Genomic DNA, 57,296 nt, shown 5'->3' with positions numbered 1-57,296 from the left:
AGTGAAATATTTGCGGATCAGGCTTTACTAACCCCACTTCGCACGATCTGATTACGGCACTGTATGGCAAATCAGGAATAACTCCGCGTTCAAGTGCTTTTTCATAAACACCCGGATATATATTCGACAAAATGCCCACATTCATTCCTGAAGAAGAGAGCTCACGCATTGCCTGATGAGTTGAATCTATCGGTGAGAAATGATCCATCCAGAATGTTAGGAAATCTAATTCCACAAATGTACCGAACGAATTGTTCAATATTTCCCAAAATTCCTGTGGATGTAAATCACCTCTACAAATGGCGTCATCATACCGTCTCCACATAGCAGAAATTTCGTTCTCAGGCGCCTGAAGTCTTTCTGATATTGCCTGTATACCTCCTGAAAAATTGAAGACAACTCCACCCAAGTCAAAATATACAAATTCGACCTGCGGCCTAATTAGTTCAACTGCACGGATTATTTCTGACATGCTCAATTATATCAAAAACGATAAGTTAGCAAACTAAATAGAAGACTTTTTTATGTATTCAATTATCTCTTTTTCATAGTCCTTTACTGAATACCATGAAAAGTAATTATGGAATGGCCATTGTTTAGGTCTGCGCTTCATTTTAAAGTTGTATGCGTTTTTGATTTTTACTGTCGATGGCGGAACTACTTCATCCCATAACGAATACATAGTCATCACGCGCTCTGCAGGCAAATTTTCTAATGTTTTACTGTGTGATCGAAGATAGGAAAAGTAAATCGGATATCGGAGAAGGGTATATAGATACGCGAGAGGTGCAAAATATCCCGGCCGAAGACGAGTAGAAATAAGAATGGCGCCTTTTAACTGCTCGGTATACACCTTCAACGCTTCCAACGCCAGCAAACCAGATCCGCTAACAGCAATCAAAAACTGAGCTTTCGTGTCTACCACCTTCTTAAAATACAATTCTCTTTGCTCTTCTGCATCTGCTCCTCTTTGAAAGTTGATGGTATAGAAATCTGGATAAATATTATATTTCTTGGTCCAATGAGCAGTATTTCTCTCCAGATATGAAGTATTACCGGCTACTCCTGGAGTAAGAAGGACACGAATCTTGTGCTGCATGAAAAAATTATAATCTATTGTGAGTCCGCGGGGATTCGAACCCCGAACCAATAGCTTAAGAGGCTACTGCTCTACCGTTGAGCTACGGACCCTGAACTAGCTATTAGCTTATAGCCATTAGCTATTAGACTTTTCTTCAAATCTAGAAGCTAAAAGCTAACGACTATCCGCTAACACATGTGCCCCTAGAGGGAATCGAACCCCCATCACTGGTTCCGAAGACCAGTGCTCTATCCTTTAAGCTATAGGGGCAAACACAGAGAATATCTCTATGCAGCTTCAAGAATGTAGATATTATACTATACTTACCATGCTTACTGACATCCTATATCTCCTCGCCGTACTCTCTCTTCTGATCTTTCTCATCTGGGCAAGTATCTATATCATCTCTCTTATCATATCCTGGTTTCGCGGAGCTCCCTATGTTGCCACCAAAACAGAGGATTACAAACGGATACTTCATGAGATTGTACCGAAAAGAGGTACATATTTCCTCGAGGTGGGCTGCGGAGACGGAAGGGTACTTCGATATGCCGCTCAAACCTATGGAGTGAGAGGCAAAGGGGTTGATATCAATCCGATTATACTCCTGAAAGGCAAATTTCTTACTTATTGGCAAAAGCTCCGTAATATTTCATTTGTAAATGAAGACGTAAAAATGACTGACTTTTCCGGGGCAGACTATATTTATATTTTCCTTTTTCCTAAGCTTGTTGAGACGCTCAAGAATAAACTGCTAACAAAAACAAAACAGGATGTAACGATTATTGCCCATGGATTTCAGATCTCTTATCTGAGAAAATATCAGGACAAAGTATTGGAAGGAAAAACGTTCAAGACCTATATTTATAAAATATCACCGCGATAGAGTTTGACAAACATCTCTAAGGCAATATATAGTGAAATTATGCTTAAAAAAATCGGAGTAATGATGGCAATTTTTGTCATCACCGTCTCCGCCAACATCGCGATATCTCAGTACGTGCATGTCACAACGATAAAAAACAAAAACATTACCGTCATACTGCAGGAGTTTTCTGAGTTGTCAGGAGATGAATTTTCAAATCAGGAAATTGAGTATTTTATTGATGAGGGAGTGAAGGATCAGAGAGTTGCCGTCCTAAAAGCATTTTTTCGAAAGTATGACTCGCCGCTTTATGAACATGCAGACTTTATCGTCAAGGTATCCGACGAATACGGCCTTGATTATCGACTTATTCCTGCCATTTCCATGCAGGAATCTACCGCCTGCAAATTTATACCTCACAACTCATACAACTGCTGGGGATGGGGGATATACGGCGACAAAATTACACGATTCAAGTCTTATCCTGATGCTATAGAAACCATTGCCAAAGGTTTGAAGAAAAACTACATAGACAAAGGCCTGACTACGCCTGAGCAGATTATGGCAAAATATACGCCGAGTTCAAACGGCAGCTGGGCACGGGGAGTAGGACATGTTTTGGGGGTCTTAGAATAGAAACTTGAGTGTCATTCCCGACTTGATCGGGAATCCAGAAAAAGTATGGATAAATGCTACTATGTATATATACTTGCTAGTAAAAGAAACGGGACATTATATATCGGTGTGACTTCGGACCTGATTAAACGGATATGGCAACACAAGGCTAAGATAGTCAGCGGCTTTACGGCAGATTATGATGTGAATGTTTTAGTTTACTATGAAGTACATAATCAAATAGCACTTGCAATAAAACGCGAGAAGCAATTAAAAAAATGGAACAGAACGTGGAAACTTGAACTCATTGAGAGAAATAATCCTGATTGCAGAGATTTATATGAAGAAATAATAAAGTAGCTGGATTCCCGTTTTCACGGGAATGACATTGATGAATGAAGAATATAGACTTATTGCACATTGCGTGCGTTGGAGAGTTCCTGAGACATGGAGTACTGAGTTCCTTTTTTCTTCGTATTTGCGGCAAAAGCCGAACCTCTCTTTGCTTTTTTCGATTTCAAGGCTTCCATCCATGTTCCTGATTCACTGATTTTGAGCTTCAATGTCTGAAGTACTTTCAAAACAATCTCCAGGAATCGGACATGATAAATGCCGGGTTTTTCAGGCAGTGTATCAATAGTCAGTTTTTCGATATCTTTTACTTCACTCATAAGGGCTGAATCCGCTTTTTTAATGCTTTCAACTTCCTGCTTGATCGCTTTTATGAGTTCTTTTATTTCGGAGATCTGACGTTCTTCTTCGATCTGACGGAAACTGAAGATTGTTCCGCGTTCAGGATTGAAGGTTCCTTTTTGTTCAGGCTGTTCCTGCGGTTTTTCCGGTGCGTATTCGAGGTGTTCCTGCTGAAGCAGCTGTTCAAAAATACCTTTTCCGATATCTCCGAATGCTTCACCCACTTTATTTACCGTATCTTTGGACAAAGAGGAGACAGAACCGCCTATAGAGGAACTTTTTTCACGCTCAAGGCTTTCGCCTTTGACCTGTTTAGCAGGTCTGTTTGTGTTTTTTGAGCTGCCAAATGCCATGCTCTTATTATACTACAGGCTATTTATGTAATCAAGGGTCTTCTGTTTTCTCATGAGAGATGCATAATAGTACATATTTCCCTGTACTGCCTGCTTTTCCTTCTCATCCTTGATGCCTGCAAAAATTGTATCTAACTCCGCCTGTTCCACATTTATTTTCTCCTCATCTGCAATTTTCTGCAAGAGGAATTCCATTTTGTATGTATCTTCTATCTCTTTTTTGATCTGATCCATTATCTGTTCTTTTGTCAGATTCTTGGATTTGAGATAAGATTCCATTGTCAGACCGACCCGTTGTACGTCGTCAACAAGCTTGGAAAGCCGCTGATTGGCTTCTTCCTCGATGACAAGATCAGAAATCTCAACTGTTGCCTCAGAAAGAAGTGCTTCAAGTGCAGCCTGAAACTCTGCCTGACGTTGCTTTTCCTTGTCTTCTTCGGTCGGTTCTTTATCCTTACCCGGGACCCATATATCTGATTTTTTGACGTTCTCCTTTGCTTTTTTGACTTTTTCCTTATAGTTATTGAGTTTGATATCCGGAGTTGTCGCCGTTGTCATTTTGATTTCCCATTCCTCATTTTCTTTTGCTTTTGTGAGTTCAACTTTCGGTGAAATGATCGGTCGGACATCTTCTTTTTTCAGAATTTCAGAGTATACACGGGGAATATAAGAACGAAGTAAGTGTTCATACACCACGTCTTTTTGAATTTTTGATTCGGCGATATTTTTCGGTGCTTTTCCTTTGCGGAAACCTTCAACTTTCAGGTCTTTCCGAATGATCTCAAATGAAGAATCATATTCTTTCTTAATGTCTTCCCAGGGGACTTTCACAGTCAATTCAACGGTATTTTTAGGAAGATTTTTTCGGGCAAACGTATACATAGTAGTACTCAATATTGATAAATGATAAAGTCAACGGTGATATTATAACACGTGAGAGAAGCGAAGCGTGACGGAACAGGCTCGATTCTTACAGACTCATAGCAAGCTTTGCGTAGTAGAGTTTCTTATCAGCTTCACGACGCTCAAATTCATTGTGAATTGATCGTACACGGACTGCCCATGTCGGACTCGCGGCATAGATAGGACCTATTTCTTCAATAGTTTCCGCTCCGCGTCCGATATAGTTGTTTTTCAGACCCTTAGCGACGGCGTGAAATGCGTCACTCCATGAATCAAAATAAATATGTCCGCCGCCCCAACCGAACGGGTTGTGAGATTCAGGAATAAGATGCTTACCGAACGAGGATTCAAGTCCGGCAATAGAGGGAAGAAGATAACAGTCAATCTCGTATGTCGTACATGCGTCCATAAACGCATCTACTTCAGTAACAAGAGGTGATTTCTTGCTTTCAAGAACCTCCCGAATGACTGATTTCTGAAGATTCCGTTCGACATACTGGTCGACACGGTCATCAGTGGTTTCTGCAGTAACAAGCTTTGCAGACGTTCCTGCAATTTGCTCTGCACGAACGGTATTTGGTAAGATCAATAGTACTATAAGTAATAGTAATACTGCTATGTTTTTTACCATAAAAAAATGCTAAAGTTTTTCGTTAGGGAGAAAAACCTTAGCATCTTAGAATAATTATATCACATATTATAGGTTTGTCAAGTATATTATTTATATGACTTATATTAGGTACTTCACAAATATGTATATAGGGTGTTTAGACTGATGCAACAATATATGTTTGTATTTAGGAACACAATGCTTGAGGTCAAAAAGAGCCTTCTGTGATAAAATACCAATATGAAAACCTTTGATAGTTTTAGCTTCGGATGCAGGGTAAATCAGGCAGAAATGGAGGCTCTTGACCGTGAACTTATGCAAAAAGGATATGAAAAACAGTCAAAACAGCCTGATATTTATATCCTCAATACCTGCTCGGTGACGCACAAGGCCGAACGAGAGGCGAGAAAGCATATTTACAACCTAAAAAGACAGTTTCCGGACACAAAGATTGTTGTGACGGGCTGTGCAGCGACCAATTGGTCAAAAACGAACACAAAAGTAGGCGGAGTTGACTATCTGATTGACAATAAAAGCAAAGAACTTATTGCTGAGCTCTTGGAGAAGAAATATAATCATAAAATTGAGTTCCCTCAGGTAGAACCAGTCAAAACCTTCGATGAACCAACGGAAAGCACCGCTACGGACAAATTTATGCGTTCAAAGCGAGTCATTATCAAAATTCAGGACGGCTGTCATCGGTTTTGCAGTTTTTGTATCGTACCTTATCTCCGTGGATTGCCGCAGTCAACTAAAATAGAGGATATTGTCAAACAAATCCACTCGTACCCTGAGTATGTTGAGGCTATTTTGACGGCAATAAATACTGAAGCATACGGCCGGGATACGGGAGAAACGTTTGTTGATCTCGTCGAGACAATCCTAACGAAAACTGATATTTCGAGAATTAGCTTCGGTTCGATACATCCCTGGACCTTTCAGGACGATTTTTTCAATTTGTACCGAAAATACGCTCAATCGAATCGGTTTGTAGATTTTTTCCATATTCCGCTTCAGGCAGGTTCAGATAATATGCTCAAGCTCATGAAACGGGGTTACACGAGAGATGAATTTATTGAGAAGCTGAACATGCTCAAAGACATAAATGAGTTCGCATTCATAGGAACGGACGTAATAGTGGGATTTTTAGAAGAAACCGATCAGGATTTTGAGGATACTTACTCTTTTCTGGAAAAAACACCGATATCACGGTTCCATGTATTCAGATTTTCACGACGCGAACATACGGCTGCTTATTATCTCAGCAAAAGGCTGAAACAACCCTCACCGGCTGTAAAGAAAGCACGATCACAGCGTTTGAGAGACCTTTCCGATAAGAAATATGCTGCATTCCAGGAGATACATGTCGGGAAAACATTCGAAACGCTGATACTGGAACGGAGAGAAGGGGACTATCAGCACGGCCTTCTCACCAACCAGATGCTTGTCCGAGTAAAGACCGAAAAGGACTTCACAGGAGATCTAAAGAATGTTAGAATATATGACTATCGGAATGGAGAACTATTTGGTAAAATAGTCTAGTCCTGAAAGGAGCCGTAGCTCAATTTGGTTAGAGCGCTTCCCTGTCACGGAAGAGGTTGCGGGTTCAAGTCCCGTCGGTTCCGCCCTTCACCCCCTCATCTTCACATCACATCGTATTCAATAACGATTCATCAATCCGTGCGTATAAAGATTCGAGTATATCCAGTCTTTCTTCCAAAACGTCATACGGGATTTGACCTGATGCTACTTCAAAGGAGAGGTAAAGAAATGATAAATGCACCCCGGCAAGAAGTTCAATCTCGTCAGCTACAGTAAGTTGGGGCTCGGTTTGGATAAATTCTGACATATTACGTGATTTTTACCTTGTTCTCAATCAAAATTAATAATCAAACGCTACATTATACCTCAAACAAGTTCAATTACTTAAATATGGGAAATAGCAACAAAGTCTTCTGGAAGTTTGTAAATATATATTCATGACGCAGCGTATTGCGGTATTACGGGCAATATCACTCGGTGACTTTATTGTGGCACTTCCGGCATTATATGCACTTCGTGCTCATTTTCCTGATGCACACATTGATCTTTTGGCGCGCCCTTGGATGCATGAACTCGCTGAAAAACGCCCGTTTCCTTTCAACTCAGTCATTTCCGTACCGGTTTTTCCGGGTGTATATGATGATCCTGCAAAGATTGAAGATATAGTAAAACAGGAAGCCTTTTTTTCAGAAATGCAGAAGAAACGATATGATCTGGCTATCCAACTGCACGGCGGCGGTAGAAACTCTAACCCTTTTGTAAAGAGGCTGGGCGCGAACTATACAATCGGAATGAAAACCGATGATGCCCCCGATCTTGATAAAACAATTCCGTATCGGCTGTATCAGCATGAAGTTCACCGATATCTTGAAGTAGTGTCACTGGCCGGAGCATCTCCTGTAGCGATAGACCCGAAGATTCCGACAATTGAAGAAGATTACCGTGAAGCAACGGAGTTTATCAGAGGAATAAACTCTCCATATGTGGTACTTCACACCGGAGCAAGTGACAGTCGAAGAATCTGGCCGGCTGATTCCTACGCTCAATTAGGAGATCGGTTATATGAAGAAGGATATGAAATCGTTCTTACAGGTACTATATCTGAGGAAAACATCATAACTGAAGTGCAAAAAGCGATGAAACATCAGGCCGTCAATCTGTGCGGAAAACTATCATTGAGAGCCCTTATCGGAGTTCTCAAGCAAACCCGAGCAGTAATATCCAACGACACCGGACCAATGCATCTCGCCCGTGCGATCGGGATACCGACGATCGGAATCTATTGGTTCCCGAACATGATCCACTGGTCTCCGGTCACAAGGTCAACAAACCGCACTGCTATCTCATGGATTCAGGAATGTGAAGTATGTCGGCAACCGCTTTTTGATCGTGATTCTCAAATTCCGCTGAATGAAATTGAATCGTGCGGTCATATGAAATCATATGTCAGTTCCGTAACTGTTGATGAAGTCTTTCGTAAGACTATTGAACTCATTTCATAGCCTTGGATCAGTTATCATTCACTTCCTTACTGTTTTTTTATAAGAGTCTTTCACTATCTTTATGAAGCAACCTTATGATTACCCCATAACAAAATTTGTAAATAGCTTTGTTATTTATTATGAAAATACATATAGCAAAATTTATCAGAACAGCAGTTTCATTCTCTTTATTTAGTTACCTTACATTGAGTTTGATTCTGTTTCCTTTACCCATCGCCTGGGCCGAAGAAACCCCTCCTCCTGATAAGAATACGCTGACCGAACAGATACAAACACAGGCCCAACAGGAACTTCAAACCTCAAATCAGGAACAAAATAATACACAGGAAACCACACAACCTACTCAAGAGCAGTCAAATACGACGGTTAATACAGGAGATAACGTTTCGGAAACAAATCAATCAGAGAGTACATCCGAAACTGCAGTAGATAACAACAATACAGCTGCCGTCAATCAACAGGTGACGGCAACGGCCAATACCGGACACAATGAAGCGGGTAAAAATATCAGTTTCGGCGGTAATGCAGGAATTATTGTGACAGGGAATGCCGGAGTTCAGACAACCGCAAAAGCAGATACGAATAAAAATACAACATCCATTGGATACTCAGGGGCTACTTCAAATACTTCTTCCGATACAACTAATACCGGTAACGGTATGACTAAGACATCATCATCGCAAAATACAACGTTAACAATGGTAAACAATAACAATGAAACGGTAATAAATCAGCAGGCTCAGACTGAGGCTAATACCGGACACAATACCGCAGACGGAAACATCAGTATCGGCGGGAGTGCCGGAGTTATACTGACAGGTTCGGCATATACCTCTACCAACTTTCTCGCGACTGCAAACGGAAGTGTCATCCTTATCGGGGGAGACAGTAATGGCAACGGACCGGGCAGCGGAGCATCTATCATCCTCGTAAACACCGGAGACAATAATGACTTTGCTTCCAGATTGATGAAGCAACGCTCGACCACGATAAGGAACAGTAACTCTGCACTCATCTCACAAAGCTGCGGAGCAGGTCAAGCACTCTGCATGGCAAATACAGGGCACAATCATGCTGACCGCAATATCGGACTTGCGGGAAGTGCGGGAATAATTCAAACCGGAGATGCACTGGTATATGTAGACATGAAAGCAGATGCAAACGACAACAGCACAACGATTGCAAACAACGGAAACAGTAGCCAAAACAGTACCGATATACTCAACACCGGAGACAATACAACTTCAGATACATCTTCATCTGACACAACTAATACTGATGTCACAAACACAAACAAGGCTGCAATCAATCAACAGGTCAATGCCGTAGCCAATACCGGATATAATACGGCCAACAGAAATATTAGCTTCGGCGGCGACGCAGGGGTCATATTTACTGGAGACGCTGCCGTCATTGTGAAAATGGACGCAAAAGCGAATGAAAATTCCGCAACCCTAAAGGAAGAAACAAACGACCCGGTCGCTGACAGCAGCAGTAGTGATCCGCTATATACAGCATGCGGAACTTCAGGACAAAATACGGAAATCATAAACACCGGAGACAATCTCCAGACTGATACTTCAACAACAAGTACAACAGATATTTCCGTGACAAATACCAATAAAGCATTCCTTGTCCAAAAAATCACAGGACAGGTAGACACTGGATCCAATACCTCAAGCAGAAATATCGGCAGTCAGACAGGTATTATCGGGACAGGCGACGCTGTTCTGGCCGTGCAAACTGAGGCCAATGCAAATACAAACAAAACTGAAGTTGGCTGTCAGGTTATAGCAAAAGCCGATCCGTCACCCACACCCACACCGACTCAGGACCCTACAGTCACACCTACACCGACATCCGGACCGAATCCTACCGCAACACCGACCACAACACCGACAGGCAACGGGGGAAATAACGGAGGAACCAAAACCGGCGGTGGAGGAACAACACTGGCTTCGACATCTACAACAGGATATAAAGGCGGCGTTCCCTTCACCACGGGAGATGTGCTTGGAGCATCCGTAAGCAGACTTCCTACCACGGGTCCTGAAGATATGATTTCCTTTTTGCTTGCATCGCTCGCAGTCTTGCTTTCCGGCGGAGTATTAAGGAAAACTACATACGCTTCCAGAAGTTATACGTTCAAAATTGATGAAAGGGGGTGAATAGAAATATGCTAAATAAGAAAATGTTACTAACTGGAATCTCAATGCTCGCAATAATGGGGCTGGTTGCAACACCGGCAGCTTTTGCCGCTTCCGATACCACAAATATCGTCAACAGCGGTGATGATGCACAGGTGACAACTTCCTCATCAACATCAACAAATGTGAATGTGTCAAATACCAACGTAGCTGCCATTACTCAACAAGTACAGGCACATGTTAACACTGGTCACAATTCTGCTGACGGAAATATCAGTTTGAATGGTGCCGGAACGTCAATTATGACAGGTAGCGCACTTTCACAAATCGGTCTAGATGTCGATGCAAATGAGAATCAGACAGCTATTGCAGTGAGTAGCGGAGACGGTGATTCCAATTTGACGGATATCGTCAACACGGGAGATGATGCAGATATTGATACTTCTGCAAATTCTACCACGAATGTTTCAGTAAACAGTATGAATTCTGCATTCGTCCAACAAGCTGCAAACATTCATGCTAACACCGGACATAATGATGCTGATGACAATATTGGTTCTGGACCGACTCTTACCACAGGTAACGCTGCTGCTGCCGTTGGTTTTGACGTTGATGTCAATGACAACACAACAGCAATCGGACTTGGTGGGGGAATGAGTTCACTTTCTTCTCACGAAGGAGGGAATATGACCAGTATCGTTAACACGGGAGATGATCTTGATACAGACACAAATGTACATACAAGTACATCTATGAGCTCATCGAGTTCAAATTTGATGACTGTATTGCAAAGTATCATGACACATACCAATTCAGGTCACAATGACGCTGATGACAACATCGGCGGAACCGGAATGATGACTGGTGGAGCAGGTGTACAAGTTGGCTCTGCTGCGGAAGGCAATTCAAATAGTTCCTTTATCGGAAATATTATGGATATGCTTTTCTTTTGGTTGAGTTAATCTTGTAGGGTTTCCAGTGCCCCGGGGAAAATCCCCGGGGCACGGAAAGATAAGATATTGTACCTTGTTCGGACAAGCCAGTCTGTAAGAAACGTTGTTTATTTCAGATTTTTTACTAAAAAGACCTGAAATAAATTACGGAATTGACTATGAAATACCTAACATTCCTTCTCATTTTCACGTTGACGATAGCACAGCCTCTTGCCGTTTTTGCAGTCACGGAAACTCCGGATATTTCTCCCACACCGTCAGTCGAAGAAGCAGTTACAGAAACACCCGTGCCTGAACCGAGTCTCACACCTGAGACAGAAATCTCACCGACACCTGAAGAATTGATTACTACCCCACCGATCCCGGTTACTGAAATTACTCCCACGGTGATTCCCACTATCGATATGACTACGGATGACTTAATCAAATCGGAACAATCTACAGAAGAAGCCAGCCCGAGCAGTGTGATTGTTCAAGAAGTAACACCGGTACCTACCGTAACACTGACAGCACCGGTTATCCGAACGGGAAATGCTGAAAACGTAGTCACTGTGGACAATGTTATAAATACCAATATTACAGGTGCAGGTAATTGCATGCTTATCTTATCTCATAACTTCGACACTCAGGACATCTTGAATTTAACCGATAGCTGTCAAAACATACTGGTCAGTACTGAATCTGCAATCCAGAGTGAAACCATCAACGAAAATGATGCAGAAGTGGAGACGACGATTCAGGCAATTGCTGACACCGGTAAAAACGTGTTGCTTATACCTGACGGAATTATTATGACGGGAGACAGCAGAGTACAGGTCGATTTGTTCAACCTGATTAATACCAATATTACCGGGTCAAATACTTTGGCTCTATACTAGCACATTAACAATTTGTAATAGTTCATTGTAAAGGATCGATGGGGATTTGCTCCATCTCCATTCACACTCTTTCAAGTGTAATGGAAAGTTTTTCTTTACACCATTGAACTTAACGAGACGTCTTTTACAAAAGGACCAGAATGACTCTATGCCATTGATATGGACCCCTTTTGTATTTGAGAACTCATTTTTCTTGTGATTGATTCTCAAATGTTTGTCATACCCGACATCAACAAGTCCGTTGTATCCGCTCCACGAATCTGAATATACAGTACTGTTCAAGTCAATCTTTCCCTTCATAACAGCATGTAGCGTTCTTCTTTTACAGTTTGGAATGATACGAGTAAATACACGTCCTTGACGCTCATATATCCCAAATACTACCTGCTTAAATGACGTCCCACGACCTCTTTTACTTGACTTGCCTCTCATCCTTCGAGGTCCAAAGTATGATTCATCAATTTCTATCTCACCACCAACATATCGTTGCATCTGGTGCACTTGGTGATGATATATGAGTTGACGAATATTATTGTAATATTTGTTGACTGTATTGCGGTTGAGACCCAAAATACCAGAGGTCTGTGTAGCACTCAGATCGTGTGCAAAACACCATAGTATCTTTTTTCTCTTGTATTTTGATATCGGCCTATTGTTACAAACCATACCTCTAGTTTAGCACTACTCTGCTAGTCTAGAGCCTTAATAATTACTTTGTTGTCTTTATAGACTGCGTCATTTTGTACGCCATACCGGCCAAAATCCCCCCGATCATCGGACCGATCAGATAAAAACCTGCCGCATCAATATTCTTGCTGAGATCGGCAAATTTATACAGATACGGACTCAGGCCGACTGCCGGATTGAAAGCACCGCCTGATGTTGGCCCGCCGATAAAAGCCGCAGTCATTAGCGTCAGGCCGATAGCAGCGCCGTAATAATGATTATTTTTAACCTTATCTGAATAGGCTACATGTAATACTACAAACGCTAATAAAAATGTAAAAAGAACTTCGACAAGAAGCGCAGAACTCATTTTGGCACCTTCTGCGACAGTGGGAATAAAAGCGGTATCATTGATCGTCTCGACAGCGGCGGCAGCAACTACACCTGCCAAAAGCTGTACGACCATATACTGCAGCGCAGCTTTCAAATTGATCTTGCCGTTAAGAAGCGCCGCCAATGTAACGGCCGGATTGTAATGTGCTCCGGAAATATATCCGCCCATATAGACAAGTGCTGCTAGGACTCCTCCGATGGCAAAAGGATTCTGGGAAATACCGACAGTCAAAACCAGAAAAAATGTACCGAGAAATTCAATGAAATTTTTCCGTAGCATAGGATACGATTAGTTAATGGATAATGTATTCAGTATAGCAAAATTTACCCTTATCGGAACCTCACTCACTTCATCAGCTTGAGACCTGTCGCTTCATCAAATATGCGTTCGATTGTCCCTTCAAAAATATCAAGTTTGATCTCACAGGTTGCAGATATTTCCATACTTTTGACATGCCCCGCTATTGCCTGAAGTTGCCTGCCCCCGAAAACACCGTGAGTATGTGCAAAAACCGAGCCGTCAATCAATGCAATATTCCCGGTCAAAGATGTAATTTCAAGATTTTCCTCAATAACCTTTGTTTCATACTTTTTTGTCTGAAGGTTGTACCAAGACAGCTCCAGTTTATGACAGGCCCCGATACCGTGAAAATATCCGGACTTAATATTGTTTTTCGTGCAGAAGTCCTGTATTGCTGAAATAAACTCTTCACCGCGGTCAAATCTCAGAATGTATGAGTTACTTTGTTGTTTGATGATGTTCATACGGTCATTGTAGCATGTTCGTCAAATCGAGGGATCCCTTTGAAAATATCACAAAAAATACGCTACAATAAAACTATTCTATGGAAAATAAAGTAGTTGCCGAACTTGATTTTGCCGCAAACCTATCGTACAACTTTAAATCAATCAGTAAAGTAGTTGTGCTCGTAAATGGAGTTTTTGATATCCTACATCCGGGACACATTTATTTTCTTGAGCAGGCAAGGTCACACGGTGATGTAGTTTTCGCAGGTGTGCAGTCAGATGACGCGATAAAGCAATTTGCCAATCCTAAAGGGCCTGTCAATTCACTCGAACATCGCATGAAGGTTCTGGCATCAGTATCATTAGTTGATTATGTCGTATCGTATGCAGAAAAAAATGCATCAAATCTTATCGGGGAAATTAAGCCGACCATATATGTCCTCGCCGGAGATTATAAAAAAGGACAGCTGCCCGAGGAAGCAGTGATAAAGCAGATTGAAGGAACGATACAAACCGTAAAATATGATCCGCGATATTCGACACGCGAAGTCATTGATAAAGCAGTGGCATTGTACTCGCAGCCTCAGCAGGAATCTTCTTCCGAATAAATTGTTCGAATTATTTTGAGACGGTTGGTATAATATAACGTATTGATTTTGAAAGGGCGTATAGCTCATCCGCCAACCGGCGGAGGCTGAAACGTTCACAGGGCGTATAGCTCATCCGCCAACCGGCGGAGGCTAGAAGCGTTAGGGCGTATAGCTCATCCGCCAACCGGCGGAGGCTAGAGAAACGTTCACAGGGCGTATAGCTCATCCGCCAACCGGCGGAGGCTAGAGCGTTCACAGGGCGTATAGCTCATCCGCCAACCGGCGGAGGCTGGAGAGCGTTCACAGGGCGTATAGCTCATCCGCCAACCGGCGGAGGCTAGAGCGTTCCGGCGGAGGCCAGAAACGTTCACAGGGCGTATAGCTCATCCGCCAACCGGCGGAGGCCAGAGCGTTCACAGGGCGTATAGCTCATCCGCCAACCGGCGGAGGCTAGAGCGTTCACAGGGCGTATAGCTCATCCGCCAACCGGCGGAGGCTAGAGCGTTCACAGGGCGTATAGCTCATCCGGCCAACCGGCGTATAGCTCATCCGCCAACCGGAGGAAGCGTTCACAGGGCGTATAGCTCATCCGCCAACCGGCGGAGGCCAGAGCGTTCACAGGGCGTATAGCTCATCCGCCAACCGGCTGGAAACGTTCACAGGGCGTATAGCTCATCCGCCAAGCGTTCACAGGGCGTATAGCTCATCCGCCAACCGGCGGAGGCTGAAGCGTTCACAGGGCGTATAGCTCATCCGCCAACCGGCGGAGGCTAGAGCGTTCACAGGGCGTATAGCTCATCCGCCAACCGGCGGAGGCTGGAAACGTTCACAGCGTTCATCCGCCAGGGCGTATAGCTCATCCGCCAACCGGCGGAGGCTAGAAACGTTCACAGGGCGTATAGCTCATCCGCCAACCGGCGGAGGCTAGACAGGGCGTTCATCCGCCAGGGCGTAGGGCGTATAGCTCATCCGCCAACCGGCGGAGGCTCATAGGCCAGAAGCGTTCACAGGGCGTATAGCTCATCCGCCAACCGGCGGAGGCGCCAGCCGGCGGAGGCTAGAGCGTTCACAGGGCGTATAGCTCAGTTGGCTAGAGCGTTACATTGACATTGTAAAGGTCTCAGGTTCAAGTCCTGATACGCCCACACTTTCCCGTATGGAACATGTTTCATTACCCCATCAGGATCAGATTCTTCTTCTCCGATATCAAATACTTCTTATGCAGTTGTCTGTCATACCGCATCAAGCAGACAATTCGTTTTTGATGGAATCAGCCGAACGAGACCCGACAGCAGATGCATATGATCAGATGCTGAACCTCAGAAATCAACTTACTGAGCGCGGCATCATGCCTGATGAATAAATAACCAACTCACTTTTCTACATTAGCAGCGCCGCAATAATTATCATGAGAGGAATACCTACAAAGTAGAGAGGATTGAATCCCGGCGGCTGACCGTTTACTTTCAGCTCAGGTACAGGTGTAAATGTTGCAGTCGGCACCGGTGTTTGAGTCGGAGTAGGAGTAAGAGTAAACGTGGGAGTCGGGGTAAATGTAGGCGTCGGAGTAGATGTTGGAGTCGGCGTACTGGTCGGAGTTGGTGTGGATGTAGGAGTCGGGGTAGCGGTGGGAGTCGGCGTCAATGTAGGAGTAGGAGTCAAGGTGGGCGTAGCCGTATGAGTAGGGGTCGGGGCTGTCGTTGTCGGTGTCGGAGTTGATGCTGCGGCAGTAGGAGTCGGTGTTGTCCCCGGTGGGACTGTTGCCGTAGCAGCAGGAGAAGTAGGAGTAGGTGTGGTACCTCCCACAGTCGGAGTAGGAGTATACGTCGGTTCCGTTTGGATAGTACAGGTTGTCGTCGCCCCTCCTTCGAGAGTCAGGTTGATCAATGTTGGACAGGTATCCGGAAACATATTCATCCCACCATTTGAAACAAACCTGGAATGTTTGATCGTCACAGCCTGTCTGATTTCAGCAGGTTTGATAAACTCTGCATACACATTATCAAACACAATGGAGGACCCGTCAAATATACTGCCGCTTGTATCCGTTGCGGATTTCAGTACACGAATCGTTCTCCCTTCCTTATTTGATCTCATCGAAAGTACCCGGATATTTTGATAGAGCACATTCCCGATCCGTCCGTTGCCGCGTGGCATCACCACCAGAGCGCGATCACTGTCAAATACCGTACTGTTTTTGAAAGTAATATTGGTCGTCAAAGAATCAACCGTTGCCTCTCCGATTTTCAAAGACGATGCGGCGGATTTTGCTAAAACGTTGTTAAGCGTAATGGTATTTGCTTCTCCTCCCCGTGTCTTAATCGCTACAGCATCATCCTGAGCTTCGATGTAAATATTGTTGTAAGTCACGTTCTTCGAGCTGTCAGGATCTGTTCCGTCATTTCCGGAAATAATTCTCACCTGGTTGACCTGCACGGTGTCATCACGGTACACATGAAGAGTCCAGCCGTCACGATGATGGATTTTATAGATGAAAAAGTCGTTAAGAATCAGGTTGTTGGAGTCATGTGCATATAAGACTGTTTGACCGTTACCTTTGGCTGCCCGGATTTCTCCCGGCCCCTTTATTGTCACGTTTGAGGACCTGTTTATATCGATAAATTTCTCGTCGGTTGAAGTCTGATTTAAAACGGCATTCGGATGAAAAATAAGTGAGATATCATTCTTTGAATCGATTCGAATTCCTGATGCCGAGTGGATACCAGGCGCAAGATAAATCATCGTTCCCGGTTGAGCACCGTCGATCACGGCCTGAAGAGGTTGCCCCGGCAATACTTCAGTTGCCTGTGTCGGCTTGGTAACGGTGATGTCATCAAGTTTATCTACCCAGAATACCATTGTTTGGATGTACTCGCCTTCATCCGGCAGATTCGTTTTTAAGTAATAATTTCCGGGTATCGCCGGTAAGTCAAACGTCACCACCCCGCCTGAGACAGTCACCGGGAGATCAGCTGTCGGACTTCTCAGCACGGCACTGGTCGGGTTGCCCGGAATAGTTACCGCTAATGTCATATCAGTCCGTGTGGCCAGTCGCACAACGGTTGTCTTGTACTGTTCCCGTTCGTCGTCATAGTCATAATCAGTAGACCGAATTGTTCTGAACTTAAGAGGTACGCTCGCTTCAGTATTTTTTTCCTTTGCCGTTCCCGTAAAAGCCGTATCAGGGGCTGTCACATCATAAACCAAAATATTTGTCGATTGAGAAGCCTCTGTGGGGATATCCTGGATTGTTTCGTGCTTCTCTGACGTATCACTTTGTTTCAGCGCAAAGAAAATCACTCCGCCGGCCGCAAGAGTAAGAAGAAGCAGTATTCCCGGCAGTAGTAAAGAATGAAAATTAATTGGTTTCTTCGCCATAAAAATGACCTCGTATGTTTTCATTATACGGAAAAACGATGCTATAATGGTGAGAGTAATATGCAAAAACGAATACTATCTGGAATAACGCCGAGTTCAGCCAAAGGACTTCATCTCGGAAATTATCTTGGAGCAGTCAAACCTCACATTGAATTTCAGGAGAAAGGTGATTGTTTTTACTTTATAGCGAATCTTCATGCACTGAATAATGTTTTTGACCCTGAGGAAGTACATAAAAATACGATGAATATTTTCATCGAATATCTGGCTTTCGGTCTTGATCCTGAGAAGACGACATTTTATATCCAAAGCGATATTCACAGCATTCCGTATTTGCAGACGATACTGAATAACGCAGTGACGGTTGCGGAGCTCAAAAGGATGCACGCCTACAAAGATAAGCTGCAGAATGATGTGTCTCAGGATGCCATAAATTTCGGGCTGTTTTCATATCCGGTGCTTATGGCTGCTGATATTCTCGCATTTAATCCCGATGTTATCCCTGTGGGTGAAGATCAGACACAGCATGTTGAGATCTGCCGGGATATTGCGCGGACATTCAACAACAGATACGGAGACGTGCTGAAAGTTCCTGAGCTATTTGTCAAAAAGGATGTTGCCCGTGTTCCCGGTATTGACGGCCAACGCAAAATGAGTAAATCACTCGGAAATGATATTCCGATTTTTGCTTCTGAAGATATTGTGAAAAAGCAAATTATGTCAGTCACGACCGATCCTGCCCGTATTCATCCCACTGATCCCGGTGATCCGGACAAAAACGTTGCATTTACATATCTCGGGCTTATGGAGTATGAGAGGAATAAACTCGAAGATATGAAAGAGCGGTATAAGAATGGTACAATCGGTGATGTCGAAATCAAAAAAATTCTTCTTAATTATTTCCTTGAGTATTTTGCCGATATGAAAAAGCGAAAGGAAGAACTGCAGCACGATATGGATCGTATTTCGGAACTCCGCAAAAAAGGTGCAGAAAAGGCAAACCTTATTGCCGAACAAACACTCAGAGAAGTAAAAGATGCAGTTGGAGTAGCATGACCCCGATGTGATTTTCAACAGAAAATTGATTATAGTATACATATGACATTCCCGGACATGAACAAAGCATTTACACTTCTTGAACTTGTTATTGTGTTGGGCATAATCGGCGTAATTGCCACAGTCGGTGCCGCGTCATTCAGAAGTACCATAGATGACACCCGTGTTTCAAGCGCTGAGACTGACTTGGAAGATATTAAAAAAGGCGTAGAAACAGCGCGGGTAAAATCTGGTCAGTTGTTCGGACAAATCACCGGAAATTACTGCAGTTTTTGTAATGCATGCAATACCGGCGATCTTCGCAATGTCCCCACTTCACATATCTGTATGCAGCGTTGGATAAATGTCATGAATACCGTTTCCGCAGCAGGATACGGTGATATCACCGAATATACCCGTGATCCCTGGGGAAGTCCGTATGTTGTCGATGAAAACGACGGAGAATATCCCACCAACCCTTGCCGGCGGGACTCTATAAGAAGCGTCGGTCCTGACGGTTTATTCAACACTGGTGATGACATCGTGACACAACTTGCAACCTACCATCCAAGCTGTTCCTAAGCAAAGTTGACATATCATGGCAGAGTGTTACAATTGTACTAATGATCACAACGACGGACCGAATCACAACCGCTACCGACATTATCCGTTAAACGGAGGGTAGTCACGTGATTTTTTGAAGCCCTCCAAACGGAGGGATTTTTTTTATATACCGTATTATTACCATTTAGCTTGCAAAGCAAGAAAACTCAATTTATGAAAGACCAGCAATCTCTTGATGCACTCCGACACTCAGCCGCACATCTATTGGCAGCGGCAGTTCTTGAACTTTATCCTGATACAAAGCCGACTATCGGACCACCGATAGAAGATGGTTTTTACTATGACTTTGAATTTAAGGAACCGATATCAGAGCAGGATCTGGGTAAAATCGAACAGAAAATGAGAGAACTGGTCAAGAAATGGGAAAGCTTTGAAAAAATCCCCGTCGATGCAGAAAAAGCGCGGAATCAATTCAATGGAAACGAATACAAACTGGAAATTATCAGAGAACTCGAAGAAAAAAAAGAAGAAATCACGCTTTATAAATCCGGAGAATTCATTGACCTCTGCCGCGGAGGCCATATTGAAAACCCGAAGGAAGAACTGAGACACTTCAAACTGATGTCACTCGCAGGAGCTTACTGGCGAGGCAACGAAAAGAACAACATGCTTACCCGCATTTACGGTACGGCTTTCCCGACAAAAGAAGAACTCGAGGCCTTTATCACACAACGTGATGAAGCAAAAAAAAGAGATCACAAAAAATTGGGAAAAGAGCTTGATCTGTTTGTTTTTTCGGAACTGGTGGGACCGGGCTTACCGCTCTGGACACCAAAAGGAACCCTTGTCAGGAATCTGCTGGATGAATATGTCTGGCAGCTGAGACGGGAAAAAGGATATTCACGGGTTGAGATACCGCATATTACAAAAAAGGAACTGTATGAAACATCAGGGCACTGGGCAAAGTTTTCTGATGAACTTTTCAAAATTACGACACGCGAAGGACACGAATTTGCCATGAAACCGATGAACTGTCCGCATCATACACAGATCTATGCCCGCAAAAAATGGAGTTTCCGTGAACTGCCGCAGCGATACGCCAATACGACAACCTGTTATCGCGATGAACAAACTGGTGAACTTTCCGGACTCTCGCGGGTTCGTGCTTTCAGTCAGGACGATGCACATGTTTTTGCAAGGTTCTCACAGGTGAAGGATGAGTTTCTGAAAATCTGGGACATTGTGCAGACATTCTACAGTACGTTCGGATTCAATCTGAAAATCAGATTGTCTCTCCATGATCCGAAAGAGCCGGAAAAATATCTCGGAGATGAAAATAAGTGGCAGGAAGCCGAGAACATGCTTCGCGAAATTATCAAAGAACACCATGCGGAGGCTGAAGAAGCGGAAGGAGAAGCGGCTTTTTACGGTCCGAAACTTGATTTTATGGCAAAAGATTCGCTCGGCCGTGAATGGCAGGTTGCAACAATTCAGCTTGATATGAACATGCCCGAACGGTTTGATCTGACATGTGTCAATGAAAAAGGAGAAGAAGAACGCATTGTCATGATCCATGCCGCAATCATGGGATCGATCGAACGGTTCCTTTCCATCCTGATCGAACATTATGCCGGAGCATTTCCGTTCTGGCTTGCACCAGTACAGGTGGAGATTATTCCGATTGCAGACCGACATAATGAGTTCGCGGAAAAAGTCAGGAATGAATTAACTGAAAAAGCGATTCGATCAGAACTCAACGATAAATCCGAATCGATGCAGAAGAAAATCAGAACGGCACAAAAAGCCAAAATTCCGTACATGCTTGTTATCGGAGATAAAGAGGTCGAGGCGGGAGAAGTGAATGTAAGATCCAGAGACGGCAACACGGAGACAATGAAACTTGAAGATTTCACCAAAGCAGCTGTCAAACAAATCAGCGATAAACAGTAGTTATTAATAAGCGTTTTTATGATTATTTCACTCGTCGGCATGTCAAGTGCCGGCAAGACATACTGGGCTTTTGAGCTCCAAAAACACGGCTTCACCCGTATCACATGTGATGATCTGATTGAGAAGCGACTTGCTCCTGAACTGCGGAAAAACGGATATCGGGGACTCCATGAAGTAGCAAAGTGGATGGGACATCCGTATGAACCTCAGTACCCGAAGACAAGTAAACGATACCTCGATTTTGAAACCGAGGTAATGGAGGAAATATTTGACGAAATCACTTCAATGAACGGAAATCCGAAAAAAATAGTTATAGACACTACAGGTAGCGTAATATACACCACGGGTAGTGTTCTGAAAAGATTAAAAGAAATCAGTTCTGTTATCTATTTAGACATACCTGAAGAGAAAAAACAGGAGATTTATCAGGAATTTTTACGCAATCCCAAACCGATTATCTGGGGAGAGTCATACAAGCCGAAGGAAGGTGAAACCAATGAAGAAGCTCTCGCGCGTTGTTACCAGAATCTTCTCTCATTCCGGGCAAAAAAATACGGGAACATTGCTGACATAACCATCCCGTTTGATATCCACAGGCAGGAAGACTTCACGGCTTCAGATTTCATTGAACATATCGAGGCAGTATGAAATTCCGAAGTACCCGCACACATGCAGACGTTGTAACATTTAAAGATGCGGTTTTTCAGGGACTTGCTCCGGACGGAGGATTGTATGTGCCTGAGAAGTTTCCTTCCCTTTCCGGAGATGAGCTGTCGTCATTCCGGGGCGCACCAATCGAAGAAATCGGCTCAAAAATACTGTCTCTTTTCATTGATGACATTCCGCAAACGGAACTGATGAAGATCGTTGCCGAAGGACTGTCATTTCCGCTTCCTATACGGACAGTACAAGAACGACGGATTCTGGAATTGTTTCACGGGCCGACAATGGCTTTTAAAGATGTTGCAGCCCATGTCCTGCCGGGAATTATGGAATACTATCTCAGGAAGAACAATCGAAGAACATTGATTATTACGGCAACATCCGGTGATACGGGCGGTGCTGTCGCACACGGATTTTCAGAAAAAGACAATATATCAGTCGTAATTCTCTTTCCGAAAGGGAGAGTCAGCAAACTTCAGAGAGAACAGCTGACACATGTCGGCAGAAACATATATCCGATCGAAGTCGAAGGAACATTTGATGACTGTCAAAAGATGGTAAAACAGGCCTTTACCGATTCTGATTTTAAAAAATACAATCTTACCTCGGCAAACTCCATCAATATCGGACGATTGCTTCCGCAGTTGATTTATTATGCTTCTTCCTGGGCCAAACTTCGGGAGGATAATCTTACATTCGTTGTCCCCTCAGGAAATATGGGAAATGTAACAGCGGGCTTGTATGCAAAAATGATCGGGATTCCGATAAGAAAACTCATCATTGCCTGCAACAGCAATGATCCTGTGGTGAAATATTACAAAACGGGAATGTATGAAAAGCAACCCGCTCACAAGACTCTTAGTACGGCCATGGATATCGGACATCCCAGTAATTTTGAGCGTATCCTGGATGCTGTAAAAAGTGATTACGGACTTTTTAAAGAAATTTTTACTGCGGTACGAGTGACTGATGAAGAAACGAAGCAAGTGATGCAAAAAGTACATAAGACTTATAGCTACATTCTGGATCCGCATACGGCAGTCGCGTGGAAGGCAGCTGATATCCTGAAGCTAGACTCGCCCGTCATTATTTCCACCGCTTCCCCGGTCAAATTTGCAGAGGAAATCAAGATGTCAGCGGATATCACTGTACCCGATCAAAAACCGACGTATCATCAATCCCAAACAGTCTTTTCTTCAGGCAACTCATATAGTGAACTGAAACGCATTGTAGAGGCTGTTATCAATAGATGAATTGCCTTGCAAATAGATAAATTTCCATTTATAATAACTAAACCCCGTATATGACAGAGCATGTATCCTTAGTGATACATTCTGTTTTACGGGGTATATTGATAAATTCACTTTTACCAACTTGAGGAACCAAAGATACTTTAGCAGCAGAACGAATAAAACAGGCAAGTACTTTTACACAAATTCACGAATTCAAGAGCAGGAACTGCGCGTTATCGATAGCAAAGGGGAACAGGTTGGGGTGTTGTCACGGGATGAAGCACTTGACGAAGCTACGAAAAGAGGACTTGATCTGGTGCTGATTGCTCAAAACGCTAAGCCTCCCGTCGCGAAAATCACTGACTTCAAGAAATTTTTGTACGAACAGGAAAAAAAGCAGAAAGAAGCGAAGAAAGGGGCAAAGAAAAGTGTAGTAAAAGATATCAAGCTTTCATTGTTTATCGGCCCTGCCGATCTAGAAAGAATGATAAATAAGACGAAGGAATTTTTGGATGAGGGTAATCAAGTTCGTCTTAATTTAACACTGAAAGGCCGTGAAATTGTCAAAAAACAAATGGCTTTTGATCTTTTGAATAAATTCATTGCGGGACTGGGCGATGTAAATATCTCGAAGGAGCCGCGGCTGGAAGGACGCGTCGTAAGAGCAGTTGTTTCAAGAAAAAAATAAGCAGTTACGATTACAGTTACACTTTTTTAAATTTTCAGGTACAATATAAACTTTCAAACGAATAGTTATGGCAAAAAATAAACAAAAGACACATAAAGGTGCCTCAAAAAGATTTAAGGTCACGGGAACCGGTAAGGTTTCTCACCGATCTCAGAAATTCCGACATCTTTTGTCAAAAAAATCCAGTAAACGAATCCGCAGTCTGCGACTTGAAAAGAACGTAGAAGGTCGTGCTGCGAAAAAAATTAAACAGTTGCTAGGTGTTGCCTAAGAAATAACTTATATCATATGGTACGTGTAAAAGGCGGAATCGCCTCAAAAAGAAAACATAATAGAGTTCTGAAACTTGCAAAAGGATATTGGATGTCCCGAAGCACTCAGTTCAAAAAAGCACAGGAAGCCGTTTTGCATGCCGGTGAGTATGCCTTTAAAGGACGAAAACTTAAGAAACGTGACTTTCGCTCACTCTGGATCACACGTATCAATGCAGCTTTGAAAGAAAACGGCATGAAATACAATGAGTTTATTCACAAACTCAAGGAGAAAAAATCCAAAGTTGACAGGAAAATCTGGGCACAGATTGCACTTGAACATCCGACCGTCTTTGATAAGATCGTAGAAGAAGTCAAGAAATAAGATTATTTCTGACTCTGTCATTCTGAGGTGAAACCGAAGAATCCTTATCCCGGATCCTTCAAATCCGTTCGGGATGACATAATGTCAATTCTTTCTCTAAGTCTGGTACTATTATTACATGAAATCTCCTAAAGAACTTCTGCTCCAATTCAAGGAACAATTATCTACCTTAAAAGAACTTGATACGCTTGAAATTCTCGAAACTGAGTATTTGGGACGAAACGGAATCATTAATCAGCAACTGAAAAATATAAAAGATATCGATCCTTCAGAAAGGAAAACATTCGGACAGGAAATCAATACCGTAAAACAGCAGATTCAGGAAGAATTATCAGCGAAGCGGACTGAGCTGTTGAAAAACGAAAACAGCAGAAAAAAGATAGATACCACACTTCCTGCAACACAATATCCTCAGGGAAGTCTTCATCTCGTAACCTATGCAATAGAAGAGATCAGTCATATTTTCGAAAAAATCGGATTTATCCGCATGTCATACCCTGAAGTAGAATGGGAATTCTTCTCATTTGAAGCTCTCAATATGCCGTCAGATCATCCAGCTCGGGACGATTTTGAGACTTTTTTTATGGATTACGAACCGCACAAAGAACACGGGAAGATGGTACTGACACCTCATACATCATCCGGACAAAACAGAGAGATGCGGAGACTCGGAAAACCGCCGATTCGCATGATCAATATCGCCAAAACGTACCGCCCGAATTGGGATGCATCTCATGTACCGATGTTTCATCAGTTTGAGGGTCTGTGTGTCGATAAAAGAATAAATATCACTCATTTGAAAGGAACAATTGATTATTTTGCCAAGCAGTTTTTCGGAGAAGATCGCGAGACACGGCTTCGTCCGTTTCATTTCCAGTTTACCGAACCTTCGTTTGAAGTAGATATCACCTGTGATATCTGTCAGGGAACGGGTAAAGTAAACGGTGAAAAATGCCGTCTCTGCAAACAGGGATGGCTTGAACTGGGCGGAACCGGTATGGTCCATCCGAACGTATTGAAAGCGGGCGGTATCAATCCCGATGAGTATACCGGCTGGGCATTCGGTTTTGGTGTAGAGCGTGTCATGATGATGCGGCCCGGTATCGGACTGAGCAATATGAGACTGCTGTATGACGGCGACATCAGAGTTTTGGAACAATTCTAACTATGAATATCAAAATCACGTATGACTGGCTTTTGGAGTATCTTGAAACGGATGCCGATCCCTATGAGATGCAGAAGTATCTTTCACTCAGCGGCCCGTCGATCGAAACGGTGGAAAAAGTCGGTGATGATTATGTATTTGATATCGAAATCACGTCAAACCGTATTGATATGGCAAGTGTTTTCGGAGTCGCGCAGGAAGCTCAGGCGATTTTACCTCAATTCGGAAAGAAGGCAAAACTGAAATTTAACCCGCTTGAAAAATATACGTTTGAAAATCTTCATGCAGAACCGGTGCCCACACATAAACTTGATGTCACAATCGAGGATGCCGAACTTTGTTCACGGTTTACGGCGATGGTCATCTCTGATGTACAAATAAAGCCGTCATCGGAAATTATCAAAAAAAGACTGGAACTTTCCGACATCAGATCACTCAATAACGTCATTGATATTTCAAACTATCTAATGCTTTCACTCGGGCAGCCGACTCATATGTTTGATTTTGATCAGATCAAAGGACAGAAAATGATTCTCCGCCGCAGCAAAAAAGGTGAAAAAATGACCACACTGGACGGAAAGGAATTTACCCTTCCGGGAGATGACATCATTATCGAAGACGGATCAGGTAGAATTATCGATCTCTGCGGGATCATGGGAGGCGAGAATTCATCCATAACGGAAGATACGAGAAACGTACTCTTTTTTGTGCAAACTTATAACAAGCGCCATATCAGAAAGACTTCAATGACAACCGGACAGCGGACAATGGCCGCTACATACTTTGAAAAAGGACTTGATCCCGAACGGGTCGAAACGGCTTTTGTATACGGTATTGATCTTCTTCTTGAAGCAACCGGCGGACATGCAGCTTCGGAACTTGTTGATCTTTATCCTCACAAGCGCGAAGAGAAAAAAGTAAAGGTATATCTCAAGGATATCCATCGAGTCATCGGCGTGACGATTGATGAAAAGAAAGTCACCGCCATTCTTGAAGATCTCGGTTTTTCTGTGAAACGTCATGAGAATGAAGAGCTGGCATATCCTGACGGGGTATACTTTGAAGTGACCGTTCCGACATATCGCACTGACGATGTCGATATCAAAGAAGATATCATTGAAGAAGTCGCACGGGTATACGGATACTACAATCTCCCGAACACCATTTCACCGCTTATCTATATCAAGCAGCTGCATGATATGGAGATGCTTTTCAAAACGATCTCCAAATCAAAACACTATCTGAAACATATCGGACTCCATGAGTTCATCAATTACTCAATGGTATCAGAAGAGCTTCTGAAAAATCTCGGTATGGATCCCTCAAAGCATCTGAAATTGTCAAACACCATTTCAAAAGAGATTGAGTATATGAGACGGTCTCTTGCCGTGTCACTTGTCAAAAATATTAAAGATAATCAGGGTAAGAAGGACATATTAAAGATATTTGAAATTGCAAAAATTTATATACCCCGTGACAATGATCTTCCGGAAGAGCAATATATTCTCGGGATCGCGGTTACGACAGATTTTTTTGATCTGAAAGGAATTGTGGAAGGATTGATGAGAGAGCTTAATATCTACAATTACACCTACGAGCCGAAAGAAACTGACTTATTTTCTCAAAACACATCAACAACCCTTATGTCCGGAGACAAACAGGTCGGCCGACTAGGTATGCTGAAGAAAGAGTATGCCGATAACATGGCACTTTCAGAAGACGTATACATCGCAGAGATTGACTTCGGTTTCATCCAAAACAATTATTCGATCACGAAGCCATACAAAGACCCTGTCACGACAGCGATAATTAAGCTTGATGTGACAATCGACATGAAAGAGAGAGTATATGGCGAACTCGAAAAGAAGGCATATGACACCTCACACCTCCTGCAGAATATCGAAATAATTGATAGATACAAGGACAATCTGACGATCCGTTTTTATTTTGCCGATTCTTCAAAAAATATCACAGAAGAAGATGCAAAAAAAGAGCTGGAAAAAATTCAAAAGACTATTTAACGGAAACTTCTTCATGTTCCCTGGTACAATGTCTTCATGAAGTACCGCACCATACTTTTTGACTTCGACGGCTGTGTCGTAAATTCGCTTCCCGTATGGCTTAAAAGTTTTCGAAAAACGTTTGACGCACTAGGAATCCCAATGTCTGATAGGGACATCATTGATAAAGCATTCCACAGGTGGGATGCAAAACCGGAACTCAAAATCCCTGACGTAGAAGTATTCAAGTATGATCTATATGCAAATTTTGACATGCTGCAAAAGGAAATTCAGCTTCATGAAGGATTCCTGGATCTGATGCAGATATTAAAATCCCGGGGGATAAAAACGGCAATCGTAACATCTACCTTGAGACCGACACTCGATAGAGTACTTACACTTCTGAACTGTGAGACACTTTTTGATACGACTCTCTCATGGGAAGATACTGAGAGAAACAAACCTGATCCCGATCCGCTTCTGCTTGCGATGGAGCGACTGGATTCTAAACCTGAGGAAACGATCATGATAGGGGACAATGAAGTGGATATTCTGGCCGGTCATGCCGCACATGTCACGGGAATTTGGTACTATCCTGATATTCATGAACTTTATTATCCTCATAACATGTTCTCCCGTCACAAGCCGACCCATACCATTAAACATTTCAAAGAACTTATCGATCTGATATGAGTACTACACTTGTTCATTTTTTAACGACCGACAAGCTGAGATTGCCCGGTCTGTTGTACGAACCGAAAACCCCGACAAAACGTGCGGCGATATATCTGCATGGTTGTGGAAGCTCTTCGGTGTTTTACAAACCGGTCATGAACCTGTGGGGAAAGCAGTTTACCCAAAAAAATATTGCATTTTTCCCTTTCAATAACAGAGGAGCACATCTGGTGAAGTCTCTTCATCAGGAAACGGGAGAAGCAGAAGCTGAGAGAATTCTCGGCGGGACATATTACGAACGGATTGCAGAGTGCGTGAATGACATCGACGGAGCGATAACATTTTTGAGAGCAAATGGGTATAACACCTTTTATCTGATTGGGCATTCAACAGGAGCGAATAAAATTGTGGTATATAATCAGCTTTCTAAACAAAATCCTGTCAGTAAATACATACTTTTGGCAGGAGGCGATGACACAGGATTGAATTATGAAATGTTCGGTGAGAAACGTTTTCAGGCGGCACTCAAACGGGCAAAACAGGAGATTGACCGCGGAAATGAAATGAAAATCGCGCCAAAATATTTATATCCGGAACCGTACACGTACCGTTCTCTGTATGATGTTCTGAATCCCGACGGAGATTACAACACCTTTCCCTTTTACGAGTATTTACATAAACAAAGACTGTCAAAGAAACCTCTTTTCGATATGTACCGGAATATTGAAAAGCCTATGCTTATCGTCTACGGAGAACAGGATGAATTCTGTTTTAACAACGTCAATGGTTGTGTGGAAGCGCTGAAAAAAAATACAAATCCTAAATCCCATACTACATTCGAAATTATTTCCGATACAGGGCACGGATTTGACGGGAAAGAGGAAGAGTTGGGGAAAATGATGACGGAATGGCTTTCATAACATACTCGGGTGAGTGACCGGTTATTTCCAGTCCTCGTTTACGCCGATTTTAATAGTTGACTCTCCCATTTTTCCCTTTTCATTCTCAGCCCGAACCTTAATTTCATATTTCCCGTTGTCGAGTTCAAATGTTTCGGATATTTCATCACGGTCTCCGCCGATTACTTTCTTTTCATTGCCGTTGATCCAGATTTTTACTTCTTTAACCGGCTCAAGAGATGTGATTCGTGCCCGTACTTCGACTTTTTTGTCACTTGATTCAACTTTTGACTCGTTGCCGGGATTTTTGATGCTGACTACGACATCTTCTGATGATGAGTCTGAAGTTTCCGTCGGATAATGCCACTTCTCATCACCCTGTTCACGCGCCCAGGCATCGATTGCTTCCTGCCATCTGTTCTTCCCGTCACCGGATATGGGATCATTTTCCGTCACGACATAAAATTCCTTTTCTTCATAATTACCGCTTCTGACCTCTACTTCATTTGCAATCCTTCCGTTTGATTTCGAAAGTTTCAGCTTTTTGTAAAACGGTGACACTTCCGTCGGTTCGGTTCCTTTGATGTAATATTCAGATCTGGTCGATCCTCCATCTTTCGGCAGACCGCCGAAGAAACTGTCGATCTGGATCGCTTCAACATCGTCGGGCTTTTCAATAATACCGTCATCATATTCCTTCAGAAGCTCGACCATCACATCGTGCCAGATCGGGGACGCACCGGTAGCACCTGATGCGATATTGGGATTCATCTTTGAGTTATCATTATTTCCGACCCATACACCGAGAGTGATATTTTTGGTAAATCCGACTGCCCAGTTGTCGCGTTTGTCATCGGTTGTTCCTGATTTTACGGCTACTGTTTTTCCGGAAACATTGAGGTATGAACGCGGACCGAACGTATCAATACGGGCATTATTATCGGAAAGAATGTGGGAAATAATAAAACTGATGGCAGGGGAGAGGACTTCCTTTGCTTTTTCATCTTTCTTTTTATATACGGATTTCCCGTTGAATTCCGTAATCTCAAGAATCCCCACCGGTTCGACACGGCTGCCGCCGTTTGCAAAAACAGAAAATGCCTGCGTCAGATCAAGAAGTGTAGTCTCTCCGCCTCCGAGAGATGCAGACAATCCGAGATTATTCATATTTTCGGTGGTCGGTTCGAGAGAGTCAATTCCCATGTCATAGCATTGCTGCAAAAAGTCGCGAAGTCCGAGCATGGCCAGCATTTTTACTGCAGGTACATTCAGAGAATTTCCCAATGCAAATCGTATTTGCACAGGACCGCGGTACTTACCGTCATAATTGACCGGCTTGTATGCTTCGTCCTGGCTTGAGTCAGGGAACTCTGTCTGTACATCCATGATGACTGAAGACGCTGTATATCCTTTTTTAAGTGCCACGGCATACTCAATCGGTTTGAGAGTTGATCCGGGCTGTCGGTTTCCCTGAGACACGACATCATACTTACCGTATTCATCATTGTTGTAGTCATACGAACCGACATACGTGATGATCTCGCCGGTCTCGGGATCAAGAGCGACAAGCGCACCGTTCCCGACATCATAGTCTTCCAGTCCTTCTATTTCTTCTTTCACTATTTTTTCCGCTTTTTTCTGCAGTTCAAGGTCTAGGGTTGTTTTTACCTTTACACCTTTCGTAAGCAATGCCTGGCCGTATTCTTCTTCAATTAATTTTCTTATATAAAAAACGAAGTGAGGCGCATTGATAGCAAGTTTCGGTGAAGAAAATTTCACTTTGTCAAGCTGGGATAAAGCTTTTTCCTTTTCATCTTTCGTGATATATCCGTCTTCCTCCATGCGTCGCAGGACATCTTTCGCCCGGCCTTTCCATGCGTCTTTTTTCCCGATAAAAGGAGAATAGGCAGGAGGATTTTGAGGAAGCCCGGCAAGAATAGCCGATTCAACAAGGCTCAGTTCTTTCGGGGATTTGCCGAAATATCCCATTGAAGCGGATCCCACGCCGACGAAAGTGCCTCCGTAAGGCGCTTCATTGAGATACATTTCAAGTATTTCCTCTTTGGAGTATTTGTTTTCAACCTGATACGCAAGGATTGCTTCTTTGATTTTACGCGACAGTTTCCGCTCCGATGTAAGGAGGACATTCTTGATAAGCTGCTGCGTAATGGTAGATCCTCCCTGCGGATTTCCGATCATGCTGTTGAATGCCGCACGCATAATCCCGTACTCTGATATACCGTTGTGTTCATAAAACCGTTTGTCTTCGATGGCAACAGTAGCCTGTTTCAGATATTTTGAGATGTCATCGCTTTTGACAGGTACACGGTTTGCATCTTTGTACATCTCATAAATAATTTCACCGTTTCTGTCATAAAAAATTGTGGAGTTGCCGCGGCTCTCAGACAGCTTGCCGGGTTCGGGTAAGTCACGACCATACCAGGCAAACAATGCAAATGCACCGATATAGCCGAATACAATCATTCCGATGATGCCGAACACGGCATACATCATGAGTTTCTGCCTGTTGAGACCGGAAAATAAACCGAAAGAAGGACGGCTGCTCCGCCTTCGACGAGGGACATATGCCATAGGGTTCATTGTAGCATATTCCGCCTGTTTCAACTGTAAAAACAGGAGAAAAATGTGCTACAATAATCACACTATGCGAAGACTTAAAAAAATATTAAAACCGAAAAATATTGCCCGGGTTATCATCGTAGTTGCATCACTTCTTCTTATCATCACAAGCTTTGCTCCGTTCTTTTATCTTTGATCCTCAAGAAGTGATCCGTTACAAACGTTTCAAATCGTATGGATTTTCAGAAACCTGTTTCCTCACTGCCGCGTACCAGTCCACGAACAATTCAGCGGCTTGAAAAGCTTGAAATAAATACGTATGAAGACTTACTTCATTACTACCCGTTTAGGTATGACGACTACTCATCTGTTGCAAAAATCGCTACCACCCAACCGGGTGAGACCGTGACAATAAAGGGAACAATAAAGACATTCACAAACAGCTTTACCAAGCGGGGATTCAAACTTCAAAAAGCGGTAATAGCCGATGATACGGGAATTATTGAGGCCGTATGGTACAACCAGATGTACCTCACAAAAGTACTAAAAGAAGGTATGCACATAGCGGTGGCAGGAACGGTTGATCGATTCGGACGATCCGTGAATATTACACCTCAGGAATATGAGATACTGTCTTCACCGACTGCGCCGACGATTCACACCGGCAGACTGGTCCCTGTATATTCACAGATATACGGACTTTCATCAAAGACCATTCGCGAGAAAATCATGTATGTACTGGGATTGTTTCAGACTATTGATCCTGTACTTGTTGAATTTTTGCCCGAATCAATATTAGACAAATATAACCTTATCGGGCAACAACAGGCGCTGTCATGGATCCATCAGCCGCCGGGAAAAAGGGAACAGCAACAGGCACATCGCCGCATAGCTTTTAACGAACTTTTCATCAGGGTCCTTTCGTCACATATTGTCCGGGAAAAATGGAAACAGGAGACGACCACAACACCCATTCATATTACAAAATCCGTTCAGAAGTCTCTTGATACATTCATAAAATCTTTGCCGTTTGATTTGACCGATGCACAGAAGCGGACAACGGATGAGATCCTTGCTGATATCCAAAAATCCACTCCGATGAACCGCTTTGTCCAGGGAGATGTCGGTTCCGGCAAAACGGTAGTTGCGGCTATTGCGGCATATGTAACACACTTGAACAAGTTGCAAACACTGATTATGGCCCCGACTGAAATCCTGGCACAGCAGCATTACAAAACTATTTCCGCGCTGATGGACCCATCAATTTCGGTAGGTCTACAAACAGGTTCTCATAAAGCAATCTCAAAGAAAAAATCATCACTTGAATACGATATTATCGTCGGGACACAGGCTCTTATCACTGAAAACCTTAATTTTGATCGTGTCGGACTTGTGATCATAGACGAACAGCACCGTTTCGGTGTAAGACAGCGGGCGATGCTCAAAGATAAAGGGGCAAATCCGCATCTTCTGACCATGACTGCTACCCCTATTCCCCGGACCGTATCCTTAACACTATACAGCGAACTTGATTTATCAGTGATTGACGAAATGCCGAAAGGACGCAAACCCATAAAGACCTATGTCACTCCGCAGGAAAAACGTGAAAAGGGCAATGAGTGGATAAAAAAACAGATCAGCGAAAACGGAGCTCAGGTATACATTATCTGCCCTCTGGTAGAGGAGTCAGAGTCCGAGACTCTTAAGTCAGTCCGTGCAGCGACCAAAGAATATGAATATCTGAAAAATGACATATTCAGGGATTACAATGTAGCGCTCCTGCACGGCAAAATGAAGGCAAAAGAGAAGGAAGAAGTCATGCAGGATTTTAAGGCAAAGAAGTACGATATTCTTGTATCAACGTCTGTAGTTGAAGTAGGCGTAGATGTCCCTAATGCGACAATAATGCTTATTGAAGGAGCGGAGCGTTTCGGTATCGCTCAGCTTCATCAGCTGAGGGGACGTGTCGGCCGGTCGGACAAACAGTCATACTGTTTCCTTTTTACGAGCACAAAAGAATCGCAACTGAAGTCACGTCTTCAATTTTTTGCATCGACAAATTCAGGACTTAAGCTCGCAGAGTATGATCTAAAACTTCGGGGACCGGGAGATCTATACGGCACGATGCAGCACGGCTATACTGATCTGAAGCTTGCCGATATCACAAATTACAGACAGGTCCATGATGTCAAAGATGCAGTGCATACGTTTTCAAAATATTTCAAACTTCAGGATCATCCGCTTCTCAAAGATATGATTGACAGATATCAGCTTGACCAGATCAGCCGCGACTAGTCTTGATACTGCTTGTTTTATCACCCTGTTCGTGATATTATTACGATATCGAAATATAATTTTATTGATACATTTATGGCCCCTTTACCGAAAAGAAAACACTCAAAAGCACGCAAAGGCAAACGAGTATTGGAAAGAAAAATTGAATCCACTCTTCCAGGTCTTGTTGTCTGTAAAGAGTGCGGAAAAAAGAAAATGCCGCATCGTCAATGTAAAAATTGCGGAAAATAATATAAATAGGCCGTAGGTGGTAGGCAGTAAACGGTTACACAAATACCTACAACTTACATCCTACATCCGATGAGCTACCATATGGATCCACGACACCATAAACGGTTAAAAACCGTACAAAATCTTTTTGCACTTTCATTTGAAGGCGATAAGAATTTTGTCGAAGTTCCTTTTAAAGATGAAACATTCTCAAAGGATATTCTTGCGCATAAAGAGGAAATAAATGCCTGTATTCAGAAATATGCACCGAAATATCCCGTTGAGAAAATTGCAAAAATCGATATCAGTATTCTCCAGCTTGCTATTTACGAACTTCTCTTTGTCAAAAAAAAACAGCCGACAAAAGTAATCATCAATGAAGCGGTTGAACTTGCAAAAGAAATGGGAAATGAACGTTCATACGCGTTTGTCAATGCAGTTCTCGGATCAGTCGTCAACGATATTACCAGTAAAGAACCGTCAGATGGAAACAAATCTGAATAAACTTGAAACCCGAATTCATATTGACTTTAAAAATCGAGAACTTCTGAGGAATGTATTCGTGCACCGTTCTTATCTGAATGAAAATCGCGATTTCGAGTTACCGTCCAATGAGAAGCTTGAATTTTTGGGAGACAGCGTACTTTCCCTTGCAACTTCGATTTATCTGTATCACAAATACTCGCACCTTCAGGAAGGGGATTATACCGATATCAAAGCCGCAATCGTCCGTACTGAAAGTCTTGCAGAAGTGGCAAAGGAACTTGATCTGGGAGATTTTCTGTATCTTTCCCACGGAGAAGAAAAAGGAAAAGGACGTACAAAGACCAATATTCTTGCCGATGTTTTTGAAGCCCTGATTGCCGCTATCTTTATTGATCAGGGATTTGACCGTGCCTACCGTTTTATAACCGAATATCTCTTCGCAGAGAGGCTTGATCATATCGTAAAAAATAAGCTGTATCTTTCACCGAAAAGCAGACTTCAGGAAATCACTCAGGCACAATATAAAGACCTTCCCGTCTATGAACTGATAGAAGCCACCGGTCCTGAACACAAGAAAACCTTTACCGTTCATGTGCTGGTCAACGGGGAAATAAAAGGGGAAGGAACAGGAAAATCCAAGAAGCAGGCAGAAGAAAATGCCGCACAAAATGCGCTGGAATTATTGGCTAAATAACGATATAATAAGTTTTCCGTAAAAAAGTTATTTTACAATTTTGTAATTCATATACATGGCAGTAGCACTCAGACTCATGAGATTCGGCAAAAGAAAACAGCCGTACTATCGAATAGTTGCGCTTGATAAAACAAAAAAGCGGGACGGTTCTTATATCGAAAAGGTCGGACTGTATCATCCTTTGGATGATAAAAACAACATCCGCATCAACAAAGAACGGTTCGATTACTGGAAATCAAAAGGCGCACTGATTTCTGAAGGTCTTGAAAGACTTCTCAAGAACAAGGAAAACGTCGTTTTTGAATAATTCTTCATTATTTCACGATTGATCTTATTTCTTCAAGAAAATCCACATCCTGTTGGGTGATTGTTTCCGTGGTTTGAGAATCACTTGAGACGAACGGCCTGTGGATGAGATTAACGGTAAAGGTAGTGGAAGCTCCGTCCTCAAAAGTTACCATCATTTCTTCGTTTGTGATCAGTCTTCCGCTCACAAAGTTGTAGTCCTTAAACATTTGCTCGACACTTTCCCGTGTCCCGCTTACCGTCAGTTCAAGAGACAACTTTTCTTCTGTCGTGTCATCAAGGTTGATGCTGTAAGACTGGATGTTTACGCCGGTTTCGGCTCCGAGCCTCTCAAAAGCCGCAATGACTTTAAAGTATGACTCTTCATCAGGGATTAGTTCATTCAATATCTCGTTGTATGTGCCAATATTCTCCTCAAGAAGTGCTTTGTTATTTTTTATCAAATTCGCCGTTTGCTTTGTTGCTTCTAGATCGGATTTTTTCAGCTCCAACTCATTGTACAAGTTCCAGGCATTGAGCCCCAGATATATGATAAAACCCAGCAGAACAACATCCATCACAAGAAACAATGTAATAGGCAAAAAATTCGCGTTCAGTATAAACCGTTTAATCTGATCGAGTTGTATCTGCATCGGGTGATATAAATACACCGTCAAGTGTCAACTGGTAACCTTCCTGATTTTCCTGTACTACGCTGAAACCGGCAATTGCAATTCGCTCAAAGCTGTCGCTGAAAAGAGGTGTTTCAAGTTCTTCGATGAATGATAATGCATCATTGTAATCACTGAAGTTGATGGTAATCTCCGCTTCACGGCTGTTGTTGACTGAAAAGGTTTCAAGAGCTTCAGCTGCTGCCGTTTTTTCAAATATGCCGATTGTTTTTTCATAATAATCATAACTGTGTGCATCTTCCTTCAGATATGACTGTAATGCATTGTATTTAAAAACAAACTGCTGTATCTGTTTGGAGAATGATTCATTCAATAGAATATACCGGTGATAGCTTGCCGAATCCGAATCTACCGTTTGCTTTTCCTGCAGCAGATAATAATATGTAAATCCGACAGCTATCAAAATAATAAATCCCACGCCGGATACAATCAGAGATATTTTCCTGATTAGCCCGTAATAACTCACGATCTGGCGTGATCGAGATCTCTGTGTAAAGAGATTAAGTCTGCGTTTCATCTAATATGAGTCGCAATAACTGGTATGAATGTCGAAAGAACCTGAGAAAATGTCTGGGTAATTGTATTGGGAACGAGAATATTGGATAGAGGAAAGGACTGCGTCGGAAGTGAAAGACGCTTTTGTACCGTTTCATGAATATTGGCAATCTGATTATCATAGTTGAAAAGATAGATGTTTCTGATGGGAAGATGATATTTTTCCTGAGTCAGAAGTATCGTTTTTTCCACCTCAGAAAACAGTTCGTTCAGTACGGGGTATATTACCGAGTATACATTGACGCTCCCGCTCGCGTTTAGGCCAATTGTCTTCAATGCTTCAAGAGCTTTTTGATCACTCAGGTTTGTATTCAGTTTTAAGTCTCTGAAAATGACATCAAAACCGATCCGTAATGTCCGGGTAACCTGAAAAAAGGGAAATGCGGGATTGATCACATATATGGTACTTCCGGAATAGCCGAAATTCAAAAGGATTGACGGTTCTTTTATAAACTTAAAAAACTCCGTCAAAAAACGTCCTATTGCAGTAAGTTCATTCTCAAGTGAAATCGGTTCGAGATTGGCATATTCGATAGTTTTGTAAATATGATCGACGATTTTCTTTTGTGAAGCAACAAACAGAATAAGCAGCTTACCGTTTGGAAGCTTACTGATAATTTCAAGATCAAGATATACTTCACTTATCGGGAGCGGAACCAATTCATCAGCCTGGAGACGAATGGCCTTGACAAGCTCTTCTTCAGAAAGTTCCGGCATCAATAATAGTTGCGAATACGTCAGAGTATCAGGCACCACCACATGTGCACGGGTTGAAGAAATATTTAGCTGACGGTGAAGAGTAGTTATCAGCTTCGCTTCTTCCTGAGCGGATTTTTCATCAGGATTTGTATAAAAATTCGGCATGGTTGCATCATATCCGAGAGACAGTAGCTCAATCTTATTTTTTTTTGTTTCAAGATGTGCGAGGCGGGTATACTGTTCACTTAAATCTATGGAAAAAAAATTGCTTGCCATACATTAAGAGTAGCAGAGAGGAGTACTAAAAATCAATGCAGGATCGCTAAATCCTCAACTTAATTTTTGTCTGATACTGAAGTTGTGTAGTACCCAGTTGTGGATTCGGAACAGCGCGATTAAAAGTTGCCGTGTAGGAAAAACTCACGACTGGATCAGTGTAGGTTGATTTGACTGCGCATGTAATCTGAAAATTCGAGATAATGACACGGTTACTGCTTAATGCAGCATCCACATTCGGCGTTCCGATTTCCCGAAACCTTATTGTATTTCCGGACTGGACGTACTGGAACGGATTGTTAAGATCATTCAGAAAAACAAAATCCTGACCGTTACTTGCTGATGTAAAGCTGGTACCGGTGTTGTTGCATATGTTCGTGATTACTGCGACGTTTGCAAAAATCCCGTCATCATCACGTCTTAAGCTTACTGCATCTCTCATTATTTTCTCTTTCATCAGCTGCATGACATAATCGCCCTGCCGCTTTGTTTCGGTGAGCTCATAGATCTTGACCTGCTGCTGCATGATGACGTACAAAATGCTGAATACTGCAGGCATCAATAGAGCAACCAGCGCTATCACAAGCATCATCTCTATCAGCGTATACCCCTTTTTCTTTATTTGTTGCATCATTGCCAGAGTGAATAAACTGTTGTAATGCTTTCCGTCTGTTGTACTCCGTCTTCCATCCAAGCAACCTCAAGAAGGGCAGTAACTCTTGTGGCCGTACCGGCAACGTCCTTGGTAAGAATGAGGGTTCTTCTAAATACCCGCGGGTCTTGTGTCCCGACACCGGTAAACGGACAGGTTCCGGTACTCAATGATGCAAGCGTATCGGTAATAGCCAATGCATTGTTGGCACAATAAGTAGTTCCTGCTTGAGATGAATAACTTTGAAACGCCTGCCAGTCCGCTTCCCGTTCACCGTCCAGCCATTCCTTGAGATCCTGCACATAATGAGTCGCATACAGCTTGTGCTGATTGTATGACATGTTGTGCACGAGCCGCATGGTAAATCCGACGGCAGATATCAATACTATACTTACTAACGTCATAAATACAATCACTTCTATAAGACTGAATGCTTCTTTCTGTTTGATGATCTTGTGGTGTGACAGTTTATGTGCAATCATAGGGGTCAGAAGCGGTTGCCGGGGTATAAGGTCCCGTATTAATGTTGATACAACGGTTTGTTGTATTGTGGTGAATCGTTACAAGCTCATTGTTCATGAGCACTCCATACGGATACGGGAAATAGATCTGAAGGAATGGCTCGGTTCGGGCAATATAACTGTGTTCTAGAGTCCCTTCCCGGATATTGTGCCATGTCGTCACACAGTGTAAGACGATGTTGTAAGTCGAATTGGGAAGTGAATATCCGTAAAGACTGATTCCGTTATGATTGCAGGCGGTATATCCGAATACGTTTCTTGCAAGTACGTCCTGTCTTGCTTTTTCAATTTCATTTACGATCCTGTCTGCATCCGTTTTCAGTTCTTTCTCATGTACCTGATTGGTGTAAGTCGTCGTCCCGACCACCAGGAATATCCCCATAACGGCCATGACGACAATAATCTCAACAAGAGTAAATCCCTGCGCTAATCGAAGCGTTTTGATCATGTGGTGATTTCAAAGCTAAATAATTCGGGCAATCTGATTTGAAAATGCGACAAATATCCGGACAAAAAGATTATTCGTGACATTTGATGTTGAGGGTGTGACAGTATAGGTATTACCTTCAATCTCAAGACTGGTTGACAAGGTATATGTTGAGCAAAATGTCGTTGTATTGTTGCATGCGCCGCCGGCAGAAGTTCTTGGCGCATAAGTGTACACATTTGTTTGATTCGTCTGCGGATCCGGTGGCAGGGGATATAAAGTGGGGAATGCACCCGTTGTAATACTTGTGGGATATACTCCCATCACCTGGCTGCTTCGGAACAGCTCCAGATTTGATCTGACAGTTTCGACATTGACGATGCGCTTCTGATCGCGTCCGTGACGGAGAGAGTTCCCGTACGAGGCAGTCGCTATGCCGAGAAGAATACCTATAATTGCAATAACAACGATTATTTCTATTAAAGTAAAGCCTTTTGAAAGATGGTATTTTTGCATAATACGATCAGTATAATACTTTTTCCCGAAGGATGGAAATAGTTTCAAACTCTGCTTTTTGCATCAAGTACCCACAGATCGACCGAAAGCTGTGCATTGAGATTGTTGTTTTCCGATAGAGCAAGAAGCTCCAACGCTTTTTTGATAGATTGCTGAGACCAGATGTCTCCCAGACGTGCGGAAGGGCGGAGTTCATGGATAATAGTTTTAAAAAGAGCACGTGCATCATCGAGAGACCCCGGCTGAAGACAGGACTTTGCCATTTCCTCAGCAGCTTTTCCTTTCCGGACGGCTGATATCATGTCGTTGATTTCAGGATTGCCCCCGACAGACTCTCGGACCTCATATGATCGGTTCAAACTGCATCGGGAACGGACTGTAGGAAGCAATGCATCAATATTGCTGGTAAACAGCAGAAAGAAATGTTTCGTACTGAGCTCTTCAAGAACTTTGAGCATTGCGTTTTGAGCTTCAAGGGTCGCTTTTTCAAACGAATAAAATGCGATAACACGGTTCGTTGATCCCATAAGCTGTATTTCGCGTCTTAACTCGCGGATCTGGTCAATCGTAATCGAACTTCCGGCCGGCGAAACGGTCATAAGATTATATTGATTATTACTATGTTTCGTAAGAATAAGGTCGATAACCTCCTGAGGGTCCTGATGTATCGTTAATTGAATGATCTGGGGGTGCATATGTATGAGTAATAGAGTTGAATTTTATGGTAAATCACTTATATTGAATATATGGGTATTTCTCCAAAAGAATTTCTGATGAAACTGGTCCAAAAAGGCGTTGTGGATCAACAGGTAGCCTCGCAATATGAGGTGGACAGTTTGAAAAAAAATATTCCCGTTGATCGCTACTTGCTACAGTATACCAATATCTCAAGTGAGGAGATAATGAAAACAAAAGCTGATCTGCTGAACGTGCCGTATGTAAATATTTCAACCACGGCAGTCGATCCGCAGGCACTTAAATTTATCCCTCAGGCAATAGCAGAGCGACATACGATTATGCCGTATATGTATGATCAGCAGGCCAATAAAGTATATGTCGCGACATCTGATCCTTTAAACGTCAGTCTGCAGGATTTTATTGAAATGAAAACAGGGGCAAAGGCAATACTTGCTCTTGCACTTCAGGAAGACATTGCAAAAGCAATCACGGTCGCGTATACAAAAAACTTATCGCCTGAAGTAGAACAGGCTCTTCAACAGGTGGCACCCGCCAAACCTGCGAAGGAAACGGTAAAAGCAATTGAAACCAGCAGCGATTTCACAACAGCTCCGATTGCAAAGATCGTAAATACCATTCTTGAATTTGCGGTGAAAAGCCGTGCATCGGACATCCATATCGAACCGCAGGAACTTAAAACGCGTATCAGATACCGTATTGACGGTATCCTTCAGGAAAAACTGTCACTTCCGGCAAGCATTCATGAATCTCTAATTTCCCGTATCAAAATTCTTTCGGAAATGAAGATTGATGAGAAGCGCGTCCCGCAGGACGGCCGATTCAATTTTAAGACAACTGAAGAAGAAATTGATTTGCGTGTATCCACCTTGCCGACTGTTCATGGCGAAAAGGTCGTTATGCGACTTCTTCGAAAAAGCGGAGGAATGCCGGCATTGCAGGAACTCGGACTTGAAGGAACTCAACTGAAACGATTTGAGGAAGGTATGGGACGGTCATACGGTATTGTATTGGTAACCGGGCCTACAGGTTCAGGTAAAACGACGACTCTTTACTCTGTTTTGAACAAATTGAATACAAAAGCGGTGAATATCGTGACTCTGGAGGATCCGGTAGAGTACCAGATTGAAGGTATCAATCAGGTACAAATCAATCCGCAGGCAGGACTAACGTTTGCTGCAGGATTGAAGTCATTTTTGCGTCAGGATCCGAATATTATTCTGGTCGGAGAAATCCGCGATAAAGAAACAACCCAGCTTGCTATACAGGCAGCTCTGACGGGTCATTTAGTATTCTCGACGCTTCACACCAACGATTCGGCAACGGCTATTCCTCGTTTGACTGACTTGGGAGGAGAGCCGTTTCTTATTGCATCGGTGTTGAGTGCTGTGATGGCCCAGCGTATCGTAAGACGCGTTTGTGACAACTGCAAGGAGACATACGAACCTCCTATTGAGATACAGCAGACTGTAAAAGACGTTCTCGGTCCGCTCCTTCCACGCCAGTATCAGGAAGGGACACCTATTCAGCTAACCCGTGGACGTAAGTGTGAAGAATGCAACAATTCAGGTTATAAGGGACGTATCGGTATCTATGAAATTTTGAAATTTTCACCTGCTTTGAATGATCTTGTTTTGAAGGGGGCATCTTCACATGAAATTGAAGGACAGGCGCAAAAAGAAGGAATGGTACTCATGAAACAGGACGGATTCCTGAAAGCACTCAAAGGTATAACAACTATTGAAGAAATTATGAGAGTCACAGAGACAACATAACTATTACTATTTATATTTATCATGAAACTTGAAGAATTATTCCAGCAAACACTTGAGAAAGGGGCATCTGACCTCCATATTATTCCTGATTATCCGCCGATGCTTCGCATACACAACGATCTGGTGCCGGTGCAGGGGAGCAGCGCCCTGACGAAAGAACAGACGGAAGCTTTGCTCGAAAAAATTCTTAATGAATCCCAACAGGATGAACTGCATACGAATAAAGAAACGGATTTCGGGTATGAATGGGGAGACATCAGATTCAGAATAAATTACTATCACGTCAAAGGCGGACTGGCGGGTGCGTTCAGGCTTATACCAAAAAAACTGAAAACGCTCGAAGAACTGGCCATTCCTTCCACTCTGCATAAGCTGGCCAAGTACAGCAACGGATTGGTACTGCTCACAGGACCTACCGGAGAAGGGAAGTCAACTACTATATCGGCACTGCTTAATGAAATAAATATTACTGAAAAGAAACATATTATCACGATTGAAGATCCGATTGAGTTCGTCTATCCTACAGGAAAATCAATAATTTCACAGCGGGAACTGCATTCTGACACACATTCGTGGTCAAAAGCATTGAGATCAGTACTTCGTGAGGACCCCGATGTTGTATTGGTCGGAGAAATGCGGGATTTGGAGACTATACAGGCAGCTCTGACAATTGCAGAAACGGGTCATCTTGTATTCTCAACCTTGCATACAAACAGTACTCCGGAAGCAATCAACCGCATTATCGACGTGTTCCCGGGTCATCAGCAGAATCAGATCCGCAATCAGCTTGCGACTGTCCTGAAAGCCGTTGTGTATCAGAGACTCGTTCCGAACTTTCAGAAAAACGGACGAATCCCGTCACTTGAAATACTGTTCAACACTCCTGCAGTCTCCTCACTAGTACGTGAAGGCAAAACCTTCATGATTGATAATGTTCTGGAAACAGGCGAAGAACACGAGATGATTCTTTTTGACAAATACCTGTCCCGCCTCTACAAACAGAATCTGATTTCAAGAGAGGATGCATACGCATACGCGATAAGAACTAAGGAAATTGAAAAATTTATGGCCTAACTAATGCTGTTTACATATAAAGCACTCCAAAAAGACGGAACAAAAATCAGCGGAGAAATGGATGCGAGTTCTGAAAAAGAAATATCTGAATATCTCAAAAAGAACTCTTATTTCCCCATTGAGATCAAGGAAAAAAAGCCGAGTTCTCTCGACAATATCACAACATTGCTCCAACAGGTATCTTTTCAGGATGTGACTTATATGACAAGGCAGTTTGCTATCATGCTTGACGCCGGACTAACTCTCATTGATTCAATTGAGATTATTATGAAGCAGGTCCAAAAACCTGCTCTCAAAAAAATGCTTTCAGAAATTGACAAATCGCTCCGCGACGGTAAAACCTTTTCGCAGGCATTGTCAAAATATCCGAGACAGTTTTCACATTTTTACGTTGCATTGGTTAAATCTGGAGAAGCTTCAGGAAAACTGGACAGTATTCTCGAGAAACTGGCTGAACATTTGGAAAAACAACGGGCATTCAGTCAGAAAATCAGAAATGCAATGATCTATCCTGTTGTTGTCATCTCTGCTATGTTCGTTATGATGTTTGTCATGTTTGCTTTCGTGATGCCTCAGCTTTTGTCTTTGTACGACAGCTTCGAAGTCGAACTTCCGCAATCCACACAGATTATAATGGCAATCTCGACATTCATGAAAAACTATTGGCCGTTTGTACTTATCGCAATTATTGCCCTGATCGTGACGCTTCTTAGATTGAAGAATACGAAGAAAGGCCAGGAAATATTTGACCGTTATATTTTTAAAATCCCTCTTCTTGGGAACATCGTAAAGACCTCCGGACTTGTAGATGCTACCCGTACTCTTTCAATTCTGATATCATCGGGTGTGCCGATTCTTGACGGGTTGGTGATTGTTATCGATGTCAACAGCAACATTGTTTTTAAACAGGCATTTCAGAGAATTAAGGAAAAGGTCGAAAAAGGAATGTCAGTGGGATCTGCCATGTCCAATGAACCGATTTTCCCCGAATCACTGATCCAGATGGCAATCGTCGGAGAACAAACTGGACATCTGGACGAGACATTGCTGAAACTTTCAGAATACTATCAGACCGAGTCTGAAATGGCAGTGAAAGGACTGCTTACCATGATGGAACCGATGATCCTTATTGTTTTGGGTGTTTCTGTAGGCTTTTTGGTAATGGCGGTCATCACACCGATTTTCTCACTGACCAATTCGCTGCAATAAACCACTTGACAAAGGTTTACAAAGTATTATAAAGTAGTAATAGACATTACTTATTCTACATATACATTTTATTATGAAAAATATATCGGAGAAAGCTTTCACACTTGTCGAGCTTCTCATCGTAATAGGAATCATTGGAATACTTGCCGTTACTTTGATGGTTTCATTGAATCCTGCAGAAGCGCAGCGGAAATCAAGAGATGCAAAAAGAATACGTGATGCCCAGACCCTTCAGACAGTTATTGAACAATACATTGCCGATCCTACAAACAATATTCCTGCCGGCTGGTCAGTGGCAGCAGGTATCAACAGCACCCAGGTCGGAGGAACAACTACTGTCCATTCATGCAGCAACAACTGGTTCAACGTGAACTTGTGCGATTATGCAAATACCATTCCGACCGATCCGACAAACGGCCGAAACCGAGAGGTCGTAACTGGTGCAGGTACTCAAGCGAGCGGTGCCACACGATACGAATTCCGTGTCGACGGAGCAGGATCGACGGATTATGAAATCCGTGTCCGCCAGGAATCACAGGCAAATGAACAGAAAGTTACACAGGACGGAGGCGATGATGCCGGATGGTTTGAGATCTTTACAGACGACAACGGAAACATCCTCTAATCTTTTCATTGAAACTTGACAAGCGGGCAGAAATGCCCGCTTTTTTTTTGTAGAAAATAATAATGAGCTATTATTTAATGATGTTAGAGCTAGTTTGTCATATGCAGACTATGTAGGCTGCGGGCGAGTACCCTAGTAATTTAATGCTGTATTAGTTTCTGCTTCCACCGATACAGTTGTCATCCCCGACCTGATCGGGGATCCAGGATACTGAAAACTGGTGTCATCCTGTTTTATAAGGGATTCCCGTTTTCACGGGAATGACATTACATTGTGACTATGTAAGATAGTATCTCGTTCACTCACTCTTTATCTGTCCGAGTAGCTCCTGAGCCTCTATGAAGTTGGGGCGCAGTTTGATGGCATACTCTACTGATTCGACGGCTTTCTGGTGATACTCATCCGTCTCAACTTCCTGGTCAAGAAGCGAATAAAAAAGTCCGAGCATGTAGTAGCTCTGCGCATCAGTCGGGGCAATAACTGTCGTATATCTCATACTGTCAACTGAACGTTTCAGATCGTTGATGTCACCGGTCATCTGATAATAGATATAGTTATTTTTCGCTTTGGTACGCCAGTATTGGAGATTATCCGGAGAGTGTTGAAGAGCACTGGTGTTTGAATCACGGGACAGCGCAATCAGATCAGGTGCTGAAGAGGCATCTCCGCCGAAAGATGTCAGGAAAGCAAGTTGAGCTAGCGCGGTTGAAAGCTTGTCTTCATAGACATGTTCATACTTCTTATCAATTGCCCTTATGTAATACTGGGAAGCAGTCTGATAATCGTTTTCTCCTTCTGCTTCCTGAGCAAGCTTATACAGTCTGTCGGCCTGATAATAGTGCCAAGTATTCCATAAAAGGAATAATCCCACGCCAAAAGCTGCAACTGCCTGGAGCTTTGCAAGCCTTCCTGCCGACTTCATTTCATCCTTTTGGGTACCGGCAGCCAGGATCGCGGCAGGTAGTAAATAGAGGAAAAGCTGTTGTGTTGATGTCGAAAATCCAAAGAAGTTGGTAATCAGAATGGTGATATAAGCCATCAGAAAACTAACCGACCGCAGTTCAGCTTTTTCACGGGATATTGTATAAATCGCATATCCAATAAATGCAAGATATCCGGCAAATCCGATAAATCCTGTCGTTGCAAAATAGTTCAGAAACTCATTATGTGCTTTGTTGTAAATAAAATCCCATTCTGAGGTAAGGTTGTGCTCAAGAGGACGGGTAAAGTAATATGAATAGGCAAACGTCTCCGGCCCGGTACCGAATAAAGGATATCGCAGTCCGAGTTCGAGTGCTCCTTTCCATACTACTTGTCGAATTTGAAAAGAATCGGTAACCTGAAGGTGTTCCGGCGTATCAGTCGGCAAACTTGAACTGGTGATTGAAACTATAAAATAGCTTGTTACTAATACTGCGGTAATAAGAATACTTCTATACAGGAATCTCAGTTTTGATTGAGCCTGATCCGTAATCAGGAGGATACCTCCGATAAGCATGCTCAAAGCAACTGCTAGTAGAGACGACCGTGACCTGGTAAAAAGTATTGCTAAAAGGTTCAAAACAAGATATCCGCCGTAAAGATATGACAGCCAATTAACTCTCTTTTCCCTAAAAACAAGATGAACGAGCCTCATCAGACGTTCCTTTATGCCTTTCAGTGTATAGATAGGGTCTTTGTTTTCGATAATTGTATCGAAGAGAAAATATAACCCTATGAAAAAGTGAACGGCTAGATATGCTCCGAGCCAGTTCGGCTGACCGAGAGTAGAGAACATGCGAAGTGCCGGCTGAAACTGAGCCGTCCAGCATGCATTAGTGAATTCACCCGTAAAGACTAGGCAGGACAAATCTCCGCCGAATTTTGCCGGAAGTCCCCACAATATGACGACAACCGAAGCCATTAAAGAAGTTTGCAAAAGGTTTGCAACATCTTTTCTCCCGAAACTTTGAATAAATACAAAAAAGAGAGCAGTATAGGAAGCTATTGACAAGAGTCCGCCGTTCCACCGGCCGTAATATCCGAACAGTGACGTATGCGTATCAATTGAAAAAAACGAAGAGAGGAGCTGCGTTCCGAGAAAGAATAACAATACGTACAGCAGTTTTGGCAGATACAATTTCGGCCGGTGTAAGATATAATGAATTATCCAGACTGTACTGGCGAGTATTGATATTGTATAAATAAAGATAATTTTATTGAACTCGAACATCTCTGTGGTTCTGGCACTCATCAGAAGCGGTGTCAGAAGAAAAAGAAGATAATACAGAAAACGAATCGTACGATTCATAAAATCAGAAGTTTGAAATTTATTGAGCATAATGTCCATTATAAACAATCTCAAAAACATACGAGTTCCATTTTTCTCTTCATTCAAGGCATACTTTGATCTCGGTACAACAAACACAAGAATTGCCGTGAAAAAGAAAGGCGTCGTATACCGTGAACCCACATACCTCGGATACAACGCAAAAACAAAGGAATATATGTTTTTCGGCACGGAAGCAAAGACTATTCAAGGGAAAACACCTGATTTTCTGCATATCGTAAGGCCAGTGACAAACGGAATTTTAGCGGATTTTGACGCAGAAGTCTCTTTTCTCAGATACAGTATGGAGACAGCGATCAAACCGTATCTTGATCAGTATGCACTGATTAAGCCTCCCATTCATGCCGTTGCGGCGACACCTTCAATTGCAACTGAAATCGAGCGTAAAGCCGTTGAAGAATCATTACAAAAATCAGGCTGCACGCAAGTGACCATAGTCGAGCGTGCTTTGGCTACCGCTGCAGGCTGCGGTTTCAATATTTTTTCTCATGAACCTCAGATGGTAATTGACCTTGGTGGTGGATTACTGGAAGTCAGTGTCGTCTCAGGCGGTGGAATTGTCGGACAAAAGGTTCTCAAGAATGCCGGAGAACATATGAACAAGCAGATCGCACACTATATGTATCTCAAACATGGAATTGTTTTGGGTGAGAATACCTGTGAGAATATCAAAATTGAACTGTTGAACTTTACCGATAAGGAAGAGACTATCACGGTAAGAGGAAAATCACTGGAAACAGGACTGCCGAAATCAATTAAACTAAAAACTTCAGATATACGTGAGGCTCTGATCAGTCAGTTTCATCAGGTGATTGATGCAACACGGGAGCTTATCGAAGGCTCTCAGCCGGAGGTCGCTGACGCCATTTTCAAAAACGGTATCGCACTCACCGGGAAAATTGCCGGTGTCCCGGGGATTGAACAGTATTTTCACCAGGAACTCAAAATCGATACGTACGTAGTCGAACATTATGCTGACGCGACAATCTACGGCATGATGCGGCTGGATCAGGACAATGAGACCATTTACAAGATCGCGGCTCCTACATATTGATTCCTTGTGATAAGCGAAGTAATCAAAATTTGTGAGTGAAGTGGATGTTTGAGCTGACACACTTAGTGCGAGTTCACTTCCGAACAAATTTTCGGTTACGAGCGACTTGAAAACTGACCATGAATACTCACTGCACATCCAGTGAATAAGTTACGAAAGATATGGCACTCATAGGGAACTAACATCTATGAGTAAATGGGGAGGAGATCAGCTTCGAGTAATTAGGAGTTATGACTGGCAGTACAATAGAGATCTTATGAAAAAGATACGATCTCTATCAGACTACAATCAGTCAGATGTAGCACAAATCAGAAACGATGTTCTGACATTTGCAGAGAAGTACGGGATACAAGCTGCAGTTGATGCATATGGGATATCACGAAGGACATTGTTTCGATGGAGGAAGAGACGGCGAGATTCAGAAGGGCAGTTGGATAGCCTGATACCAGAGACAACCAAGCCAAAGACACCCTGACGTATGGAGACTCACCTGAAGGTCATATCCTTTATCAAAGAGATTCGAGAACAATACTTTTGTTTGGGAAAGGAGAAGATCAAGCCCTTACTTGATGAGTATTGCCTACAGGAAGGAATTTCAACTATATCTGAGTCAACCATTGGAAAAGTGATCAAAAGACACAACCTGCAGCGCAAGACCTACCGGATCTATCACAATCCAGCAAGTGGCTTTGCAAAACGGAAAGTAAAGTACCGACAGAAGGTCAAGCGGTCTCCCTGGCGTGGAAGATACCGGATACATTGAGATTGATACCATCACGAAGTTTGTACACGGAATCAAGCTGTATGTCTTCAATGCAGTGGACATCAAACTCAAATTCCAGTTCTCCTACGGATACTCAAAACTCAACAGCCGAAACGGTGCTGATTTTATGAGAAGACTGGAACTAGTATACCCAATACAAGATGGTATAAAAACCATACAAACAGATAACGGCCTCGAGTATCTGGGAAACTTCCATGACTATCTGGAAGAAAACAATATCCCACACCTCTTTATCTACCCCAGATGTCCCAAGATCAATGCCTTTATTGAGCGAGCAAACAGAACACTCCAGGAAGAATTTATGAACCCCTACATCTATACCAAGTGGACCGGTATCGGATCATTCAATCGTCACCTTATTGAATACCTCGTCTGGTACAATACAAAGCGAGTTCACAAAAGCCTGAACAATATTTCACCTATGGATTACCTATTATCTATTTTACCTAAAGAGTGCCATATGTATGGAACTCATACATCCAGTTGACTTTACCTCAGTCACACAATATAATAGCAATACACTTCTTGTGAAGAGGAAAGTAGAAATTCTTCTATACTGCCTCCAAAAAGAATGCTTGACATTCATTTATGGATTGTCTAAAATAGTGATCCGCTATTGAAGCGAATATTTCTTTTGTTTCAAAAGCGGTTTCAAAGAGCACATTAAAAAGTTAGTACTTTAGTTTAGTAATCGGGTTAGGAAGTTGTCCTGCGAAACCGAAAGGTTAGTGGGAAATTTCCGAACAAAACATTCAATCTTTTAAGCATCTCAGTAAAATGAGATCGCTTGGGATTAAACCTTTTTTAAGAGTTTGATCCTGGCTCAGGATGAATGCTAGCAGTGCGCCTGAGATATGCAAGTCGAGCGTTGCCTTGAGAGAGCTTGCTCTTGAGAGGAAGCGGCGGACGGCTGAGTAACACGTAGGATCTCCCCTAGGTAAAGAATAGCTCACCGAAAGGTGGGGTAATGCTTTATGGTCTCCGATTTTTCGGAGTAAAGTCTTCGGACGCAAAGGATGAACCTGCGGCCTATCAGGTAGTTGGTGAGATAATAGCTTCACCAAGCCTATGACGGGTAGCTGGCCTCATGAGGGTGGTCAGCCAGAGGGGACTGAGACACGGCCCCACTCCTACGGGAGGCAGCAATCAGGAATCGTCGGCAATGGGGGAAACCTGACCGCGCGACACTGCGTGTAGGAAGAAGCTCGAAAGAGTGTAAACTACTGTGGTACAGGAAGAAGTCTTCGGATTGACGGTACTGTACTAGAAAGGGGCCGCTAATTGCGTGCCAGAAGCGTCGGTAATACGTGAGCCCCAAGCATTATCCGGTTTAATTGGGCGTAAAGGGTCGTGTAGGTGGACAGGTAAGTTATCTTTTAAATCCAGAGGCTCAACCTCTGATCTGGAGGTAATACTCCCTGTCTAGAATTTTCTTTAGGTAAGCGGAACTGAGTGAGTAGTAGTGAAATGCGTTGATACACTCGGGAACACCAGTGGCGAAGGCGGCTTACTGGAAGAAGATTGACACTGAGACACGAAAGCTAGGGTAGCGAAGCAGATTAGAGACCTGCGTAGTCCTAGCCCTAAACGAATGTTCGCTGGCTGCATTGGCCAACTTTATGTTGTCCGGTGTGGCGAAGGTAACCCGTTAAGCGAACCGCCTGGGGAGTACGGCCGCAAGGCTAAAACTCAAAGGAATTGGCGGGGAGGCACACAACCAGTGGAACATGTGGCTTAATTCGAGACAAACCGAAGAACCTCACCAGGGTTTGACATGCAACTGCTCGTCCTATGAAAGTAGGATTCTTTCGAAGGTGTTGCACAGGTGCTGCATGGCTGTCGTCAGTTCGTTCCGTGAGGAGTGCCCTTAAGTGGGACAACGAACGCAACCCCCATCGTATGTTACAAGTGTCATACGAAACTGCCCAAGTCTGACTTGGGAGGAAGGAGGGGCAGATGTCAAGTCAGCATGGTCCTTATACCCTGGGCTGCACACATGTTACAATGGGATGGACAATGGGTTTTGCAAACTCGCGAGAGTAAGCGAATCCCACAAACCATCTCTCAGTTGGGATTGAAGTCTGCAATTCGACTTCATGAACGCGGAATTGGTAGTAATCGTGGATCAGCTACGCCACGGTGAATACGTTCTTGCCTCTTGCACACACCGCCCGTCAAGCCAACAAAGTCGTTGGTATTCGAACCTCGTGTTTACACGGGGGAGAGTACTGATGGCGATGAGGGTTAAGTCGTAACAAGGTATCCGTTCTGGAAGGAGCGGATGGATCACCTCCTTTCTAATTTTTTTTTAAAAATTTTAGAAGCCCTTCAATAAGTTTTACACTTAAGAAGGAGATAGCATGGTTTCAGAAACCAGTGTTATCACCTTCCTAACCCGGTTACTGGACTAAAAGTACTAATTATTTAACAAATTCAAACAACTCATTTACTGAGCAGCCAATTCGTCTTCTTTCATCTGTCCGCCTAGCGCATACAGCATGAGCGACCTCTTCTTTTTTCTCATTTTTCCCTGTTTTTTATGCATATTTATCATGTATTAAAACAATTGGTCATATTTACATACTTGCTACTTATCGTAGCCGGTGTTTCGATGTCTCAGGTCGTCGCAGCAGAGCCGGCAATCGGTCCGACTCCCTCTCCCGACAGGCCTTCGTTTGAACCGCCTGCACCACCCGTTATCTACAAAGAACCGAAGTACTATCCTGTGAAAATGGAAGAAGTGTATATTTCGACTGAGTATTCACTTTTTCATCCGGGACTTGATTTTGCATCAAACACAACGGTGTCTCATCCGAGCATTTATGCTATCCAAGACGGGACAGTGGTGTTTGCGGAAGATACGAGATACATGACCAGTCCGTACGGATGGGGATACGGAAAACTCGTTGTCATCGAACATGAGGGAGGAGTATTCAGTCTTTACGCCCATTTAAACGATATGAGTATCAAAGAAGGAGATACGGTCAAACAGGGAGATGAAATTGGCGTCATGGGTTCAACCGGAAATTCAACGGGGACTCATCTTCATTTTGAAATGTTTACCAAAGAAGAATTCGGAGTTCTTGTCAAACACGATCCTTCGCAATATGAAGGAATCCAAAAAGCACTTGCTTTACTTCACAACGGTCAGAACTAGAAGTAACCCCGTAACAATTCCCACTATTGCAAAGGTCTGATAGAGAATATATATGGCGCTATTGTCCAGGTTAGAGAAACCGAAGTCAGACGGACGATATTTCCTGTCACCGAACTGTTGCAGGAGCCAGTATACAAGCTCACCGGACTGTCGTACGACGATCAAAAGTCCGAAAGATAGCAGGGCATATCTGAATGAAAAAAGACCGATTATCAGGATTACTAGAAGAAGCGGGAAAATCATAAAAAGATCTCCGCGCACGTATATCAGAAGAATTTTTCCCCACCATGGCATCTCAGTATAAAACCACTTGTTGTTTATTTTTTTTTGGAGATTCTTCAGCATGTCGTTATTCTACCACGACTTTCATGCCTGGTCTGGCATTGTTGAAAATTGCCGCTCCGGTACTTTGATCTTCTTCGTCAAAGTGTCTCCAGACGGAGATCTCAAGATACGGATCTCTACTGTCACCCGATGAACCCGGAAAAATGACCAGTTCGCCACGGTTACCACCGAAGAAGTTGTCAACATAGCGGACTTTTTTCGTAACTCGGTTTATGGTGACATTCATTTCATCTCCATATGCATATTTTTCTTTAAAAATAGTTTCATGTAGGGTCGTCTTGATATTGCCATAATTGTCAACATGTCCGATATAGTCACCCTGAAGGCCGGGGAGAATACCGATATGTGCTTCTTCCAGTTCCATATCATCCTGCATTGCTTCCATCAGGTGTGCCGCAATTCGTGCATGCAGATCTCGTGAAAGGAACTGACTGCCTTTATTCATACCCGGATACGTAAAGACAACATCAACTTTATCCAAAAGCATCGAATAATCATATCCTGAATTTGGTCCTAGGAGGTGAATACCGGATTTCAAACGGATAATGACAAGTTCAGCTCCGAGAGATCCTTGTAAAGGTGTCTTCGAATGAAGTCGGGGATCAGTATTCTGCAAAATCACGGTTTCGAGAGGTCTGCCGTATTTTTCTTCTGTTTCAACAACCTGCCTCAAAAGAAATGACGTATGGATTGTAGACGGAGTAGAGGAGACAAAAGAAATACGGACTTTTTGCGGTTCATTCGAATATCCTTCAACGGCGGTACGAATTTCCTGACATGTCAGTGTATCATCAGCCCAGTCGGCGACTACAATGAGTTTTTTCATATAAATATGAGTATAACAAATAATGTTTCAGTTGGCCGAGCTGGAGGGATCCCGACAGCGCGCAGTGAAATGAGCACTGGTGGGAGGAAAGCGAGGACAGAATCTGAAACATTCAACAATTCAGAATATGAAATAGACTCTTACATCAATTCCATTCCAGTTGTCAGACCGAATTCTTTTGCTGCACTCTTCCCCTGGACCGTGATCTCGACAAATCTCTTGTTCTGATAACCGGAACTTCCGACCGTCATGCCTGCCTCACCGTTCGGGACATCTTTCAGGCGATTGTAGCAAGTGAATTCACCGACTTTTGTCTTGATCTTTTTACCCGGTTCAAAACCGATCTCATCAGGAAGCATGGTTGTTTTGGAGTTACCGAAGTTGTCGATCCACCAGATAGTCTGAGGAGCTTCGGGAATATCATCAAGTGCCATGACCTCTGCCGGAACATCTTCACCTTCATGTACCCACTTTGCCAGGAAAGGCATATATTCAAAGCTTCTGAACTGTGTCAGAACAGTTCGCTGCTGGGCATCTGCTTCGAATTTACCTTTTTTGACAAAAGCATCAATGACGGTCGGCAAATCGGTGACTTTCAGTTCATCGATTATCCCGAATTTTTTAGCGAGGGAAAGCGTTTCCCCTGCAACTGTGGAGACGATAGTTTTATTTGCATATTTGAAAAATCCGAACGGTGTACCGTTAGGGTATTTTTTGCCTGATCCGTGACGGGGTGCTGCATTTACCATGACTACGCCATCTCCGCCTGTTGCACCGTCAATGACATCAATAAGATTTCCGGCTGCCTCGATTTCGCTGAAATTGCCAACACCGACGACGTCAATATTTGCGCCGGGGAAAAGAACTGAAGCACGAGTGGTCTGACGACCCATTTCATTGGAATCACGACAATCCGTAATGATTGAAACAAACATGATTATGTTTTTAGAAATTAATAATACGGAGCAACTGTAGAATGAGAAGTTTTTAATATACACTACTTTCTCACCATATTCCACCGTTTATTTACGATACTAAACAGTATGATGTTATCATACAATTTTGTCAGCTTCAATGACACTTTTGTCAGCTTTTCAGACTGTAAGAAGAATAATACCGTATCTCTGATTTCATTATGCTGACGCCGTAATAATCATATATTCAATTTATAATATGAAGATCTGTGTGCTATAATAATCAAACACGAATTCGTGTTGGAATATGATATGAAAATGCTATACTAGTATTTTCAGAATTGGGCGTGTGGTTCAGTGGCTAGAACGCGTTCCTGATAAGAACGAGGTCGAAGGTTCGATTCCTTCCACGCCCACATCGGTCCGACGAAGCAAAAGCGAAGTCGACCCACTTCATTGACATACGAAGGACTCGTAGCTCAGTTGGTAGAGCACTCGGCTTACACCGCGCCTGCCAAAGTGCAATGAGGAACCGTAGCTCAGTTGGTAGAGCACTCGGCTTACATCCGAAAGGTCAGAGGTTCGAGCCCTCTCGGTTCCACACATTTGCACGGCGGGCAGCTCCGAAAGGTCAGAGGTTCGAGCCCTCTCGAGTCCACACTTCAACCCAACTTTCTTCAAACATAGACAACTAACCTATAGAAATGTATAATTCCGATACCGTAGTTTGATACTAACCAGAAGGGAGTTGAAATGTCTGACCTTGAAAAATCAGTTAAAGCAATTCTGTTTTTTGGATCGGCAACGATGCTCCTGTCTTTGACAGCCGGATTGATCATCCGGGTGTTTGAGAACAGGAATGTGTGACACATGATGTTATCACTTGCGCTTTTGTTCGATGTCTACTTCTGGAGCCTGTTTTATCTGGGGCCGAAAAGATTTGACATTGAGATCAGCGTTGCTGATGACATCAAGCGTTTTTTTCGGAACACCCTAATCGTCTTTACGGCGCTCATGGCGTGGTTCGCTTTCTCCAACGGCGGTTTCTAACTCAAACTGCGGTCACGGACATGTCATTGAAAGGTTTGTCATATAGGGGAGCATGCTTCCTCTTATTGATACTGAGTAAGTGACATGTCCGTACCTACCCCTAGAATTCTCCATAATATCTATCTATAATGAATTTCATGGCCACACGTGAGGAACATGACAACATCAAAGCATACATCGACAACTATTTTGAGGGTATCATAAACCTTTTTATTTTCTTCCCGTACTTTTTTTCGATCGGGCCGCTCTTCAAAACCTTGTTTGCTCCCTGGAAAAAGATCACCGCAGTCAAAAAGAAAAAGCCGTCCTTGGGAGAGTGGGCGAGCGATGTGATGTTTGATTTCATCTCGCGTTGGATCGGCTTTTCCATGCGGGTTTCGATCATCATCTTTTATCTTCTGACGCAAATGCTCTACATCATTACTATCCCGTTTCTTTTGCTGTGGCTTGTCGTTTCGATTCCGATTGCGATGCTGACATTCGCTGTCACGGAAAATGAAAAAGAACGGAAAGCCCGTTTCAAAGAACAATTTATCGTCAATCACATGCTCACACCTTCAAGCAAGCTCATGGTAGAAAAGTGGTTTGAATATATGTACGACATGATGCTCAAACCCCGCCACTGGTGGAAACTCCAACAGCTTATGACAATCCCGCCTCTGGCACGCGACTGGGCTGTGGGATTTACTCCGACCCTCGACAACTATGCCGACAATCTCACTGATCCCGGATACCAACTCAAAATCAGAAATCATATCATAGGCCGAGAAGCCGAGACTGCTATGATCGAGCGAACTCTTTCAAAGTCAGACGAAGCCAATGCCATAATAGTCGGAGAAGCAGGAGTCGGGAAGCATACGATCATTGATTCCTTTGCAAAAAAAATTTATGAAGGAAAAACAACTACGCTTCTGGCATATAAACGGCTTCTGAAGCTCAATATGGAGAAGATCCTCAGCGAATATACCGATGATCAGGAACGTCAGAAGTTTATGGAAGACCTTCTTGCGGAAGCAACCGCAGCAAAAAGCGTCATTCTGCTCATAGACAATTTTGAAAAATACGTTTCCTCAGGTGACAACCATTTCGATCTGACGGATGTCATCGCGAAATATGCACAAACCGACATGCTCCAGATCATCGGGAT

General features: G+C 43.0%; 60 protein-coding genes, 6 tRNA genes, 1 rRNA gene and 1 CRISPR repeat array (2 of these 68 cut by a window edge). Of the genes, 42 read left to right on the top strand and 25 right to left on the bottom strand.

Annotated elements, in window-relative coordinates; genetic code table 11:
• From IPM65_05735 to IPM65_05720, 4 genes are all read right to left on the bottom strand, one after another.
• On the bottom strand, positions 1-472 hold the 5' portion of the coding sequence (locus tag IPM65_05735; GenBank protein ID QQS43619.1) for an HAD-IA family hydrolase. Its footprint begins 119 nt before the window's first position; only the first 472 of its 591 coding nucleotides appear in the window; the start codon lies at positions 470-472; its stop codon lies off the left edge, out of view.
• 33 nt (positions 473-505) lie between these two features.
• A complete protein-coding gene (locus IPM65_05730) occupies positions 506-1,099 on the bottom strand; it encodes a hypothetical protein (protein ID QQS43618.1) in 594 nt (197 codons plus the stop codon).
• A 20-nt stretch (positions 1,100-1,119) separates the two neighbouring features.
• Positions 1,120-1,191 (bottom strand) — tRNA-Lys (locus IPM65_05725).
• A gap of 88 nt (positions 1,192-1,279) precedes the next feature.
• Positions 1,280-1,351 (bottom strand) — tRNA-Arg (locus IPM65_05720).
• Positions 1,352-1,409: 58 nt separating this feature from the next.
• Here IPM65_05720 and IPM65_05715 point away from each other — a divergent pair.
• Genes IPM65_05715 through IPM65_05705 form a run of 3 tightly spaced genes read left to right on the top strand, consistent with a single transcriptional unit; the run spans position 1,410 to position 2,921 of the window.
• Positions 1,410-1,967, top strand: a complete 558-nt coding sequence (locus IPM65_05715) for a class I SAM-dependent methyltransferase (GenBank protein ID QQS43617.1) — start codon at positions 1,410-1,412, stop codon at positions 1,965-1,967.
• 39 nt (positions 1,968-2,006) lie between these two features.
• Positions 2,007-2,582, top strand: a complete 576-nt coding sequence (locus IPM65_05710; GenBank protein ID QQS43616.1) for a hypothetical protein — start codon at positions 2,007-2,009, stop codon at positions 2,580-2,582.
• Between the two features lie 45 nt (positions 2,583-2,627).
• Positions 2,628-2,921 carry a GIY-YIG nuclease family protein gene (locus tag IPM65_05705; protein QQS43615.1) on the top strand — a complete coding sequence of 98 codons (294 nt, stop codon included), beginning with the start codon at positions 2,628-2,630 and terminating at the stop codon, positions 2,919-2,921.
• A gap of 50 nt (positions 2,922-2,971) precedes the next feature.
• On the opposite strand, the gene IPM65_05700 is transcribed toward IPM65_05705, so the two are convergent.
• From IPM65_05700 to IPM65_05690, 3 genes are all read right to left on the bottom strand, one after another.
• Positions 2,972-3,607, bottom strand: a complete 636-nt coding sequence (locus IPM65_05700; protein QQS43614.1) for a hypothetical protein — start codon at positions 3,605-3,607, stop codon at positions 2,972-2,974.
• A 12-nt stretch (positions 3,608-3,619) separates the two neighbouring features.
• On the bottom strand, positions 3,620-4,501 hold the full coding sequence (locus IPM65_05695; protein QQS43613.1) for a hypothetical protein: 882 nt from the start codon (positions 4,499-4,501) through the stop codon (positions 3,620-3,622).
• Between the two features lie 76 nt (positions 4,502-4,577).
• Positions 4,578-5,141: a glucosaminidase domain-containing protein gene (locus tag IPM65_05690; GenBank protein ID QQS43612.1), complete on the bottom strand. Its 564-nt coding sequence runs from the start codon at positions 5,139-5,141 to the stop codon at positions 4,578-4,580.
• Positions 5,142-5,360: 219 nt separating this feature from the next.
• Here IPM65_05690 and IPM65_05685 point away from each other — a divergent pair, with 219 nt between their 5' ends.
• Positions 5,361-6,662, top strand: a complete 1,302-nt coding sequence (locus IPM65_05685; protein ID QQS43611.1) for a MiaB/RimO family radical SAM methylthiotransferase — start codon at positions 5,361-5,363, stop codon at positions 6,660-6,662.
• An 8-nt stretch (positions 6,663-6,670) separates the two neighbouring features.
• Positions 6,671-6,745: transfer RNA gene (locus IPM65_05680), tRNA-Asp, on the top strand.
• Between the two features lie 23 nt (positions 6,746-6,768).
• Here the strand turns inward: IPM65_05680 and IPM65_05675 are convergent.
• Complete coding sequence (locus tag IPM65_05675) at positions 6,769-6,969, bottom strand: hypothetical protein (protein QQS43610.1); 201 nt, start codon at positions 6,967-6,969, stop codon at positions 6,769-6,771.
• A gap of 130 nt (positions 6,970-7,099) precedes the next feature.
• On the opposite strand from IPM65_05675, the gene IPM65_05670 reads away from it, so the two are divergent.
• The 4 genes from IPM65_05670 (at position 7,100) to IPM65_05655 (ending at position 12,142) form a co-directional block, all read left to right on the top strand.
• The gene (locus IPM65_05670) at positions 7,100-8,164 is read left to right on the top strand and encodes a glycosyltransferase family 9 protein (GenBank protein QQS43609.1); all 1,065 of its coding nucleotides are present in this window, start codon (positions 7,100-7,102) and stop codon (positions 8,162-8,164) included.
• A 119-nt stretch (positions 8,165-8,283) separates the two neighbouring features.
• Complete coding sequence (locus IPM65_05665) at positions 8,284-10,332, top strand: hypothetical protein (protein QQS43608.1); 2,049 nt, start codon at positions 8,284-8,286, stop codon at positions 10,330-10,332.
• Between the two features lie 8 nt (positions 10,333-10,340).
• Positions 10,341-11,273, top strand: coding sequence for a hypothetical protein (locus IPM65_05660; protein ID QQS43607.1), 933 nt, complete (start codon positions 10,341-10,343; stop codon positions 11,271-11,273).
• 149 nt (positions 11,274-11,422) lie between these two features.
• A complete protein-coding gene (locus IPM65_05655; GenBank protein QQS43606.1) occupies positions 11,423-12,142 on the top strand; it encodes a hypothetical protein in 720 nt (239 codons plus the stop codon).
• Here the strand turns inward: IPM65_05655 and IPM65_05650 are convergent.
• The 3 genes from IPM65_05650 to IPM65_05640 form a co-directional block, all read right to left on the bottom strand.
• Positions 12,134-12,808 (bottom strand): IS1595 family transposase, encoded by a 675-nt coding sequence (locus IPM65_05650; protein ID QQS43605.1) that lies wholly within the window; start codon positions 12,806-12,808, stop codon positions 12,134-12,136. The genes IPM65_05655 and IPM65_05650 overlap by 9 nt on opposite strands.
• 43 nt (positions 12,809-12,851) lie before the next feature.
• Positions 12,852-13,481 carry an aquaporin gene (locus tag IPM65_05645; protein ID QQS43604.1) on the bottom strand — a complete coding sequence of 210 codons (630 nt, stop codon included), beginning with the start codon at positions 13,479-13,481 and terminating at the stop codon, positions 12,852-12,854.
• Positions 13,482-13,546: 65 nt separating this feature from the next.
• A complete protein-coding gene (locus IPM65_05640) occupies positions 13,547-13,966 on the bottom strand; it encodes a DNA-binding protein (protein ID QQS43603.1) in 420 nt (139 codons plus the stop codon).
• 80 nt (positions 13,967-14,046) lie between these two features.
• Between IPM65_05640 and IPM65_05635 the strand changes: the two genes are divergently transcribed.
• From IPM65_05635 to IPM65_05625, 3 genes are all read left to right on the top strand, one after another.
• The gene (locus IPM65_05635; GenBank protein ID QQS43602.1) at positions 14,047-14,556 is read left to right on the top strand and encodes an adenylyltransferase/cytidyltransferase family protein; all 510 of its coding nucleotides are present in this window, start codon (positions 14,047-14,049) and stop codon (positions 14,554-14,556) included.
• Positions 14,557-14,704: 148 nt separating this feature from the next.
• Positions 14,705-15,578: direct repeats of the CRISPR family, unit length 27 nt; unit sequence GTATAGCTCATCCGCCAACCGGCGGAG.
• Positions 15,579-15,609: 31 nt separating this feature from the next.
• Positions 15,610-15,683, top strand: a tRNA-Val gene (locus tag IPM65_05630).
• An 11-nt stretch (positions 15,684-15,694) separates the two neighbouring features.
• A complete protein-coding gene (locus IPM65_05625; protein ID QQS43601.1) occupies positions 15,695-15,901 on the top strand; it encodes a hypothetical protein in 207 nt (68 codons plus the stop codon).
• A 17-nt stretch (positions 15,902-15,918) separates the two neighbouring features.
• Here the strand turns inward: IPM65_05625 and IPM65_05620 are convergent, their stop codons facing one another.
• A complete protein-coding gene (locus tag IPM65_05620) occupies positions 15,919-17,916 on the bottom strand; it encodes a hypothetical protein (GenBank protein ID QQS43600.1) in 1,998 nt (665 codons plus the stop codon).
• Positions 17,917-17,976: 60 nt separating this feature from the next.
• Here IPM65_05620 and trpS point away from each other — a divergent pair, with 60 nt between their 5' ends.
• The 12 genes from trpS (at position 17,977) to IPM65_05560 (ending at position 29,444) form a co-directional block, all read left to right on the top strand.
• Positions 17,977-18,972, top strand: a complete 996-nt coding sequence (gene trpS, locus IPM65_05615; protein ID QQS43599.1) for a tryptophan--tRNA ligase — start codon at positions 17,977-17,979, stop codon at positions 18,970-18,972.
• Between the two features lie 42 nt (positions 18,973-19,014).
• Entirely contained in the window at positions 19,015-19,533 is a 519-nt protein-coding gene (locus IPM65_05610) for a prepilin-type N-terminal cleavage/methylation domain-containing protein (GenBank protein ID QQS43598.1), read from the top strand.
• 195 nt (positions 19,534-19,728) lie between these two features.
• Positions 19,729-21,465, top strand: a complete 1,737-nt coding sequence (locus IPM65_05605; GenBank protein QQS43597.1) for a threonine--tRNA ligase — start codon at positions 19,729-19,731, stop codon at positions 21,463-21,465.
• Between the two features lie 18 nt (positions 21,466-21,483).
• Positions 21,484-22,113, top strand: a complete 630-nt coding sequence (locus IPM65_05600; protein ID QQS43596.1) for a hypothetical protein — start codon at positions 21,484-21,486, stop codon at positions 22,111-22,113.
• Positions 22,110-23,381, top strand: a complete 1,272-nt coding sequence (gene thrC / locus IPM65_05595; GenBank protein ID QQS43595.1) for a threonine synthase — start codon at positions 22,110-22,112, stop codon at positions 23,379-23,381. Before IPM65_05600 ends, thrC begins: the two co-directional genes overlap by 4 nt.
• 121 nt (positions 23,382-23,502) lie before the next feature.
• Complete coding sequence (locus IPM65_05590) at positions 23,503-24,048, top strand: translation initiation factor IF-3 (protein QQS43594.1); 546 nt, start codon at positions 23,503-23,505, stop codon at positions 24,046-24,048.
• A 67-nt stretch (positions 24,049-24,115) separates the two neighbouring features.
• Positions 24,116-24,319, top strand: a complete 204-nt coding sequence (gene rpmI / locus IPM65_05585) for a 50S ribosomal protein L35 (GenBank protein ID QQS43593.1) — start codon at positions 24,116-24,118, stop codon at positions 24,317-24,319.
• Positions 24,320-24,336: 17 nt separating this feature from the next.
• Positions 24,337-24,684 carry a 50S ribosomal protein L20 gene (gene rplT, locus IPM65_05580; protein QQS43592.1) on the top strand — a complete coding sequence of 116 codons (348 nt, stop codon included), beginning with the start codon at positions 24,337-24,339 and terminating at the stop codon, positions 24,682-24,684.
• 118 nt (positions 24,685-24,802) lie between these two features.
• Positions 24,803-25,849 carry a phenylalanine--tRNA ligase subunit alpha gene (pheS, locus tag IPM65_05575; protein QQS43591.1) on the top strand — a complete coding sequence of 349 codons (1,047 nt, stop codon included), beginning with the start codon at positions 24,803-24,805 and terminating at the stop codon, positions 25,847-25,849.
• 2 nt (positions 25,850-25,851) lie between these two features.
• Positions 25,852-27,870, top strand: a complete 2,019-nt coding sequence (gene pheT, locus IPM65_05570; protein ID QQS43590.1) for a phenylalanine--tRNA ligase subunit beta — start codon at positions 25,852-25,854, stop codon at positions 27,868-27,870.
• A 36-nt stretch (positions 27,871-27,906) separates the two neighbouring features.
• The gene (locus IPM65_05565; GenBank protein QQS43589.1) at positions 27,907-28,542 is read left to right on the top strand and encodes an HAD family hydrolase; all 636 of its coding nucleotides are present in this window, start codon (positions 27,907-27,909) and stop codon (positions 28,540-28,542) included.
• A complete protein-coding gene (locus IPM65_05560; protein ID QQS43588.1) occupies positions 28,539-29,444 on the top strand; it encodes a DUF1749 domain-containing protein in 906 nt (301 codons plus the stop codon). Before IPM65_05565 ends, IPM65_05560 begins: the two co-directional genes overlap by 4 nt.
• A gap of 21 nt (positions 29,445-29,465) precedes the next feature.
• On the opposite strand, the gene IPM65_05555 is transcribed toward IPM65_05560, so the two are convergent.
• Complete coding sequence (locus IPM65_05555; protein QQS43587.1) at positions 29,466-32,015, bottom strand: PBP1A family penicillin-binding protein; 2,550 nt, start codon at positions 32,013-32,015, stop codon at positions 29,466-29,468.
• Positions 32,016-32,237: 222 nt separating this feature from the next.
• On the opposite strand from IPM65_05555, the gene recG reads away from it, so the two are divergent.
• The 5 genes from recG (at position 32,238) to rpsP (ending at position 35,995) form a co-directional block, all read left to right on the top strand.
• The gene (gene recG / locus IPM65_05550) at positions 32,238-34,298 is read left to right on the top strand and encodes an ATP-dependent DNA helicase RecG (protein QQS43586.1); all 2,061 of its coding nucleotides are present in this window, start codon (positions 32,238-32,240) and stop codon (positions 34,296-34,298) included.
• Positions 34,299-34,373: 75 nt separating this feature from the next.
• Positions 34,374-34,529 carry a 50S ribosomal protein L32 gene (gene rpmF, locus IPM65_05545; protein QQS43585.1) on the top strand — a complete coding sequence of 52 codons (156 nt, stop codon included), beginning with the start codon at positions 34,374-34,376 and terminating at the stop codon, positions 34,527-34,529.
• 81 nt (positions 34,530-34,610) lie between these two features.
• Positions 34,611-35,012, top strand: a complete 402-nt coding sequence (gene nusB / locus IPM65_05540; protein QQS43584.1) for a transcription antitermination factor NusB — start codon at positions 34,611-34,613, stop codon at positions 35,010-35,012.
• Complete coding sequence (gene rnc / locus IPM65_05535) at positions 34,993-35,688, top strand: ribonuclease III (protein QQS43583.1); 696 nt, start codon at positions 34,993-34,995, stop codon at positions 35,686-35,688. The genes nusB and rnc overlap by 20 nt, the downstream gene beginning before the upstream one ends.
• 55 nt (positions 35,689-35,743) lie before the next feature.
• Positions 35,744-35,995: a 30S ribosomal protein S16 gene (rpsP, locus tag IPM65_05530; GenBank protein ID QQS43582.1), complete on the top strand. Its 252-nt coding sequence runs from the start codon at positions 35,744-35,746 to the stop codon at positions 35,993-35,995.
• 7 nt (positions 35,996-36,002) lie between these two features.
• Here the strand turns inward: rpsP and IPM65_05525 are convergent, their stop codons facing one another.
• From IPM65_05525 to IPM65_05490, 8 genes are read right to left on the bottom strand one after another with little or no spacing between them, the layout of a single operon-like run.
• Positions 36,003-36,626, bottom strand: coding sequence for a hypothetical protein (locus IPM65_05525; protein ID QQS43581.1), 624 nt, complete (start codon positions 36,624-36,626; stop codon positions 36,003-36,005).
• Positions 36,601-37,182, bottom strand: a complete 582-nt coding sequence (locus tag IPM65_05520; GenBank protein ID QQS43580.1) for a hypothetical protein — start codon at positions 37,180-37,182, stop codon at positions 36,601-36,603. The genes IPM65_05525 and IPM65_05520 overlap by 26 nt, the downstream gene beginning before the upstream one ends.
• Positions 37,179-38,195: a pilus assembly protein PilM gene (pilM, locus tag IPM65_05515; GenBank protein QQS43579.1), complete on the bottom strand. Its 1,017-nt coding sequence runs from the start codon at positions 38,193-38,195 to the stop codon at positions 37,179-37,181. Before pilM ends, IPM65_05520 begins: the two co-directional genes overlap by 4 nt.
• 46 nt (positions 38,196-38,241) lie before the next feature.
• Positions 38,242-38,829, bottom strand: a complete 588-nt coding sequence (locus tag IPM65_05510) for a type II secretion system protein (GenBank protein QQS43578.1) — start codon at positions 38,827-38,829, stop codon at positions 38,242-38,244.
• Complete coding sequence (locus IPM65_05505; protein ID QQS43577.1) at positions 38,826-39,329, bottom strand: hypothetical protein; 504 nt, start codon at positions 39,327-39,329, stop codon at positions 38,826-38,828. The genes IPM65_05510 and IPM65_05505 overlap by 4 nt, the downstream gene beginning before the upstream one ends.
• Entirely contained in the window at positions 39,316-39,816 is a 501-nt protein-coding gene (locus IPM65_05500) for a type II secretion system protein (protein ID QQS43576.1), read from the bottom strand. The genes IPM65_05505 and IPM65_05500 overlap by 14 nt, the downstream gene beginning before the upstream one ends.
• A gap of 15 nt (positions 39,817-39,831) precedes the next feature.
• Complete coding sequence (locus tag IPM65_05495; protein ID QQS43575.1) at positions 39,832-40,311, bottom strand: prepilin-type N-terminal cleavage/methylation domain-containing protein; 480 nt, start codon at positions 40,309-40,311, stop codon at positions 39,832-39,834.
• A 44-nt stretch (positions 40,312-40,355) separates the two neighbouring features.
• On the bottom strand, positions 40,356-41,006 hold the full coding sequence (locus IPM65_05490) for a hypothetical protein (GenBank protein QQS43574.1): 651 nt from the start codon (positions 41,004-41,006) through the stop codon (positions 40,356-40,358).
• A 51-nt stretch (positions 41,007-41,057) separates the two neighbouring features.
• Between IPM65_05490 and IPM65_05485 the strand changes: the two genes are divergently transcribed.
• From IPM65_05485 to IPM65_05470, 4 genes are all read left to right on the top strand, one after another.
• Positions 41,058-42,782 (top strand): type II/IV secretion system protein, encoded by a 1,725-nt coding sequence (locus tag IPM65_05485; GenBank protein ID QQS43573.1) that lies wholly within the window; start codon positions 41,058-41,060, stop codon positions 42,780-42,782.
• Between the two features lie 21 nt (positions 42,783-42,803).
• Positions 42,804-43,856 (top strand): type IV pilus twitching motility protein PilT, encoded by a 1,053-nt coding sequence (locus IPM65_05480; protein QQS43572.1) that lies wholly within the window; start codon positions 42,804-42,806, stop codon positions 43,854-43,856.
• Positions 43,857-43,859: 3 nt separating this feature from the next.
• Positions 43,860-45,065 (top strand): type II secretion system F family protein, encoded by a 1,206-nt coding sequence (locus IPM65_05475; protein QQS43571.1) that lies wholly within the window; start codon positions 43,860-43,862, stop codon positions 45,063-45,065.
• 73 nt (positions 45,066-45,138) lie between these two features.
• On the top strand, positions 45,139-45,690 hold the full coding sequence (locus IPM65_05470; protein ID QQS43570.1) for a prepilin-type N-terminal cleavage/methylation domain-containing protein: 552 nt from the start codon (positions 45,139-45,141) through the stop codon (positions 45,688-45,690).
• 298 nt (positions 45,691-45,988) lie between these two features.
• Here IPM65_05470 and IPM65_05465 read toward each other — a convergent pair whose 3' ends face one another.
• Positions 45,989-48,010, bottom strand: coding sequence for an O-antigen ligase family protein (locus tag IPM65_05465; protein QQS43569.1), 2,022 nt, complete (start codon positions 48,008-48,010; stop codon positions 45,989-45,991).
• A 1-nt stretch (position 48,011) separates the two neighbouring features.
• Between IPM65_05465 and IPM65_05460 the strand changes: the two genes are divergently transcribed.
• The 6 genes from IPM65_05460 to IPM65_05435 all read left to right on the top strand — a co-directional run bounded on the left by IPM65_05460 (position 48,012) and on the right by IPM65_05435 (position 53,014).
• Positions 48,012-49,073 carry a rod shape-determining protein gene (locus IPM65_05460; protein ID QQS43568.1) on the top strand — a complete coding sequence of 354 codons (1,062 nt, stop codon included), beginning with the start codon at positions 48,012-48,014 and terminating at the stop codon, positions 49,071-49,073.
• A gap of 187 nt (positions 49,074-49,260) precedes the next feature.
• Positions 49,261-49,548: a helix-turn-helix domain-containing protein gene (locus IPM65_05455; GenBank protein ID QQS43567.1), complete on the top strand. Its 288-nt coding sequence runs from the start codon at positions 49,261-49,263 to the stop codon at positions 49,546-49,548.
• 3 nt (positions 49,549-49,551) lie between these two features.
• The gene (locus IPM65_05450; GenBank protein ID QQS43566.1) at positions 49,552-49,836 is read left to right on the top strand and encodes a hypothetical protein; all 285 of its coding nucleotides are present in this window, start codon (positions 49,552-49,554) and stop codon (positions 49,834-49,836) included.
• Complete coding sequence (locus tag IPM65_05445; GenBank protein QQS43565.1) at positions 49,814-50,344, top strand: transposase; 531 nt, start codon at positions 49,814-49,816, stop codon at positions 50,342-50,344. The genes IPM65_05450 and IPM65_05445 overlap by 23 nt, the downstream gene beginning before the upstream one ends.
• 313 nt (positions 50,345-50,657) lie before the next feature.
• Positions 50,658-52,154: ribosomal RNA gene (locus IPM65_05440) — 16S ribosomal RNA — on the top strand.
• A 242-nt stretch (positions 52,155-52,396) separates the two neighbouring features.
• Entirely contained in the window at positions 52,397-53,014 is a 618-nt protein-coding gene (locus IPM65_05435; GenBank protein QQS43564.1) for a M23 family metallopeptidase, read from the top strand.
• On the opposite strand, the gene IPM65_05430 is transcribed toward IPM65_05435, so the two are convergent.
• The 3 genes from IPM65_05430 to IPM65_05420 all read right to left on the bottom strand — a co-directional run bounded on the left by IPM65_05430 (position 52,991) and on the right by IPM65_05420 (position 55,120).
• Positions 52,991-53,359 (bottom strand): hypothetical protein, encoded by a 369-nt coding sequence (locus tag IPM65_05430; GenBank protein ID QQS43563.1) that lies wholly within the window; start codon positions 53,357-53,359, stop codon positions 52,991-52,993. The two genes, IPM65_05435 and IPM65_05430, sit on opposite strands and share 24 nt — an antisense overlap.
• A gap of 4 nt (positions 53,360-53,363) precedes the next feature.
• Positions 53,364-54,185: an SAM-dependent chlorinase/fluorinase gene (locus IPM65_05425; GenBank protein QQS43562.1), complete on the bottom strand. Its 822-nt coding sequence runs from the start codon at positions 54,183-54,185 to the stop codon at positions 53,364-53,366.
• A gap of 140 nt (positions 54,186-54,325) precedes the next feature.
• On the bottom strand, positions 54,326-55,120 hold the full coding sequence (locus IPM65_05420) for an SAM-dependent chlorinase/fluorinase (protein ID QQS43561.1): 795 nt from the start codon (positions 55,118-55,120) through the stop codon (positions 54,326-54,328).
• A gap of 322 nt (positions 55,121-55,442) precedes the next feature.
• Here IPM65_05420 and IPM65_05415 point away from each other — a divergent pair.
• From IPM65_05415 to IPM65_05405, 3 genes are all read left to right on the top strand, one after another.
• A tRNA-Ile gene (locus IPM65_05415) sits at positions 55,443-55,515 on the top strand.
• A gap of 112 nt (positions 55,516-55,627) precedes the next feature.
• Positions 55,628-55,700, top strand: a tRNA-Val gene (locus IPM65_05410).
• A gap of 586 nt (positions 55,701-56,286) precedes the next feature.
• Positions 56,287-57,296 carry the beginning of an ATP-dependent Clp protease ATP-binding subunit gene (locus IPM65_05405; GenBank protein ID QQS43560.1) on the top strand. It continues 1,252 nt past the right edge of the window, so the window shows 1,010 of its 2,262 coding nt (coding positions 1-1,010); the start codon lies at positions 56,287-56,289; the stop codon falls past the right edge of the window.

This window comes from Candidatus Roizmanbacteria bacterium, from assembly GCA_016700135.1.
Classification (GTDB): Bacteria; Patescibacteriota; Microgenomatia; order UBA1406; family GWC2-37-13; genus UBA1450.
The sequence above is the reverse complement of the archived record's forward strand: the minus strand, read 5'-3'. Positions and strand labels throughout refer to the sequence as shown.

What these genes read in the sequence shown, in the direction of transcription:
- IPM65_05730 (QQS43618.1), bottom strand. Translation starts at nt 1,099, where the DNA reads ATGCAGCACAAGATTCGTGTCCTTCTTACTCCAGGAGTAGCCGGTAAT.
- IPM65_05715 (QQS43617.1), top strand. Translation starts at nt 1,410, where the DNA reads ATGCTTACTGACATCCTATATCTCCTCGCCGTACTCTCTCTTCTGATC.
- IPM65_05710 (QQS43616.1), top strand. Translation starts at nt 2,007, where the DNA reads ATGCTTAAAAAAATCGGAGTAATGATGGCAATTTTTGTCATCACCGTC.
- IPM65_05705 (QQS43615.1), top strand. Translation starts at nt 2,628, where the DNA reads ATGGATAAATGCTACTATGTATATATACTTGCTAGTAAAAGAAACGGG.
- IPM65_05700 (QQS43614.1), bottom strand. Translation starts at nt 3,607, where the DNA reads ATGGCATTTGGCAGCTCAAAAAACACAAACAGACCTGCTAAACAGGTC.
- IPM65_05690 (QQS43612.1), bottom strand. Translation starts at nt 5,141, where the DNA reads ATGGTAAAAAACATAGCAGTATTACTATTACTTATAGTACTATTGATC.
- IPM65_05685 (QQS43611.1), top strand. Translation starts at nt 5,361, where the DNA reads ATGAAAACCTTTGATAGTTTTAGCTTCGGATGCAGGGTAAATCAGGCA.
- IPM65_05675 (QQS43610.1), bottom strand. Translation starts at nt 6,969, where the DNA reads ATGTCAGAATTTATCCAAACCGAGCCCCAACTTACTGTAGCTGACGAG.
- IPM65_05670 (QQS43609.1), top strand. Translation starts at nt 7,100, where the DNA reads ATGACGCAGCGTATTGCGGTATTACGGGCAATATCACTCGGTGACTTT.
- IPM65_05665 (QQS43608.1), top strand. Translation starts at nt 8,284, where the DNA reads ATGAAAATACATATAGCAAAATTTATCAGAACAGCAGTTTCATTCTCT.
- IPM65_05660 (QQS43607.1), top strand. Translation starts at nt 10,341, where the DNA reads ATGCTAAATAAGAAAATGTTACTAACTGGAATCTCAATGCTCGCAATA.
- IPM65_05655 (QQS43606.1), top strand. Translation starts at nt 11,423, where the DNA reads ATGAAATACCTAACATTCCTTCTCATTTTCACGTTGACGATAGCACAG.
- IPM65_05650 (QQS43605.1), bottom strand. Translation starts at nt 12,808, where the DNA reads ATGGTTTGTAACAATAGGCCGATATCAAAATACAAGAGAAAAAAGATA.
- IPM65_05645 (QQS43604.1), bottom strand. Translation starts at nt 13,481, where the DNA reads ATGCTACGGAAAAATTTCATTGAATTTCTCGGTACATTTTTTCTGGTT.
- IPM65_05640 (QQS43603.1), bottom strand. Translation starts at nt 13,966, where the DNA reads ATGAACATCATCAAACAACAAAGTAACTCATACATTCTGAGATTTGAC.
- IPM65_05635 (QQS43602.1), top strand. Translation starts at nt 14,047, where the DNA reads ATGGAAAATAAAGTAGTTGCCGAACTTGATTTTGCCGCAAACCTATCG.
- IPM65_05625 (QQS43601.1), top strand. Translation starts at nt 15,695, where the DNA reads ATGGAACATGTTTCATTACCCCATCAGGATCAGATTCTTCTTCTCCGA.
- IPM65_05620 (QQS43600.1), bottom strand. Translation starts at nt 17,916, where the DNA reads ATGGCGAAGAAACCAATTAATTTTCATTCTTTACTACTGCCGGGAATA.
- trpS (QQS43599.1), top strand. Translation starts at nt 17,977, where the DNA reads ATGCAAAAACGAATACTATCTGGAATAACGCCGAGTTCAGCCAAAGGA.
- IPM65_05610 (QQS43598.1), top strand. Translation starts at nt 19,015, where the DNA reads ATGACATTCCCGGACATGAACAAAGCATTTACACTTCTTGAACTTGTT.
- IPM65_05605 (QQS43597.1), top strand. Translation starts at nt 19,729, where the DNA reads ATGAAAGACCAGCAATCTCTTGATGCACTCCGACACTCAGCCGCACAT.
- IPM65_05600 (QQS43596.1), top strand. Translation starts at nt 21,484, where the DNA reads ATGATTATTTCACTCGTCGGCATGTCAAGTGCCGGCAAGACATACTGG.
- thrC (QQS43595.1), top strand. Translation starts at nt 22,110, where the DNA reads ATGAAATTCCGAAGTACCCGCACACATGCAGACGTTGTAACATTTAAA.
- rpmI (QQS43593.1), top strand. Translation starts at nt 24,116, where the DNA reads ATGGCAAAAAATAAACAAAAGACACATAAAGGTGCCTCAAAAAGATTT.
- rplT (QQS43592.1), top strand. Translation starts at nt 24,337, where the DNA reads ATGGTACGTGTAAAAGGCGGAATCGCCTCAAAAAGAAAACATAATAGA.
- pheS (QQS43591.1), top strand. Translation starts at nt 24,803, where the DNA reads ATGAAATCTCCTAAAGAACTTCTGCTCCAATTCAAGGAACAATTATCT.
- pheT (QQS43590.1), top strand. Translation starts at nt 25,852, where the DNA reads ATGAATATCAAAATCACGTATGACTGGCTTTTGGAGTATCTTGAAACG.
- IPM65_05565 (QQS43589.1), top strand. Translation starts at nt 27,907, where the DNA reads ATGAAGTACCGCACCATACTTTTTGACTTCGACGGCTGTGTCGTAAAT.
- IPM65_05560 (QQS43588.1), top strand. Translation starts at nt 28,539, where the DNA reads ATGAGTACTACACTTGTTCATTTTTTAACGACCGACAAGCTGAGATTG.
- IPM65_05555 (QQS43587.1), bottom strand. Translation starts at nt 32,015, where the DNA reads ATGGCATATGTCCCTCGTCGAAGGCGGAGCAGCCGTCCTTCTTTCGGT.
- recG (QQS43586.1), top strand. Translation starts at nt 32,238, where the DNA reads ATGGATTTTCAGAAACCTGTTTCCTCACTGCCGCGTACCAGTCCACGA.
- rpmF (QQS43585.1), top strand. Translation starts at nt 34,374, where the DNA reads ATGGCCCCTTTACCGAAAAGAAAACACTCAAAAGCACGCAAAGGCAAA.
- nusB (QQS43584.1), top strand. Translation starts at nt 34,611, where the DNA reads ATGGATCCACGACACCATAAACGGTTAAAAACCGTACAAAATCTTTTT.
- rnc (QQS43583.1), top strand. Translation starts at nt 34,993, where the DNA reads ATGGAAACAAATCTGAATAAACTTGAAACCCGAATTCATATTGACTTT.
- rpsP (QQS43582.1), top strand. Translation starts at nt 35,744, where the DNA reads ATGGCAGTAGCACTCAGACTCATGAGATTCGGCAAAAGAAAACAGCCG.
- IPM65_05525 (QQS43581.1), bottom strand. Translation starts at nt 36,626, where the DNA reads ATGCAGATACAACTCGATCAGATTAAACGGTTTATACTGAACGCGAAT.
- IPM65_05520 (QQS43580.1), bottom strand. Translation starts at nt 37,182, where the DNA reads ATGAAACGCAGACTTAATCTCTTTACACAGAGATCTCGATCACGCCAG.
- pilM (QQS43579.1), bottom strand. Translation starts at nt 38,195, where the DNA reads ATGGCAAGCAATTTTTTTTCCATAGATTTAAGTGAACAGTATACCCGC.
- IPM65_05510 (QQS43578.1), bottom strand. Translation starts at nt 38,829, where the DNA reads ATGATGCAACAAATAAAGAAAAAGGGGTATACGCTGATAGAGATGATG.
- IPM65_05505 (QQS43577.1), bottom strand. Translation starts at nt 39,329, where the DNA reads ATGATTGCACATAAACTGTCACACCACAAGATCATCAAACAGAAAGAA.
- IPM65_05500 (QQS43576.1), bottom strand. Translation starts at nt 39,816, where the DNA reads ATGATCAAAACGCTTCGATTAGCGCAGGGATTTACTCTTGTTGAGATT.
- IPM65_05495 (QQS43575.1), bottom strand. Translation starts at nt 40,311, where the DNA reads ATGCAAAAATACCATCTTTCAAAAGGCTTTACTTTAATAGAAATAATC.
- IPM65_05490 (QQS43574.1), bottom strand. Translation starts at nt 41,006, where the DNA reads ATGCACCCCCAGATCATTCAATTAACGATACATCAGGACCCTCAGGAG.
- IPM65_05485 (QQS43573.1), top strand. Translation starts at nt 41,058, where the DNA reads ATGGGTATTTCTCCAAAAGAATTTCTGATGAAACTGGTCCAAAAAGGC.
- IPM65_05480 (QQS43572.1), top strand. Translation starts at nt 42,804, where the DNA reads ATGAAACTTGAAGAATTATTCCAGCAAACACTTGAGAAAGGGGCATCT.
- IPM65_05475 (QQS43571.1), top strand. Translation starts at nt 43,860, where the DNA reads ATGCTGTTTACATATAAAGCACTCCAAAAAGACGGAACAAAAATCAGC.
- IPM65_05470 (QQS43570.1), top strand. Translation starts at nt 45,139, where the DNA reads ATGAAAAATATATCGGAGAAAGCTTTCACACTTGTCGAGCTTCTCATC.
- IPM65_05465 (QQS43569.1), bottom strand. Translation starts at nt 48,010, where the DNA reads ATGCTCAATAAATTTCAAACTTCTGATTTTATGAATCGTACGATTCGT.
- IPM65_05460 (QQS43568.1), top strand. Translation starts at nt 48,012, where the DNA reads ATGTCCATTATAAACAATCTCAAAAACATACGAGTTCCATTTTTCTCT.
- IPM65_05455 (QQS43567.1), top strand. Translation starts at nt 49,261, where the DNA reads ATGAGTAAATGGGGAGGAGATCAGCTTCGAGTAATTAGGAGTTATGAC.
- IPM65_05450 (QQS43566.1), top strand. Translation starts at nt 49,552, where the DNA reads ATGGAGACTCACCTGAAGGTCATATCCTTTATCAAAGAGATTCGAGAA.
- IPM65_05435 (QQS43564.1), top strand. Translation starts at nt 52,397, where the DNA reads ATGCATATTTATCATGTATTAAAACAATTGGTCATATTTACATACTTG.
- IPM65_05430 (QQS43563.1), bottom strand. Translation starts at nt 53,359, where the DNA reads ATGCTGAAGAATCTCCAAAAAAAAATAAACAACAAGTGGTTTTATACT.
- IPM65_05425 (QQS43562.1), bottom strand. Translation starts at nt 54,185, where the DNA reads ATGAAAAAACTCATTGTAGTCGCCGACTGGGCTGATGATACACTGACA.
- IPM65_05420 (QQS43561.1), bottom strand. Translation starts at nt 55,120, where the DNA reads ATGTTTGTTTCAATCATTACGGATTGTCGTGATTCCAATGAAATGGGT.